Here is a 57,671-nt window from a genome sequence, read left to right on the forward strand (position 1 = left end):
TATCAGGCCATGCGCGCCATCACCTTCAACGGCGCCTACCAGTACGGCGAGGAGGCCGACAAGGGCACTCTGGAGGCGGGCAAGCTGGCCGACCTCGTGGTGCTCGACCGCAACCCGCTCGCCGTGGACCCGCGCGAGATCCGCGACATCAAGGTGCTCGCCACCATCAAGGAGGGCGAGACCCTCTACGAACGCGACGGCCAGTAGGCCCGCACGCTTCCGCCCGCCGGCCGGGTACGACTGGAGGGGAGGCCTTCGCGGCCTCCCCTTTTTTGATGCGCCGAACGCAGTGCGGGAACGGGCAGCGAACCGACCGAGCAATCGCGACGAATGCGCGGCGGTTCGACCGGGCGGATGCCGGAAATGCGAAGCGGTGCGGCCGCAGGGGCAGCGGGAAGGGGCGCAGGCACGGTCGCTCGGCCACCGAGCATGCGCGACGGCTCTCCTATTCGGGGAAACCGACGAAGAAGCCGTCGTCGCTCACAAGATCGGAGGTATCGGCATAGTCCTCCACGAGGCGCTTGAACCGCTGCGTGAGGGGCATGAGGTCGCCCCGATCGGCCTCGGCCACGACGAGCACCGCCGCCATGGTGCAGCCGACAGCCTCGTTGCGCGCCTCCTCTTCCAACTGGTAGATGCGAATGGCCGTGGAGGCGACGCCCGGGCCGCACCAGGCGAACACGAGGGTGCGATCCCGCACGAGGGAGAGCGTCCAGAAAAGCCACGAGAAGCGATCGAAGTCCATGGCGATGAGCCCATCGTCCGAAAGCGCGCGGTACAGGCCGCGAAGGAGGCTGTCGGGCGCGGACTGGCAGCGCAGGACCTGGCGCTCCCACGGAGCGCGCACCTCCCGGCCCCGGTGCCACAGGGGCACCGAGGCGATGATGTGATCGATGTCGCTGCGGCTCACGGCCGGCGAGATGGTCACGCTGGGGAAGTCCACATCCAAAGGCTCGAAGGCCACGAGGAAGTCGAAGCGGTCGTGCAGGCGGCAGGCGGGCGCCGCGGTTGCGGCGAGCACCTCGTTTTCCGTCAGCACATCTGTCACCGACAGGCGCGAGGAGAGCTTCTCTATGCGGTGCGCGCCCCACAGGGCCAGATCGATGCCGCAGTTCACCACCAGCCCCACCCGATAGCAGCGCATGGCCCCGGTGGCCTCCAGGTAATCCAACAGCACGAGAACGAGCCGGGCGTAATCGGGGCTGAACAGGGCCGCCTCCACGAGCGAGGGCACCTCGCACAGCACCGAGGACAAAAGCAGCGCGCCATCCATGGCCTCGTACTTCACGGCGCTCTCGTTGGGGTTCGGGGCCAGAAGCTCGCAGGAGCGCCGGGCCAGGCCGCTCTCCAGCAGAATGGCCAGGGGCTTGCCCATGTCCTCGGGCAAGGGCGCGCCAAAGGCCCCCTCCAGCGCAGCCGCGATGTCATCCACGATGGCCCGGGCCCGCTCGCTCGGCTCGTAGGCCTCCATGGCCGCCAGGCTCCACTGCCAGGTGCAGCAGTTCGCCATGTCGCGCAGAAGCCCCATCTCCGCCTCGCTCACGGCGATGGAGAAGTGGCGCTCCAGGCGGCGGCGCAGGTAGGCGAAGAACTGGGTCGGTTCCCCGTCGTCGCGCCAATGGCGCAAGCCGCAGCCGAGCTTGATGCGCGTGACCATGATGCAGAGGTAGACGCTGAACTGCCACTGGGCGTTGCTGGAGAACTCGAAGCCCAGATCGCGCTCCATCTCGTCGATGCAGCGCTCGAGGAACTGCCGGTCGTAGGGGTCCATGGCGCCGAGCAGCGAGGGAATGATGCGGCGGCGCACGGCCTGGGCCGGGAAGGAGAACAGCATGGACATGACGAAGCCGCGGATGGTCCACTCCGGTCCCTCCACGGCGACGGTCCGCCCCGCCGACAGCCTCAGACCGCTCACGGTAAGCACCCCTTCCCACCAGTGCAGGTCGGCCTGGATCTGCTGCTTGTTGCGGAACAGGCGCCGGGCGAGGCTGTCGGCGCTATGGGGGCCGGGACAGCAGGTAAGGGCGATCATCTCCTGGCACAGGCGCTCGTAACGCGGGTGCATCTCGGCCTCGCTCTCGCCGAGGAGACGCACCAGCCGGTTCTCCTCGCCGACCGCGAGCGCGAGGCGCAACCCGGCGCCCCGCTGACGGCCGACCCGCGTGGCGAAGCCCTCGTGCTCGAGAAACGCGTTGAGCGCCTTCACATCGCTGCGCACCGTGCGGTCCGAGCAGCCGAGCTCGCGGCCGAAGTCGGCGGACGTCTTGTAGTCGCCGGCATCGAGCAGCGCCCGCAAAAGCGCTCCCTGCCTGCTGTTCATGGCCCCTCCTCTGCCCTATCGGTACCTGAGCGAATCGCTCACAGAACCAGTGTAGCCCCGCCGGCGGCGCCGAGGGCGACGATACCGTGGCAAGATGGCAACAGTTGGAAGAGATTCCCCGGGACACGGCCGCCCGCACCGTCCCTTGGAGGAAAATCTCTGAGTGAAACGGGCAAGATATTGGGTTTCGCAACTCGCGAGTCCGCAACCGGTTGAGAGGTTCACTATGGCGACTATGGCTCTCGCCGCTGATCGCAGCGACCAGCGGCCCGCAACGATCCCGCAGGCAAGCTACGGGCCCTTGGCCGTGTTGGCCCTGGCCCAGATCGGCACCTCCAGCGACAGCGCGGCCATGAACCTGGCCACGGCGAGCCTCGTGGGGTCGCTCGGGGCCACCCTCGACGACATCCAGGTGGCCACGGCCCTGTTCTCGCTCATTGCCGGCGCCTTCATGATCGCCGGCGGCCTCATCGGCGTCACCATCGGGCTGCGCCGGGGGCTGGCCGCAGGGCTTTCCATGGCGCTCGTCGGCGAGCTCATCGCCACGCTGTCTCCCAACATCGCCGTGTTCACCTGGGGCGGCCGCGTCGTCATGGCGCTCGGCGCATGCCTGGTGACCCCGGCTGTGCTGGGCCTGGTGGCCGCGCTGTACCAGGGACGCCAACGGGCCATCGCCTTCGGCACCATCGCCGGAGCGGCGGCGCTTTCCACCCTGTCGCCTTTGGCCTTGGGCGCGGTCATGGACCAAGCCGGCTTCCGCCTCACCTTCGCCATCATGGCCGCCTACTTCGCCATCGTGCTGTGCTGCACGCGTCTCGTGCCGGCCACCCCGCCGGCCGGCAGGCACGCCCGCTTCGACGTGGCCGGTACTGCCGTGGCCGCGCTCGGCCTGGGGCTCGCGCTGCTCGGCGTGTCGCACCTGTCGGACTGGGGCATCCTCGCCCCGCAGAAAATGTGCCCCTTCACCGTGTTCGGCATGGCCCCCACCCTGCCGGCCATCGTAGCGGGGCTTCTGCTGCTCGGTCTGCTCGTGCCCACCGAGCGCCGGGCCGAGCGCCGGGGCAACCCGCTCATTCCCACGGTCTTCGTCACCTCGAAGGGGGTGCGCGCCGGCCTGGCCGCGGTGTTCGTGCCGTTCTTCTACATGGGCGCCGTGGGCATCTTGGCCACGCCCTACCTGCAGCTCGTCACCGGATTCACGGCCCTGCAGACGGGTCTCCTGTCGCTGCTCTCGGGCATTCCGATGTTCCTTCTGGCCACCTTCCTGCCCAAGCTGGCACCGCACCTCTCCTCGCGGCTCATCATCCGCGCCGGGTTCGTCGCCCTCGCCTGCGCCTGCGGCCTCATGGCCCTCGGCGTGCAGCAGCACGGGGTGACGCTACCGCTGTTCTTGGGCATGGCGCTCGGCGGCTTCGGCGTAGGCGCCGTGAACTCCCAGGCCAACAACGCCGTGGCCTGTTCGGTGAGCCGCAAGGAGGCCGAGCAGTCCGGCGGCATCCAGGGGGCGGCCCGCTCCATCGGCCTGGCCCTCGGCACCGCGCTCGCGGGCACGTGCCTTCTGCTCACCATGGCCGGCGGCTTCACCGCCCTCGCCGTCGAGGGCGGCGTGCAGCACGACCTCATGGCCGCAGCCACCGACCGGGCCTCCACCCTCATGGCCGACGATGCCTTCGACGAGCTCACCGCCCAGTGGGGCGCGAGCGAGGACCAGGCCGCCAAGCTCGTGGAGGCGAAGTCGGCCGCGCAATCCAATGCCATGCGCCTTACCTTCGGCGCCCTCGGCTGCGTGGTGCTCCTCAGTTTGCTGACCACGCGCAACCTCGTGGAGACCGCCGTTCCCAAGAGCCCCGGAAAGACCCTGGTAGCCGAGCGGGCCGAGAGCACTACCCGCTCCTAGCCCCGCAGAAGAGAAGGAGCCGCACGCTCTGCCAAAGCCGTGAGCGCCGCGACACGCGCCCCCATGCCTCGGCACGCAAAAAGGGAACCCGCCGAGGCGGGCTCCCTTGGGCTTGGGCTATATGTCGTCGGCGGGGCTAGGCCAGCTCGTCGGCGGAGTAGGCGTCCCGGCCGAGGCGCACTTCCTTGCCCTCCTTGATGAGCTGGCGGTACTCGGCGGTCGCCGTGAACACCACGTCGGAAGAGGAGTTCAGACCGGTCTCGCAGGAATCCTGGATGACGCCGATGATGAAGCCGATGCCCACCACCTGCATGGCGATGTCGTTGGTGATGCCGAACAGGGCGCAACACATGGGGATGAGCAGCAGCGAGCCGCCGGCCACACCGGAGGCGCCGCAGGCGGACACGGCGGCCAGCACGCAGAGGATGAGCGCAGTCACCGGATCGACGGCCAGGTTGATGGTCTGGCAGGCGGCCATGGTCATCACCGTGATGGTGACGGCGGCGCCGGCCATGTTGATGGTGGCCCCCAACGGGATGGACACCGAGTAGTTGTCCTTGTTCAGGCCGAGCTTGCGGCACAGCTCCATGTTCACGGGGATGTTCGCCGCCGAGCTGCGGGTGAAAAACGCGGTGAGGCCCGAGTCCTTCAGGCAGCGCAGCACGAGCGGATAAGGGTTCTTGCGGGTGCACACCCACACGATGAGCGGATTGGTGACAAGCGCGATGACGAGCATGCAGGCCACAAGCACCAGGATGAGGTGGCCGTACTCGAAGAAGATATCGGTGCCGGAGGTGCTGACCGAGGCGTACACGAGGCCGAGGATGCCGAAGGGGGCCAGGTTGATGACCCAGCGCACGGCCTTGGACACGGCGTCGGAGATGGCGGTAAACACTTCCTTGGTGCGCTCGCCGGCAGCGCGCAGGGCGATGCCGAGAACCACGGCCCAGGCGAGGATGCCCACGTAGTTGGCGTTCATGAGCGCGTCGACCGGATTCGCCACGATGTTCATGAGCAGAGTGGTGAGCACTTCCCCGATGCCCTCGGGAGCGGCCTGCTCCACCATGGAAGAGGTGTCCAGGGTGAGGGCGGAGGGGAACAGCTCGCTGCCGATAAGGGCCACGATGGCGGCCACGAGCGTGCTTATCACGTAGAGAACGACGACGGTCTTCATGGTGCCGGCGCCCTCGGCGTTGCACAGGGCGCTGATGACCAGGAAGAACACGAGGACGGGTGCCACAGCTTTCAGAGCGCCCACGAACAGCGAGCCCAAAAGCGTGATGACGTCGGTCCAGGGCTGCACGTTAGGGACGAGCAGCGCCAGAACAATGCCGATAACGAGACCAACGAGAATGCGCTTGATGAGGCTGATCTCGTTGTATTTCCTGAATACTGCGGGGACTGCCAAGGTGATTCTCCTTTTTCTTTGCACGCGCCGTGCCCGACGCGTCCCGGCGGCCGGCTCGAAGGCCGGAGGGAAAGCATGGTGCGGGCGAAAGGACTTGAACCTTCACGGGGATTGCCCACCAGAACCTAAATCTGGCGCGTCTGCCAATTCCGCCACGCCCGCATTGCCGAATTCGCGGCGATGAGCTTCGTCGCGTCGCTCTATAATAGCAAAAGACCCGCCCTGACAAGGGGTCAACGGCCAATTACCGTATTTGGGATGCGCCTCTTCGGGGACGGGAATCCGCGCGGATCGCACGGAGCGGAGCAGCAGGGGAAAAGAAAGAACCCTCCGAGAGGAGGGTTCCGAACGTTCATGGCTCCCCGGGTAGGATTCGAACCTACAACCCTTCGGTTAACAGCCGAATGCTCTGCCGTTGAGCTACCGAGGAATGTCGGCGGGGCTTCTCGCCCTCAGCGCAAGATAGAATTATACCGAAGCGCCCCGGGTTTGCAAGAACTTTTTTGGTCGATGACGAAAATAGTTCTCACCAGCCGCCGGACGGCTCCGAGCGCCGGCCGGCTGTGCCCCGTGTCGGTCGGATGCAGCTTCAGGCATCGGCCCCCGCCTCCGCCGAGACAGCCCGCCGCACCAGGTAGCAATGGTGAATGCGCGGGTTGCGCTCGAAATCGTGCGGAATGGTGCTCGCCGTGATGTCCTCGATTTCCACGCCAGCGCGCACCAGCGCCTCGGTGTCGGGCTTGAAGGCGCGCAGGTTGCACGAGAACACTGCCAGGCCGTCTTTCGCCAGCAGCCGCGAGACGCCGATGAGCAGCTCGGCGTGATCGCGCTGCACATCCCACGTGCGCCGGCCCATGGCCTTGGAGTTCGAGAACGTGGGAGGATCAACGAAGATGAGATCCCACTGGCGCCGCTCGCGCCGGGCCTCCTGGATCCAGCGCACCGCATCGGCCCGCACGAGCTCGTGGCGCGGCCGACGGTTCGCGCCGCCCCTCCGGCCCGCCGCGCCGCGGCCATCCCGCTCCGCGGCAAGGACGGCGGGGAAACCGTTGGCCTCCATGTTGCGGGCCGCCCAGTCGAGATAGGTTTGGGAGAGATCCACCGTAGTCGTGGACGATGCGCCGCCGGCCGCCGCATGCAGGGTGGCAACCCCCGTGTAGGCGAACAGGTTCAAGAAGCGCTTGCCCGCGGCCATCTTCCCCACCATCTCGCGGGTCGTGCGATGGTCGAGGAAGATGCCGGTATCCAGGTAGCCGCCCAAGTCGATCTCGCAGATGAGGCCGTCCTCGCTCGTGTGGGTCACGTAACTGCGGCCGCCGGCATCGCGGTACTGGCCGCCCCCGCGCGCCCGCACGCGGGCTTTGGAGAACACGTGGTCGGGCCGGATGCCGAGCACGGCGGGCACCACGGCGAGCACGTCCTCGAAGCGGGCGCGGGCCAGAGCCTCGTCTACCGACTTGGGCGCGGCGTACTCGGCCACATGGGCGTAGAGGATGCCCTCGGACTCGGCCGCGCCCTCGTACAGATCGATGGCGCAGGCGTACTCGGGCAGATCGCCGTCGTAGAGGCGGTAGCAGGCCACGCCCTCCCGGGCGGCCCACTTGCGTCGCTCCCGGGCCACCTTGCGCAGACGAGCGGCGAACTGGGCGACCCCGGCGTCGTTCACCTCCACGGAAAGCTCGGTGCCGCCGGCGGGGTTGGGCACGAGTATAACGGCCGGCTCTCGCGGCGGCACGGCGAAGATCTCGACGACGGCCTCGGTGCGACCGACCCCAAGGGCAAACCGCTTTTCCGGCGCCGCCCCGAATCGGGACGCGAACGCACCGGAGCCCGCGAAGCCGAAGCGCGATCCGGCCGGCGCCCGCCGCGCTGCGGCAACGCAGGCGGCCTGCTCGGCCACGGCGCGAGCATCGTCGTCCCGGGAGGGCGGGGCGGCGTTCGCGACAACGAGGGCCGCGCCCTCCCCGGCAGCCCGAGCCACAACGGCGCCCAGGCGCCGCTCCACCGCGGCGGCATCCCCAGAGGCCGCCTCCACGCTGGCCACGGCCCGAAGCCCGGCGGCCCGCAGGTGCTGGCGGGCGCGCGCGATGGCCGGCGACGACTCCGAGAGCCCCACGACGGCCACGCTTTCCTGGTCGGGCGCATCCGAGGCCGCATACGCGGCCCGCTCGGCGCCGAGCACGCGCTCAAGGCCCGCCTCCAACCGGTTATCGGCCTCGGCGAGCATGTCGTCCCAGGCCTCGGCATCGGTGCGGGCCCAGCCGGAGAAGCCCCAACGATCGCGCACGAGACCCGGCGCCTGATCCACGAGCATGGCCGCCGCCTCGCACACGAGGATGCCGTCGTCGGCCGCCGGATCGAGCAGCCCCCAGCCCTTCTCGAGCAGCGCGGCTGCGTCGAGCGCCGCGAGCAGCGCGGCGGCCTGGGCCACGGCCACGGGAGCCTCGGCCCCATCGCTCGCATCCAGATAGCTGCGCCGCGAGAGCGAGCGGCCCGACAGATCCAGCGACACCGTCGCCCGGGCCCCTTTCAGGCGCACCTCGATGAGCGCGTCGGGACGGCCCGCGTCCACATCGGGACGGCTCCCCCGCGCCTCCACCAGCCGGTCGCACAGAGCGTCTTTCACCTTCAAGGCCGTGAACTGCGTGTTGCGCAGCTCGTCATTGGTGCCGTGGGCCCGTACGGCGATGCTCGCCCCGACCGCGATCTCATCCTCCCAGGCAAGGTCTCGCACTCCGCTGTACAGGGCCTCGCCATCGCGGGCGTCCACGCGGCCCACGACGACGTTGACGCGCCCCGCCAACCGCGACCACAGGCACACGCGCAGGCCCACAGCCGGCTTTCCGTAGAAAGCCGCTCCACCGGCCAGGGGCCGAACCTTGCGCACGCCAAGGCCTCGCAGCTCGTCGGCAAGAAGCCCCTCCACCCCCGGAGGGCACGTTGCGAAGAACTCGCAGTCCTCGAACCTCGTATCGCGACTCTCGCCCATGGTTTCAACCGCCTTACTCTCAAATTCGATGTCGATTTCGGCTGAAACGCAGCCTAGAAACGAAAGTGCCCGCAACCGAGAGGCTGCGGGCACCCGGATACGCTAGTCCTCCAGGTAGTCCTTCAGCTTGCTGGACCGGGAGGGATGCCTCAGCTTCGCCAGGGTCTTGCTCTCGATCTGGCGGATGCGCTCGCGGGTGACGCCGAACTCGCGGCCCACCTCCTCCAGGGTGCGCGGGTGGCCGTCCTCCAGGCCGAAGCGCAGGCTGATGACCTTGCGCTCGCGCTCGGCCAGGCCCTCAAGCACCTTGGCCAGCTGCTCCTGCAACATGGAGAAGCTGGCGGCATCGGGGGGCACCACGGCGGCGTCGTCCTCGATGAAGTCGCCGAGCTGGGAGTCCTCCTCCTCGCCGATGGGGGTCTCCAGGCTCACCGGCTCCTGGGAGATCTTCTGGATCTCGCGCACGCGCTCGGCGGTGAGCCCCATCTCCTCGCCGATCTCCTCGGGGGTTGGCTCGCGGCCGAGCTCCTGCAATAGCTGGCGCTGGATGCGCACGAGCTTGTTGATGGTCTCCACCATGTGCACGGGAATGCGGATGGTGCGGGCCTGGTCGGCGATGGCGCGGGTGATGGCCTGGCGGATCCACCAGGTGGCGTAGGTGGAGAACTTGAAGCCCTTGGTGTAGTCGAACTTCTCCACGGCGCGGATGAGGCCCAGGTTGCCCTCCTGGATGAGGTCCAAAAACAGCATGCCGCGGCCCACGTAGCGCTTGGCGATGGACACCACGAGGCGCAGGTTGGCCTCGATGAGCTGCTGCTTGGCGTCCAGGCCCACCTGCTCGATGCGCGAGAGGCGGCGCTTCTCGCGGCGCTCCAGCTCGATACCGTCGGCCTCGGCCTTCTCCAGCTCCTCGGTGGCGGCCACGCCAGCCTCGATCTTCATGGCGAGATCGATCTCCTCGGCGGCGGTGAGCAGCGGCACCTTGCCGATTTCCTTCAGGTACATGCGCACCGGATCGCCCGTGAGCATGGTCACGCCGGCATCGGGATTGCGCTTGGCGCGCACGCGGGCACGGGCGCGGGTGCGGGGCGTCACCTTGGGCAGAGCCGCCGCCTCCACCGTGGCCTTCAGCTCGTCCTCGGGAATGCCGTCCAGCAGATCTTCCTCGGAATCGATGCCGGCCTCGATCTTGTCCTCGGTCAGGTTGTCCGCCGAGGAATCGCCCGCCGCGCTCGCCGGCGGCTCGGCGTTGTCCATGTCGTCGTCATCGATCTCGTCGATCTCCTCGACGTCTTCGGCCACGATGACCTCTTCGATGTCTTTCTCAGGATTCTTGGCAGCATCAGCCACGGAAAAGTCCTTTCTCTGGTGCCTGCGCCCGATTTTGGGCATGAAAATGCAATTCTGGCGCAGAGATACAGCAGAGAAGAATACTACAACCGCCAGCCGCCTTCAAGGGAAAAGCTCCCACAAGTTGCAATATTACAGCGGAGGGCATTTTCCACGGAATCGCCACGCATCATCGAAGATCGGCCAGCTTGTAGCCTACGCGCCAGACCGTTACCAAGTAGCGGGGCTTGGAGGGGTCGTCCTCGATCTTCTCCCGTATTTTGCGCACCATGACGGTGATGGAGTTCGGATCGGCCGCCTCCTTGCTCCCCCAGAGCGCCTCCAGGATCTGGTCGCGCGTGAAGACAGAGCCCGCATCGGAGGCGAGCACCTCCAAAAGCTCGATCTCGCGGGACGACAGCGCCACCGGCTCGCCGCCGAGTCGCACGTCGTACTTGCCGAAGTGGATCTCCAAATCGCCCGTGCGGAACAGCTCGGCGCGATGGTCCGGCATCGCGCCCTCCCGCTCGCGCTGGCGGCGGCGCAGATGGGCGTTCAGGCGCAGCAGCAGCTCCTCGGGCTGGAAGGGCTTCACCAGGTAGTCGTCGGCCCCGGCCTTGAAGCCGATGGACTTATCGACGATGTCGCCTTTGGCCGTGAGGAACATGACGGGCACCTTGCGGCCTTCCGCACGGATGATCTCGCAGATCTCGAAGCCGTTGATGTCGGGCAGCATGACGTCCAGAATGAGGAAGTCGGGACGCTCGGCGCGCAGCATCTCAAGCCCCTCGGCGCCGCTTCCGGCGTAGCAGAAGTCGTAGCCGCCGCGGCGGGCGATCTGATCGATGAGCACCTGCATCGACGCATCGTCGTCGATGAGCATCACCTTAGTCATGGACATCCTCCTCTTCCAAGGGCAGCACGACGGAAAACCGCGAGCCGCGACCCGGCTCGCTTTCCACCGACACCGCGCCTCCCATCATCGCCACCAGGTCTTTCACCAGGGAAAGCCCCAAGCCGCTGCCGCCGTAGCGGCGCACCGTCGACATGTTCTCCTGACGGAAGCGCTCGAAGATGAGCTCTTGGGCCTCGGCGGGAATGCCGATGCCCGTGTCAGCCACCTCGAGCACCACCGCGCGGCCCCCGCCCGACGCAGCGGTTCGCCCCTCGCCGGATGCTACCGCACGACCCTTGCCGGGTGCGGCGGCCATCCCGGCCGGACAGGCCGCCTCGGCGCGCACGCGCACTGTAACCGTGCCGCCGGGCCCGGTGAACTTCACGGCGTTGCTCGTCAGGTTCGCGAGCACGCGGCGCAGCTTCTCCCAATCGCCCATGATAAGCGGCACATCCGGATCGACGCGCGTGGAGAAGGCAACGTCCTTCTTGCGCGCCACCGGCTCCATGGCCGATTCCACCATACCCACCAAATCGCTCAGATCGACCAGTTCCACATTCAGCGTCTCCGAGCCGGCCTGAATGCGCGCGCATTCCAGCACGTTGTCCACCATCTCCAGGAGAATGGCCCCGTTCTTGTCAATCTCCTCCAGCTGACGGGCGGCCTCGACATTGTCCGGATCGATGGAGGCGGCCAAAAGGTCGGCGAAAGCGAGGATGGACGTGAGCGGCGTGCGCAGCTCGTGGCTGACGATGGCGAGGAAGTCGGACTTGTATTGGTTGTCGCGGGCGAGCCGCTCGTTGATCTCCTCCATGCGCCGCCGCTGGCGCTCCAGCTCGGCATTGGCGCGGGAGAGCTGGTCGGTCCGCTCGGCCACCTGGGATTCCAGGCTGCCGTAGAGCTCTTCCAGGCGCCGGGCCATGGAATGGTACTGCTCGATGAGCCCGTCCACCTCCCGCGAGGAGTACAGCACCCCCCGGTCGGCGCGGGCAAGCGCGCCCTCGCCGGGAAGGCCGGAGAGGGTCGGCGGGCAACCCGCAGCCGCCGCGGCGCCCGCATCGCCCCCGGCCACGCGCGAGAACGAGGAGCGCAGGGCGGTCAGCGGCTCGGTGATGAGCCGGCTGATGACGATGTAGATGATGAGCGCCATGGACGCCACCACGGCCAGGAAGAACAGCATGTTCGCCACCACCGCGTCGCGCATGTTGGACAGCGCCGTATCGGCGGGCACCACCACCGACACGGCCCCGGCCACATCCCCCGCCTTCCAGCCTTCCTTGGGATACCCCGTGGCGTCGATCTCGCCGGCCGGCTCGCCGTGGCACTCGATGCAGTCCTCGGAAACGTCCATGGCGCGCACGTAGCGAAAGACCTGCTGGTCCTCCTCGGTCTCGAAGCCCCAGGCTTCGTCGGGGCCGCCCTCGGCCAGAAAGCCCTCGATAGCGGCCGCCTCGTAGGCGTCGGGCGTGTTGTAGATATTGCGGGGGTTCAGGTTGGTGAAGCGGATGGAGTAGTCGGACTTCTCCGAGAACAGGGCCGCCACGGACTTGCCGGCGATGGCGCAGTGCAGCCCCTTGTAGTCGTAGTCGCCGGCGGCAGTGTAGTTGATGACGCTCTGGTTAAGCGAGATGAAGTCCCATACCGCATCCATCTCGGTGACGAGCACGCGCGACTTCTCGAGAAGGTCGGTCTCGGCCCGGCGAGCCTGGTCGTCGTAGGTGAACACGAGGAACACCGCCGAGATGACCACGAGCACAGCGGTCAGAAGGCCGATGAGCTTCGTCCTCAATCCGATGGCGCTCTGTTCTCCCCCGCGACGCATCACGCTGTCCGAGCCTTCTGCGGCCCTGCTCCCCTCTCCGTTCTCGCAGTTCCCCACCGCTGCCTCCCATGCAGGTACGGCTGGTAGGATGTTATACCCTACCAGCCGCAATAATACCAGTCTTTACGACGACGGGTCGCGCCCTTAGGCCTCGTGGCCCACTTCCTGCGGGTTGCGCAGCGTGCCGCCCTTGTCCGCGTCGCGATGCAGCGCGAACACCACGGCCGGGCCGGTCTCATCGGTCAGCTCGCCAATGGCCGCCGCCCCCTCCGGGTGCGCCTCGCGCAAGCTGGCGATGGGGCCGAATTCCAGGGCGCGCACCGGGCAGGCCTTGGCGCAGGTGGGATCCGGGGTGCCCTCGGGGTTCTCGTCGGAGCAGAGCACGCACTTGTGGGAAAGCCCGTCGTCCAGCTGCACGGGGTGCCCGTAGGGGCAGCTCTTCTCGCAGGTCATGCAGCCGATGCACTTCTCCTTATCGTTGTTCACGATGCCCGTTTCCGGATCCTTCTGCATGGCGCCGGTGGGGCAGTTGGCCACGCAGGCCGGGCTCTCGCAGTGGCCGCAGGTCATGGAGGCGTAGTAGGTGAAGGCCGTGGCGGTAAACGCGCCGGCCTCGTCGGCGGTCCACTCGCCGCCGCCGAACTCGTACACCTTGCGGAACTTGGCCGGCACTTCCAAATCGTTGCGATCGAAGCACGAGGTCATGCAGGCCTTGCAGCCGGTGCAGATGTCGGTGTTGACGAAAAATCCGTACTGTTCCATGGTAATCTCCCCCTTCTTAGGCCTTCTCGATCTTGCACAGGTTGGAATGCACGCCGTTGCCCTTGGAGATGGGCGTGGGGCGCGAGGACGTGAGCACCGAGATGCAGCCGCCCCGGTCGAGCACGCCGCGGTCGCCGATGGTGGCCCCGTCGCGGGTCTCCGGGTCGTACCAGGCGCCCTGGGGCACGCTGACCACGCCGGGCATGATGCGGTTGGTGACCTTTGCAGTCATCTGGGAGCGGCCGCGCTCCGTGGACACGATGACGGTATCGTCCTGGGCGATGCCGAGGGTCGCCGCGTCGCCGTCGTTGATCCAGCACTGCTGGGGCGCCACCGAGCTCATCCAGGGCACATTGCCGTAGGAGGAGTGGGTGCGCGTCTTGGTGTGGTGGCCGATGAGCTGGAAGGGGTACTCCTGCCGCAGCGGGTCGCCGAAGCCCTCGAAGTGGTCATACCAGATGGGCAGGGCCGTGATCTGGTCGCGGCCGTCGTCGGGGATGACGCCGCCGCCGGTGAGGTCCCACTGCTTCGACAGGTTGTAGGCCTGCTTGGAGAACACCTCGTACTTGCCGGAGGGGGTGGCCAGCGCCTCGGGCAGGGGTGCCACGGCCGGCTCGTGGTCGTCGGTCTGCTTGAACAGGCCGCCGGCGCGGAACTCCTCGAAGGTGGCGGGCAGGTCGTCGCCGGCCTCCTTGCCCTGCTCGTAGCACCACTCGATCCAGTCGAGCTGGCTCTTGCCCTCGGTGAACTCGTCCTTGAGCCCCAGCTTGTCGGCGATGAGCGTGCAGATCTCGTAGACGGGCTTGGCCTCGAACAGCGGCTCGATGGCCTTGCTCTCGCAGCAGATGAAGCCGGTCCAGGCGGTACCGCCGGTGGTGAGGTCGTCCTCCTCGAAGGGGGTGGTGCCGGGCAGGATGATGTCGGAGGCCATGGCCGTCGGCGTCATCCAGGGATCCACGGTCACGATCATGCGCACGCCGGAGTCCTTCTCGTCGGGCAGGTTGTAGATGCGCAGGGAGTCGTTGATGTCGGCGTGCTGGCCCATCATGACGTTGGAGCCGTAGTTCCAGATGAACTTGATGGGGGCCTTCAGGGCGATGGTGCCGGGCTCCTCGGCATAGGAGGTCGCACCGGTCTCGTCGATATGGCGGATGCCCCAGGTGGCGTCGTTCATGACCGTGTAGTCCTCGATGGCCTGGTACCAATCGAAGAAGGACACGCACACATCCACGGTGTTCTTCTCGGGGAAGCACGGGATGGCCGTCGGAGTGGCGTAGGGCACGCCGCCCACACCCTCGCGGGCGCCGGTGCCGCCGCCGGAGATGCCCACGTTGCCGGTGATGGCGGCGATCATGGCGATGGCGCGGGAGCTGTTGCCGCCGTTGGAGTGGCGCTGCGGGCCCCAGCCCTGGATGGTGGCCGTGGGGCCGTCCGCGTACAGGTCGGCCAGCTCGCGGATGACGGCAGCCGGAATGCCGGTGATGGCGGCGGCCCACTCGGGGGTCTTCTCGCCGGTGCCCTTGTAGGCGCCGGTGCCGGCCAGGTAGGCCTCGTAGGACATGTCGCCCTTCACCTTCAGCTTGCCCGACGCATCCAGGCCCATGAACGCGGTGCTCGTGGGCTCGGCGGCCGACACGTCCTCGGCGAAGCTGTCGGAGAAGAAGCCGACGAACTTGCTGCGGAGGAAATCCTCGTCCAGCTTGCCCTCGGCAAAGAGGTACTGGATCATGCCGGCGACGAGGGCCGCATCGGTGCCGGGACGGATGGGGATCCAACGGTTCGCCACACCCACGGCGGTGTCGGACAGGTGCGGGTCCACCACCACGATGGTGGCCTCGGGGTTGTCCTGGCGCACCCGGGTGAGCAGGTACTGCATGGCCGAGCCGGACATGCGCGTGTTGGCCGGGTTGTTGCCGAACAGCACGATGTTCTTGGAGTTCACCAGGTCGGTCACCTCGTTGTTGGACCAGGCGTCGCCGTTGAACAGCGGCATCTCCCAGGTGATCTGGCCGGTGGAGTAGTCGGCGTACTGGCGCAGGTAGCCGCCCCACAGGTTCATGAGACGGGCGAACATGGTGGAGTCGGGATGCCACGACTTCGACACGGTGCCGCCGAGCACGCCGGTGCCGTACTGGATGTAGAAGGCGTCGTTGCCGTACTCCTCCTTGATCTCCTTCATGGTGGTGGCGATAAGCTCGATGGCCTCGTCCCAGGAGATCTCCTCGTACTTGCCCTCGCCGCGCTTGGTGCCCTCCACGCGCTTAAGCGGCTTCTGGATGCGGTCGGGGCTGTAGATGCGCTGGCGGTTGGTGCGGCCACGCACGCAGGAGCGCATCTGGTAGATCTTGCCGGGGCCGAACTCGTCGTCGCCGTCGGCATCGATGTCGATGCGCACGACCTGGCCGTCCTTCACGTAGGTCTTCAGCGGGCAGCGGCTGCCGCAGTTCACATGGCACGCCGACCAGGTGACCGTATCGTAGTCGAGCGGCTCGCCACCCGTGACGGGCAGGCTCTCCTCCTCGGGCGCGTCGGTCTGCGCGGTCGGAGCGCACCCGGTCAGCGCCACGCCGACTCCAGTAACGCCCGCCAGGCCGAGAAACGAACGGCGGCTGAGGGCCCCGAACGTCTGCGCAGTCTTCTCCATAGACTCCCCTTTCCTCGTCGTCTCGAGGATCCCGGGCAGGATCCTCCCTCGTTGGGGCAGTCTACGCGCATCGTCGTGGAACCTCCATGGGTATTTGGTTCATTTTTCCTTGGGAAATTCTTATCGAAATATTGCGCCCCAGGTGAGAGGGTTGCCTTTCCGTCGGCAGACGGCAGCGCGAGAGACGGCCGTGCGAGGGCACGAGGCGGGCGAAAGCGGCGCCCCAGCTATTACCCTTACGCCCCCCTCCCGTATTGCGCCCGCTGACGCCCCTCTCCCCGCAATGCGCCCGGCACATGCGAGCGCAGGCGCAAATCCATTCGCTGACCCGCAAGGTCATGGCCTTGGCGGCCCGTTGCTGCTATGATGGCAGTGGAGCCGCCCGCGCTGCCGTCGCGGCGGCCCCGAGAGAGAACGGCAGAACGATCACAAGGAGGAAACCATGCAGACCCCCCCCCCAGAGACGTAGGGAGCGCAGCGCTCGCTAAGCTTCCCCGGACCCTCGCGAGCATCGGACTCGCGGCCCTTCTGAGCATCGCGCTCGTACCCGCAGCCGCCCTCGCGGGCGCCCAGCAAGCCTGGGCCGAAGAGACGGATGCGTCCAATGCGACCACGAACTCCGTCAGTACGCTCAATGGCACCCTCGGTGCGCTCGGCACTGCTCTTTCTTCCGAAAATGTTGCCGACGCTCCCGCTCAAGCGTCAGGCGAAAATGCGTTTCGCAAAAACGCCTCCGCCCTCGAGACGATTACGCCCGACACATTTGCCGCAGAGCAGCTGAAGAGCAAGGCAACAGCTCGCAGCAGTTTTCCCACCATCCAACTTGTGGACGGAAGAAGCATTACGTATAACATTGATCGCATTTACGATCAGATGATCAACTTCAACTTCTCCCTCTCCGATACCTCTTTCGTCGAGTTCAATCTCAACTCGTTCGACAAAGGCAGCATGTATTATAGAGTCGGAGCCTTCGCCCTCTACGATAGCAATGAGAACCTCCTTGATGGGATCTATGTCGATCATAACGACACCCTGACGGCGGGGTGGATTCTACCTGCCGGTTCGTATAACCTCAAATATATAAGCGGTGATGCTGGCTATAAGCAAACCGTTACCGTGGGCTACAACATCGTCGAGTCGGGCACGTCGCAGTACCAGATGATACCCTCTGATTCCCGCACCTTCGCAAAAGCAGGCAGCATCGCTATCGGGGGTAAAACAGTGCTCGGCGTCCTTTTCTCGGGCGTAACCCTCGCTAATGGAGACTACGTTGACGGCCATTACTACAAAATCAATGTGGCGAAAAAATCTTCGCTGGATATTGTTCTCGCTGGCTACGGAACCACTCTTCTGGGCATACACGACTCCAACCAAAACCTCTTGCACGTCATCCAAACTAACGGAACTTCGACAGACCCAGACTCGGCATCCCTGAGAACCAAAGTCCTTCAGCCTGGTACCTACTATATTGGAGTACTCTGCAATGATTCATGGGCGTTCTCCAAGCCCTACCAGTTCAGCGTGAAGTACACGCCCCAGTCTATCGCCGGTGCATCGGTGTCCGTAAAGAGCAAGACGTACAACGGCAAGACCCAGAAGGCTTCCTCGGTCACGGTGAAGATGGGCGGCCAGACCCTGAAGGCGGGCCGAGACTACACGGTGTCCTGCAAGGCGGGTAGGAACGTCGGATCCTACAAGGTGACCGTCAAGGGCAAGGGCTCCTACACGGGCACGAAGACGGCCACGTTCAAGGTCAACCCCAAGGGCGCGAGCGTGAAGAAGCTGAAGAAGGCCAAGCGGGGCTTCACCGTCGCCTGGAAGAAGCCGAGCAAGGCGGCCCTCAAGCAGACCACCGGCTACCAGGTGCGCTGGTCGCCCAAGAAGTCCATGAAGGGCGCGAAGGCCAAGACCGTGAAGGCGACCTCCTCCGCCGGCAAGAAGTGCACGCTCAAGGTATCGAAGCTGAAAGCCGGCAAGAAGTACTACGTCCAGGTGCGCACCTACAAGAAGGCGGGCGGCAAGACCTACCACTCTTCCTGGTCGAAGGCCAAAGCAGTGAAGACCAAGAAGTAGACTAGTAAGACCCGCGTCCGCCCTTCGGCCGATCGTCAAAAGGAGAGACGATGAGTACCGACCTAAATAGAGCATGCCGCTGCGCCTTGTCTCTTCTTTTGTGCAGCGCATTGCTTCCGACACTTCCAACAAATACTCACACCGCTTGGGCCGACGATCCGACCCCCCAAGCAACTATGGACTACGAGAGTGAACCCAATGATGACATGAAGTACGCCGACGTGCTTCGGCCAGGCATACCCTTTACGGGAAAGATGTACGACAGGAGTACCGAGATGATTCATCTCGATATAGATATGCTGACTTTTTCCTTAGCGAAAGAATCAGAGGTTCGCATCTCCCTCACGACCCCTTCCCGTGTCTCGTATCAAATTTACGACGAAGAGGGGGAGCCCTACCGCACGCCCAGCGGAAATACGATCAGCGGGCAGACGGAGCTCGGAAAGCAAACTACCACTCAGATTGATTGCGGCAGTCTTCCTGCTGGAAAATACTATATGAGTGTCCAATCAACCGAGACAAGCATGTGGAACAAGAGCTATGAAGTCCTGCTTCAGCACGATGGCGAGGAAGAAACGCCCACCCTGCCGCCAACGGATCCTCCCCTTGCGCCCGAAGATGAGGTCATTTCGATTACCAACGGAGAAACCGTTGGACCTTACACCTTCGCAGCGGGGCAGACGAGGGAATTCAAGTTCACTACATCTGAACCCTCTCGCATGGCTTTCGCCTTCTCTCAGCTCCCTTCCGTCAGCTCAGGCGAGACACTTCACATGGCACTCAAGTCACCTGAAGGAAAAACTATCCAGGAATGGGACTTGGATAGAATAAGAACCACTGGTATTTGCGGCGACTTCCTCATCGGAAAGGGAACGCATACACTCGTCGTTACCGCATTGTGTAAGGTAAGCACTATGCAGCTGAAGCTCACCTTCGATCCGATAGGTTCGTTCGACTACGAGACCGAGCCAAACGACAGCTTTGACACGGCTGACACTCTATACCCAGATAAAACCTTCGCAGGCGTTGCCTATGACCCAACACTCGAGGTATTCCTCCCGAACGACCTAGAGACGCCCGTAATGGCCGAAGCTTACGATTATCTGTCGCTCTCTTTGAGCTCTCGTTCTTCCGTATCCCTCGAACTCGCCACCCAGGGCGTCACAGAATACAAGCTGTACGATTCGAACCAGCATCTCCTTGGCGAGGGGAAAACAGGGTCCGGCAACAGAAAGACCACCGTTAGCTGCGGCGCCCTCAATAAGGGCAAATACTTCCTTTTCATTCGCTGCGCCGATGTAAATACCTGGGGCAAAGAATACTTCGTAACGCTCAGAACCACCCACGGCACGGATTTTGAGAATGCGCTCGACGCCGCTCTTGGAAAGAAGAACGGTGCCTCCTGGTCCTCCGATCAGAAGAACGTCTACTCATCTGTCAATCTGCCCAGCGCGGGATGTTTGAAGATCGAGATGTCTAAGCCGGAATCGAGCTACCCGGTTATGGAGGTATACGACACATCGCGCAATTTAGTGTGGAGTTACAACGCTCGAGATGAAGCGGATAGCAGCAAGTCAACCTATTCCGCATCAGTCGGTTTGAAAAAGGGTACCTATTACGTCTGTCTTCGCGCGGGCACCACGTATATATCGAAGACACTGCCCTTCACGTTCACTCTTACACACAAAGCTTCGACTAATTACGAAATCGAACCCAACGGAAATGCTCAGCAGGCCACACCGCTCAAACTCGGCGTAGCTTGTTCCGCCGATATTGGGAACGCCAAGAGCGCATCGGATAAGGATTTCTTCAAGTTCACAGGAACAGCGGGCAAAAGGTACGACATTATCCTCGCCCCGCGAGAAGGCTTGTGGGACGTATCGGATCTGTACCACGTGGATGTCTACGATGCTGCAGGCAATTTCAAGGATTGCTCATCATACGATTCGCTTCCCAACGGAACCAAGCGGGCCGTCTTCCAACCTACGGCAAATGGAACCTACTACATCAAAGTAGGCAGCTTTTCATCCGAACAGGTCCATTACTCGATCACCGTGAACGCCTTCCAGAAGAAAACGCCAACGCTGAAGGTGAAATCTTCTTCAATACGACGCAATTATTGGAAGACCGGGCGATTCTCCAATCAGGTTACCTATAACGGCGACGGCGACCTGACCTATCGCAGCTCAAATGACAAGGTTGTATCGGTGTACCACGATGGAACAATGCTCACCTGGGGTTTCGGCACTGCAACCATCACAGTCACCGCCCCTGAGACGGAAAATTACAAGGGAGCAACCACATCATTTAAGGTGCATGTCGTAAAGCCGTCATCGGGCTTTAAGTACGCGAGGAAATCAATCAAGGTGCCGTGGAGCGGCTCCTTCTCCAACAAGTACAAGAATCTATCCGGCGGCAAGCTCACGCACAAATCATCCAACAAGAAAGTTGCCACCATTAACTCAAAGGGCCTTGTCACCTTTAAGGGTATCGGGGCAACAACCATCACAACAACGCAAGCTGCCACGAGCTATTATGCGAAGTCGAACGCTAGCTACACATTGAAGATCGTCCCCGATACTCCCAAAATTAAGACGATCAAGGCCGGAAAAGGTTCGCTGAAGGTCCGTTGGCGCAAACTGAGCGCAAAGCAATCCTCTGGCTACGAAGTGCGCTGCGCTACGACGAAATCCATGAAGAAGGCCGTGAAGAAAACCGTTAAGGGCGCAAAGAAATCCTCTCTTAAGGTATCGAAGCTTAAGAAGGGCAAGAAGTATTACGTCCAGGTTCGTGCCTACAAGAAGGTGGGCGGCAAGATGTACTACTCCAGCTGGTCGAAAGCCAAGACGGTGAAGACCAAGAAGTAAGCCTCGCGCACACCGGGCACGCAGACATCTCTGCACAAGGGCGGAGGAGCCGCATGTCTCCTCCGCCCTTTCGTTTCCGCGACGCCTCCACGCGGCACCGGCAGTCTTCCAAGTAAGCCCTTCCGCTGAGACCCGAACCTTCGAATCAATCGCCTTTGGCGCAAGACTGGCGCCCTTGTGGCGGGCGCCTTTGCCGAAAGACCCGGCGCCCGGCAATGTCCGCCTACCCCGGATAACCCTCCAGGACGGCGAAGGTGGTGGCGGCGACGTGGAGCAGATCGCCGGGACGCAGCTCGCAGGGCGCATCGCCAGGCCCCACCGCCGCGCTCTCGCCGGTCAGGGCGCTTGTCAGGGCCGTGCCGTTGCGCGAGCCGAGATCTTCCACGCGCCATGCGCCCGCCTCGTCGCGCCAGATGCGCGCATGGCGGCCGGACACGTCGGCGCTTACATCGCTCACATCGCCGGCGCCGGCCACCAGCGAGCCGATGAGGGCCCCATCGCCCTCCGGCGCCACCCAGTGGGCATTGCCGACGACGCGACCCTCCTCCATGCGCAGAAGGCCGAGCCACGGCGCCTCGGAAGCCGCCGGCACGACATCGCTCGTCGATACTGCGCCGCCCACAGACACTGGCGGCGGCGTTGCCAGACCGCCTCCGTGCACGGCCCGGGAGAAGGCACGCACCTCCTCCACCGCCCGAGCGGTATCGGCCGTGCAGGCGGCGCTCGCCAACAGCACCATGGCCTCCTCCGCTCGCTCATCGGCAGTCAACGATCGCTCGGCGCCTATCCGGTCCATGACGGCGCGCAAGGGCTGCACCGGCTGGGCGCAGGCCGCAAGGGGCCCCTCGAGCGCCCGCAGCCCCTCATCGCGCACGAACGAGACGATCTCCTCCCCGGAAACCGGGCCCTTCCGCTGGGACTTCATACGCGCGATGAGCCTGAGGGCGCTAACCGAGAAGTCGGCGAAGATGCCCTCCTGCAACGTATCGGGCCGCGCGTGCACCACGAAGCGCGATACCCAGGTACGGTCGCTCACCCGGCTGGCGGGGCTGCGGCCGTCGGCAAGGGGCCGTCCCGACAAAACGATGGACGCGAGCTCCTTGTGGCTGATGCCGCAGCGACGCTTCATCAGCTCGAACAGAGCCGCGGCGGGTGTGGATGCGTGGGACATGGGACTACTCCTCCCCGATCTCGTAGAAAACTTCCAGCGCTCCCGCAGCGCCGGGGAGAGCCGTCGACGACGCGTCGGGCGCATCGGCAGACGTCCGTTGCGTCGCCATCCGCTTCGGTGCGGACGGGTCGGCACCCCACGGCAAAACCGGGCGCCGAGACGATGCGGCGGCCCGGCCTCCTGCGGAAGCGGCCGATGACGGCGCGAGCGCGCGATCGGCCGCAAACCCGCACGTCACCGCCGTTGTCACCATGAACAGCGCCGCGTACAGCGCTGGAAGGACGCCGGGCGCAGGCCAGCTGACCGCCGAGAGCAGAGCGGCTGACATCGCGGCCCCGACAAGCGTCCCGACCGTACCGCGGACAGCCCCCGCCGTCGAGACCAGATCGCGTTCGCGCAGGCCGAGGCCGAGCAGCGCCGGAAGCGCCAAGAGCAGTGCGCCCAGCCAGCCGGGAAACGTACCCTGCCACGAGAGACCGTCCAGCGCTATGGAAACCTCCATGCCGTGGACGAGAAGCGCTGCCGTTCCGAGAGCTGCCGCGCCCGCAGCGGCGCACGCGGCCCGCAGCACACCGCGGGCAACCCGGCGGCGCCTCTCAGCCGCCCGGGCCGCCCGGGCCGCGTCACCGCCGAGCGCGCAGTCCGCAAGCGGCTCGCCCCGCAGGGCGCGCCCGACGTTTTCGGCATAGTTCTCGCAAAAGGCCGCCAAACCATCGCGCATGGCCGAGGCGGTAGGACGCTGGCGCTGATCGACGGCGAGGCAGGCTTCCACCAGAGGCGCCACGGTATCGTCCACCTGGCACAGGGCCAGGCGCACGCGCGCGGGGGAAACCGCGCCCTCCGCTTCGGCAGCGGCCCGGCCCACGGCCACGGCTACCTCGGGCTCGCGCGCGAGCACGGCGGCGATATCGGGCGCATTCCCATGCACGCCGACGAGAGGGGCCGGCGCGTACTCCGTCTTCAGGCGGTAGGCCGAGAACGTGCCCCGCTCGCTGCGGGCGAGAAAGCTCAGGTCGTAAGGCGGGTGGCCCTCGAAAAGCGCATGCACCACGCTGGCCGCGGCGTACACGTCCACCGCCGGCGAGTGCCGCTGGTCGGCCAAAGCGGCCACGTCCTCGGTGAGCATCTCGGGTGCCGCGAAGTCGGGGGCGGCCCCGCGGGCCCAGCCGATTTGCGCGGTTACCGCGCCGTCTTCCTATCCCAGGGCAGCAGCCGAGCCGAAGTCGATGAGCCGCAACTCGAAAGAACCTTCCTCCACCTGGTCGGCGAGGGAGAGGCGGGAGGTGTCCACCATAACGTTGCACAGCGACACATCGCGATGGGCGAGCCCGTCGGCGAGGTACTCCAACGACGCCAGGGCGTCGAACAGATCGCGACCGATACGCGCCGCCGTGAGCGGCGAGAGGCGCCCCTCCGCGTCAATCGCCAGGATGCGAGCGGCTTCCTCCAGGGTAATTCCCTCAACCCATTCCATGACCAGCGCCGGTTGCCCGTCGATGAGCCCGCGGCCGTACAGGCGCGGAAAGGCCTTCAGTCCCGCAAGGCGCCGATGCGCCTCGTACTCAGCATCGAACGCCGCCCGCGCAACACGGCGCCCATCGGCGGCCGGCGCGTCGGCACCCGCCTGCGCCTGCGATGACCCATCGGCACGCAGGCGCTTCACGGCGAACTGCTCGCCGCTCGCGTTCGTCGCGCGCACTACCCCCCCCCGCACCGCCGCGGCGCGCGGAGGCCTCGTCTGCGAACAGGGTGGTGAAGCGGCGGCAATAGGCCGCCCGGTCGGCCTCGGCGAGAGGGCAAGCGGCCTCGGCGAGAGGGCAAGCGGCCTCGAAGCCCTCGACGCGGACAAGCCGCATGCCGGCCTGCGGAATGCGGGTCGCCGTATCCCGCCCGCACGGCGCAGCATGGCGAACGGCAGGTGCGCCGGCGACCGCCTCCCCGCCACCCGTCACGGCCGGGCCCCCTTGCGCTCGCTCTCGTAATCTTCCAAATACTGGGGACGCCCCGTCTTCTTGTTCACCGCGATGCGGGTGCCCCAGTAGTCCACATGCTCGGAGGGCACGTCGAAATAGCAGTTTCCCGACCAGGCGTGGCTGAGCTCGTACAGGTAGCTTTCCAAGTCGCCGTAGCAATGCTGGAGAGCCGTGTAGTTTTCGATGTAGCGGGAGGTCGCCCAAATGCCGCCGTACTCCTGGCTCATGCCGCAGGCGATGCGAACGGTCTCGCTCACATGAGCACCCGACACCTGGCATTCCCGCAGCAGCGCATCGACCGCGCGAGCGGCGGCCTGACGCGGCTCCTTCGGATCGGTCATGCACAGCCTCTCGTAATCGTCGGCGCAGGCGTACACCCGCTTCGCGTAGTTGTCCAAAATGTCGTACTCGCTGCGCAGCGCATCGCGAATGCGAAGCTCCATATCGGCGGGAACGGGCCCTCCCTCGGAGGGGGGCAGCGCGGTCTCGGAACCCGTGTTGCCCGGCTCGTTGCCCGATGAGCTGCCAGAGTTCGACCCCGACGAGTCTGTGCTGGAATCGCCTGCGCCGTTCGGGTTGCTCGGGGTGCCCGCATTGGAACTCGACCCAGAGCCTGAGCTGCCGCCCTCCCCCGCACCCGGCTCCCCGCCTCCAGGCGTGCCGGCGCTGCCTTTCGACCCAGAAGCACCCGAAGCATCCGATTTGGTCGATGCCGACTTCTTCGAAGAAGCACCGGAGGCGCTGTCAGACGTACGGGAGGAAGAGGGGCTCGGGACCCCGTCGCCGATGGCAAAGGGAGACCGCTGCGAACCCGCACCGCCCGCTGCCTCGTCGGATGAGGCGGCGGCGACCCTAAGGTCCATCAGGCTCGCAACCGCGTTTGGATTTGCAGTAAAAGCCCCATCGTCGCCGACTTCCCCCGCTATGGCACGCTCGCTGCCCGTCGCCGCAAGCGGCGCTTCAGGGCCATAGGCAACTGCACTGCGCCCGAACAGCTCACGCACAAGGGGACTTTCCGCCGCCAAACCAGGTATGGCGGCCACATAGGTCGCCGTGCCGACGAGCATGAGCACGAAGGCGAAGGACAGCAACGCGGTCAGTGTCGGAGACATACGCGCTCGAAGAAAAGCACGGCCGACAACGGGCCACCGACGAACCGACGCCCCTTTCGCCATTGCTTTCCCTCCTTTGTGCACGCTCTTCAAAACCCAATGCTGACCAGTAACGATGAGAGCAAATTATAACAAAGCCGCCCATCATTTGTTGCGCAACAAAACGGCCCGCCCGAGCAGGCGAGATCACCTGCATCGAACAGCCGTCTTTCGATTGCGAGCATGACTTCCGATGGGTTATCCTTGACGCAAGCAAGTGGAGCTCTTTAGAGCCGGGCCCGCTGCAGAGGCTGCTCCAGTTCGTCGACACGGGGACGGTGCCCCGCAACGACATATTCCTATCTCTCATCTCAAAGGAGATGGACGCGGCCAACGCAGATGCAGCCTGGAAGGAGGAAATGATGCCGTTTCTGACTCTTGAGGAAGATGCCAAGATCCAAGCACGCATCAGCTACGAGGACGGCAGGGCGGAAGGCAGGGCCGAAGGCCAGCAGCGGATGGGCGCCCTCATACAGCGGCTTCTTGCCGACGGGCGCACAGAGGACCTTGAAGCCGCCGCATCCGATCCGGCCCTCTGCAGTCGTCTTTGCAAAGAGTACGGCTTGTAGGGACTCCAGCCATCAACCCGAACCCGGCGTGCCCGCCGTGCCTGTCTACAGGAGGTCCATGGGGTCCACGTCGACGGCAGCGTTAACGTGCGGGTGAGTTTGGCGGGTGCGGAACAGGTGCGCGAGCGGCGCGGAGATGTCGGCGCCGAGGGGGGCCTTCACCACCACGTGGTAGCGGTAGGTGTTGCGCAGCTTCGACAAGGTGCAGGGCACCGCCGGCAGCACCGTCCAGCGAGGATCGCCCACCGTATCGCGGATGAGATCGGCCAGCTGGGCCCGCAGAAGCTCGGCCTCGGTGGCCACCTCGTGCTCGTCGGCACCCCACACGAGAATGTTGGCCATAGCCACGTAGGGCGGATACGCGAGAAGCTTGCGCTTGGGCAGCTCGGCACGCAAAAACATCCCGCGGTCGTAGCGGGCCGCCGCCTGAATGGCCACAGAATCGGCCTCGTAGGTCTGCACCATGACGCGGCCCGGCAGCTCGGCGCGGCCGGCGCGGCCGGCCACCTGCTCGATGAGCTGGAAGGTACGTTCGCTGGCCCGGTAGTCGGGCAGATGCAGCTGGGTGTCGGCGTTAATGACGCCCACGAGGGTCACGTCGTCGAAATCGAGGCCTTTGGCGATCATCTGAGTGCCGAGCAACACCGCCGCCTGGGCCGCGCCGAAGCGCTCGAGCAGCTCCTGGTGCGCGCCTTTGGCCGTGGTGGTGTCGGCGTCCATGCGGATGACGGGCACCTCGGGCCCCACCCCCGGCATGCCGTCCAAGAGCGCGCGCAGATCCGATTCCACCCGCTGCGTGCCAGCACCGAACTTCTTTAGATAGGGGCTGCCGCATTCGGGGCACACGGGCGGAGCCGCCACCGTATAGCCGCAATGATGGCACACGAGCTTGCAGCCCTCCTCGTGATAGGTGAGGCTCGTCGCGCAATGCGGGCACTCGGGCACGAAACCGCAGTCGCGGCAGAGGAGAAACTTCGCGAACCCGCGCTGGTTCAGCAAGAGCACGGCCTTGTGGCCGGCGGAGAGCTCGGCGGCAAGCGCCCGGGTGAGCCGCCCCGAGAACATGGAGCGTGCGCCCGAGGCGAACTCGGCGGCCATGTCCACCACCTCCACCGGCGGCAGAGGGCGCCCGTTGGCCCGCTCGGGCAAGGCGACGCTCGTCCAAGCGGGGTCTTTCGCCACCGCGTAGAGCGCCTCGATAGAGGGCGTGGCGCTGCCGAGCACTACCGCGCCGCCCGAGCGCGCCATCATCCACCGGGCTACGTCGCGCGCCTGGTAGCGCGGAGCGGAGTCCTGCTTGTAGGAACCTTCGTGCTCCTCGTCGACGACGATGAGTCCCACGTTCGCGAGCGGCGTGAACAGGGCGCTGCGGGCCCCCACCACCACGCGCGCCGCGCCGCTTTTGATGAAGTCCCACTGGTCGAACCGCTCGCCATCGCTCATGCGCGAGTGCATGACGGCCACCGCGTCGCCGAAGCGGCTGCGGAAGCGCCCCACGGTCTGGGGCGTGAGCGAGATCTCGGGCACGAGCACGATGGCACAGCGCCCCTCGGCAAGCACGGCCTCGATGGCCCGCAGGTACACCTCGGTCTTGCCCGAGCCCGTCACGCCGTCTACAAGCACCACGCGCCCGCACGCCGCCGCCCGCGCCTCCTCGATGGCCGCGAGCGCCGCGACCTGCCCCTCGGTGAGCTGCGGGCGCACGGCAGCACGGGAAAGGGCGGCGACAGAGGGCGTGGACACGGAGGCATCGTCGGCACCGGAAGCTTCGCCGGAAAACGCCGCTCCCCCGATCTCCACACCCCGCATACGACGACGGCGCTCCACAACCACGGCGCCCCTCTCCCCCAGCGTCTTCAAGGTGGAAGATACCGAGCCGAACTCGCGAGCGAGCTCTGCCACGCGTACGTCCCCCGCGCCCACCGCGGCAAGCACCTGCTGCTGCTTGACCGCGTTCTTGCGCGGCGCGAATTCGCCGAAGGACGGCCCCCGAGTAACCCACCTATCATCCACCTCGCCGATCTTCGGCTCCTCCAGCCGCCAGCGTCCGTCGCGGCCGCGCACCACCCGCGGCACCGCGCCCGGCGGTGTGAACAGACGCACGCAACTGGACAGGGGCGCCACGTAGCGCTCGGCGATATACCGGGCGCAGGCAGCACCCTCCTCGTCGAAGAACGGACCGGCGAGCACCGCCTCCACCTGGCGTAACTCGGACACGGCCAAAGGAGTGCCCCACAGATCCGTCCCCTCTCCCGGTGCGGCGGAGGCCTCTTCCAGGCCCGCCACATAGCCCACGGCCTTGCGGCCGCCGAGCGTCACGAGCACGGCGCACCCCACCGATACCGCCATATCGTCGGGCACGGCATAGGAGTAAGGCGCATCGAGCGCCTGGGTGGGAATATCGACTATGACGGAGGCAACGAACATGCCCGCCAGTATACCGCAACGAAAAGCACTGCGAGCAGCGGAAGGCATGGCGCAAGCAGCACAGGGAGCGAGAAGGGCGCGGGGCAGCTCGGGATGTAGACCCGCACGCCGCGGGATGTGACGCGGGCAACTCGGGATGTGGGCCCGCGCCGTGGGACGTGACGCGGGGCAGCTCGGGACGTGGACCCGCGCCGTGGGACGTGGGTCAGGGCGTCGGCGAGGAGCAGACGGCGCGGCTCTGGATGTGAGCCTGCATACCGCAGGGCGTGACGCAGGCGATTTGGTTCGCCGCGTTTCCAGCGAGTCGAAACCTGTCGAAAAAGCGGCGATTTGCATAGATTTTGCAGCTAGGGGGTGCGGACGTTTTTCCGTACCGCCTAGGCGGCGTACCCAAGCGAGGCGCGGTACTCGTCGGGGCTCAGCCACCCCAGCGAGCGCTTGATGCGCCCCGAGCAATAGTAGCGCAGGTAGGCGTCCAGACGCCCGGAGAACTCCGCCAGGGAGACGCCCTCCCAGTCCCTGTAGTGGAAGAACTCGTTCTTGAGCCGGCCGAAGAACCCCTCGCACGCCGCGTTGTCCGGGCTGCACCCCTTGGCCGACATGGAGCGGACCAGGCCGGCCCCCTCGCACAGGGCGATCCAGCCGGGCCAGCGGTAGTGGCCGCCGCGGTCGCTGTGCACCACGGTGCGCGCCCCCGGGCGCCTGCCGGCGAGCGCGTCCTCGAGCGACCCGTTGGCCAGGTCGGCCGTGGGCGACGCCCCTATCCTCCAGCCGGCGGGGCGCCCGTCGAAGCAGTCCACCACGGCGCTCAGGTAGGCCTTGCCGGCCGGGATGCGGAACTCGGTTATGTCGGTGACCCACAGCTCGTCCGGGGCGGCCGCCGAGAAGTCCCTGGCGACCAGGTTGGGCGGGGCGGCGGACACCTCGCCCTCGTAGGAGCTCCACCCCCTGCGCCGGCGCCTGTTGTAGGCCGCGGACAGGCCCTCCTCCCGCATCAGCCGGCGCACCACCTTCTCCGACACGCGCACGTCCTCGCGGCGCAGGCGGGCCCATATGGTGCGGTAGCCCCACGCGCGGGAGCCCTCGTCGAACAGCTCGCGCACGCGCGCCCGCAGCCCGGCGTACTTGTCGGGCCGCCCCAGGCGCGCCCGGTGGTACTCATAGGAGCTCCTCGAGATCCTCAAGAAAGCGGTGATCTCTCGGAGGGGCAGGCCTGTCGCCGCGCGCAATCTCTCGCCCAGCTCGCACTTTCTCCTGTTCGATATCGAACCCGGGTGCGAGCCTGCCCCTTTTAGGTCGTCCAACACCGCCCTGAGCAGCATGTTCTCGTTCATGGCGGCCTCGTAGGCCGCCCTCTCCGCCTCGTCCAACGGGTCCTCCTCCGCATCGGGAGGGGCCATCCTAGCAGCTCCCCGTGGAGGTCTTGCGGCGGAGCCGGACGCCCGCCATCGCGCGTGGGGCAGCAGGCCCCGCCCCCAGCGCTGGACCGCGCCCCTGGACGCGCCGCAGAGCTCGGCGGCCTCCACCTGGGTCATCCCCTCCTCCAGCGCGAGCAGCGCCAGCTCGATCGTGTCCCTGTCGTACATGCGGACCCCTTCCCGGACCGACGCCGGTCCAAGTTTTTGTCCGCACCTCCCTAAGACTGCTGAAAAGTCATCGATATGCATAGATAGACCCCTCCAAACCTATGCATATCGGCGCTTTTCGCGCAGCCTCTCCCGAGCCTGTGCATATCGGCGCTTTTCGCGCAGCCTCTCCCGAGCCTGTGCATATCGGCGCTTTTCGCGCAGCTTTCCCGAACCCGTGCAAATCGGCGCTTTTCGCACAGCTTTCCCGAGCCTGTGCAGATCGGCGTTTTCGCAGCGCCTTCCTACACCGCGAGGTCGGCGTAGACGAAGGGCACCAGGTGGTCCAGATCGTCGGGGGCCATGCGCACCTGACAGCCCACCTTGCCGCCAGAGAAGTAGATCGTATCGAAGAGCTGGGCCGTCTCATCAATGAAGGTGGGAAAGCGCTTCTTCATGCCGATGGGCGAGCAGCCGCCGTGCACGTAGCCCGTGAGCGGCAGCAGGTCACGGGATCTCACCATGGCCACGGCCTTCTCGCCGGCCGCCGCGGCGGCCTTCTTCAGATCAAGCTCGCAGGCCACGGGCACGAGGAACACGTAGTGCGCCCCGGACTTGCCCTCGGTGACGAGGGTCTTGAACACCGCATCCACCTCCTCGCCTTGGGCGCGGGCGATCTCCACCCCGGTCATTGAGGGGTCGGCCTCGAAGAACAGCGCCTCGTGGGCCAGGCCGGCCGCATCCAGCTCGCGCAGGGCGTTGGTTTTATGGTCTTTGGCGGAACGGGCCACGATCCTCTACCGCTTCCCCTTCTTGCCCTTGCCCTTGCGCGCGGCAGCCTCAGCGGCATCTCGCAACTCGCGGGCCTGCACCTGGGCGCGCCAGGCGGCCACGCACCCCCCGATGAAGCACACCGCGCCCAGGCCGACGGAAGTGGCGAGCCACACCCCGCCCATGCCCATCCAGAAGTCGAGCGGATACATGGAGATGAGCAGCGAGTCGTAGCTGAACGTCCAGGTACCGTCGACGAAGAACAGCGAGTGAAAGGCGGCGAACAGGCCGTTGAAGTCCACCATGCCCCAGACGCCGAGCACCGCGAGCAGCGCGAGCAGCAGGGCCGGGCCCATGCGCAGCATGAAAGCCAGAGCCGCCCACTGCCGGCGCACGCCCAAGAGCACGCCCACAACGAGCGCGGCCACCCCAATCATGCCGAGCCAGGAGCTCACACCCGTTATGAGGCGGTTGCAGTCCTCCAAGTGGCTCACGGCCGCTCCGTCCAACGCGTAGCGGTCGGACACCTTCGCGAGGGCGTCCATCGCGTCGAGCGAGGTGCCCGGCGCATCGAGCGCACGGCGGGCCGCATCGGTCCACTCGCCCGCTTTAGGCGCGCCCTCGGCACTCGCCGCTCGAGCCGCGTCCACCACAGCAGCCGCCACATCCTCCGCCGCCGCCTCGGCATCGCGATGGGGATCCACCGTGAAGGCCCGGGTGACGCCGGCGAGTTCCACAAGCTGGTCGTGGGTGTAGGGCGACGTCTCGCCCGTGCTCACAGTCCCGGCGAGAGAGGTGGTGACGCCGGGCAGGCAGCAGACGGCAAAACCGCACACGAGCAGCGTGACGGCCAGCACGGTAGCGCCGATGCCGGCGAGAATGCTGTTGGACCCCATCTACAGCTCCAGCCCGTCGGGCACGTCGCAGTCGACCCACAGGGAGGCCGCCGTCATGCCGTCGTTGGTCTTGCTGATGGTGGGGTGCGGCCCCAGGCGGCTGAACACACCCTGAAAATGCCCGTTGTACAGGTACAGGCCGTTCATGTTGTTGTAGGGCACCGGCTCGCTTTCCACCGCGCCGTCGGGCGTATCGTCGATGCCGGCGTCGGGCGGCAGCGTGTCTGTCTTGAAGGGGCGGATGTAGCGCTGCACGATGAAAGGGTAGCCCGCGCGCCCGTTGGCGAACTCGTCGATGACCCGCTCCCACTCCTGCTGGCTCACCTCGCAGCCGGCGTACACGTTGTCGGCGCCGTAATGGTCGGTGGGCTTCACGATCCACTCGTCCTTGTTGGCGCGGATCTGGTCGAGGTTCACCACCGACTCGTCCAGAAACGCCGTCATGGGCACCGTGGCCTCCACAAACGCGATCTCCTCCTCGGTGAGGAAGGCCTGGGTCTCGGGGGCGAACAGCACCTCGAACAGCTGCTTGTCGTGGACGATGTGCCCCGAGAACGCCCCGATGAGCGCCACCTTCTGGGCGCGCACCGCATCGATGAGGGCCTGGGAATCGTCCCAGAACTCCAGCACGTCGTTGGTGACCGAGCGGCGCCAGATAGCATGCACGGGCAGCCCGTCGGGAGTCGTGAGCACCTCGCCGTCGAAGGCCAAATCGCGCACATCGGCCACCACGCATTCCACGCCGGCCGCGCGGAACTTCTCGGCGAAGATGTGGAACTCGTCCACCACGCCGTTCTCCAGGTAGTCGCAGATGGCGATGCGCGGATGTTCCACCTTGAAGCGGTAGGTGTCGTAGATATCTAAGAAGGTGCGCACCCAGGGCTCGAACAAATCGCAGCCGGCCACGGCGTGGTTCTCGGCGAACACCCGGAAGGCCTCGGTGCCGGTGATGGAGTTCGTGATCTCGCGGTTCTCGTTCATGCCCGCGCTGCCGTCGCCGTTGAACTCGCAGAAGTGGATGCGGTAGTCCTCCTCGTTCAGGAACGTGTCCACCCGGGCGAAGGGCAGCACCGCGTCGTAGTCGCGCGGCAGCAAGATAAGCTCCACGAGCCGCTCATCGAAGTCGAAGAGCTTGCGGTACTCCTCGTCGGCCCGGTAGCGCTCGATGACCTTGCAGAGGATGCGGTGGCACATCTCGGCCGTGTCGCGCATGACCTCGTAGCTTTTCCGGTTGAACAGGCGCGGCACGAAGGAGGAGGCCACCACCTTGTGGTGCACGATGGCCGTGGAGGCCTGCATGTAGTCGTAGGCGGCGCGACGATCCTCCACCGCCCCGTCCAGCTCGTCGACGATCTGGAAGTACTCGCGCGTATAGTCGGCATTAGTGGGCATGAAGGCTCCGTCCCTCGACGTTTGCATATCCGCATAAGTGTAGCACGTCCGCGACGCGGTGCGCCTTCCGTATGGTTTCTGTATCCTTCCCCGTCGGTGTTCTTGCACCGCGCCGCCATCCCCGATAGTATGGGCAATCGCGCGCCTCAGCCCACACGGTCCGCGTGCACCATATTATCCAGAGTCGGGGTAGAGAGTTGGCTCGTCGATCCCGACACCAACCTGACGCGCCTCGCCGCTTTACCGGCGGCCGCCAAGGTGGTCCGGCCAACAGCGATAAGAAAGGAATCTCATGACCGAGAACCATTCGAGCTATCTGTTCACGTCCGAGTCCGTCACCGAGGGGCACCCGGACAAAATCTGCGACCAGATCTCCGATGCCATCTTGGACGCTATCCTGGCCAAGGAGATCGCACTTTCAGAGGAAGGTTACATCGCCCCCGACGGGGCGCCGGCCGACCCCACGAAGTTCCGCTGCGCCTGCGAGACGCTGGTGACCACGGGCACCGTGTTCGTCACCGGCGAGATCCGCACCCAGGCCTACGTGGACGTGCAGTCCATTGTGCGCGACGTGGTGTGCGGCATCGGCTACGACCGCGCCAAATACGGCTTCGACGGCAACACCTGCGCCGTGATGAGCTCCATCCACGAGCAGTCTGCCGACATCGCCCAGGGCGTGGACGAGTCCTTCGAGGCCCAGCACGACGCCGCCGCGGCCGCCGACCCCTACGAGACCATCGGCGCGGGCGACCAGGGCATGATGTTCGGCTACGCCTGCAACGAGACGAGCACGCTCATGCCCATGCCGATCTATCTGGCCCACCGACTCTCCGAGCGCCTGACCGAGGTGCGCAAGAACGGCACGCTGGAGTTTCTGCGCCCCGACGGCAAGACCCAGGTGTCGGTGCGCTACGTGGACGGCGCGCCCACAGCCGTGGAGAAGGTGGTCGTGTCCACCCAGCACGCCGAGGACATCGAGCAAGATGCTCTGCGCGAGGCCATCATCGAGACGGTCATCCGCCCGGTATTCGAGGCCGAGGGCGTAGCCCTTTCCGACGACTGCGAGATCTACGTGAACCCCACCGGCCGCTTCGTCATCGGCGGCCCCATGGGGGACGCGGGCCTCACGGGCCGCAAGATCATCGTGGACACCTACGGCGGCATGGGCCGTCACGGCGGCGGGGCCTTCTCGGGCAAGGACTGCACCAAGGTGGACCGCTCGGCGGCCTACGCGGCACGCTGGGTGGCGAAGAACGTAGTGGCCGCCGGGCTCGCCGACCGCTGCGAGGTGCAGATCGCCTACGCTATCGGCGTGGCCCAGCCCGTGAGCGTCATGGTGGACACCTTCGGCACCGAGCACGTGCCCACCTCCGCCATCGAGGCCGCCGTGGCCGAGGTGTTCGACCTGCGCCCCGGCGCCATCATCGACGCGCTCGATCTGCGCCGGCCCATCTACCAGAAGACGGCCGCCTACGGCCACTTCGGCCGCGAGCTCCCCGAGTTCACCTGGGAGGCCACCGACCGCGCCAACGCCCTGCGGAAGGCCTGCGGGCTGGAGTAGGGGGCGCTACTTTTCTTCGCGGTAGACCGTGGTGGTCACCCGCGCGATACGCCGGCCCGTGTCGTCGGTCACGTCGGTGGTGTAGAAGCCGAGGTGACGGCCGGACTTGTCCACGTTGCAGGTGGCGATGAGCTTGGTGCCCCGCGAGGCGCTCATATAGTCGATGGCGCTCGACACCGACACGCTGGGGGCCACGCCGATGTTGCTGGCCAGGGCCAGAGCAAAGTCGGCCAAGGTGAAGATGGCCCCGCCCATGACGTTGCCCAGCGCGTTGCGGTGGTGGTCCTGGATGTCCAGCTCTGCCACCCCATGGCCCACCGACCCTTCCACGATACGGCAGCCCACGTGCTCGGCGAAACGGTCGTGGCCGAAGAAGTCGTTCAGCTCGTCTAAGGTGGGGTAATCGGACAGCTGCGCCATGGGAATCCTCCGCCCTTCCTAGCCCTGGGCCACGGGCGTGGCCGTCGTGGCGAACAGCTCCAAATACTGGCCGTCGGTCACGGTGACCACCTGCTTGCCGCCGGGAATCACATAGACCGAGTTCACGATGGAGTCCTCGTCGAAGTCGAGATCCTTCATGACGAAGGCGCCGCACTCGTTGGTGGTCACCGCCGCCGAGGGCTCGTAAGTGGTGATGGTGTAGCTGCCGGCGGGAATATCGATGCCCACGCGGTAGCAGCCGTCGTTGTAAGGCGCCGTCGGACCGAAGGACTCGGACGGAGCCGGGTACATGGTCTCATCACCGGCGGGCTTGAACACCACCAGGTCGCCCTCGTCGAGCTGGGCGAAGTAGTTGCCGAAGTACACAACCGAGTCGTCGGCCTTGTAGCGGCCGGTCGCACCGTCAACGGCTTCGAAGACGTAGAAGTTGCTCTCAGCGTTCTCGGAACCCTGCATGAAGTAGAGCCCCGCCGGAATCTGACCCGACGGACCCACCTCGTAGACGCCCGCCTTGCACACCGAGCCGGCACCCGGCGCCTCGGTAGGTACGCCATCGGGGAAAGCCGCCTTGGCGATCTCGTCGGCAGTGTAGGTGCCGGCGGTCGACTCACTGTTGGGGGCAGAGGGCATCTGCGGAACCGACGAGGAATCGCCCTGGCCCTGGCCGTCCTGTCCGTAGCCATAGCCGTGGCCGTACCCGTAGCCGTAGTCGTCCGAGGTGCCGTAGGGCATGGAACGAACCGAATCGTCATCGATATGCGCGGCGTACATGATGCCCGCGCAGCTCGCGCAGCCGCCCAAGCCGATGACGAGGCCCACGGCCAGGCCGAGCAAGAACCACGGCCAGCGGCGCTTCTGCCCCGAGGGGGCGGCTGCCGGCTCGTAGCCGTACACCGGGGCCGTCGCCGGCGGTGCGGGGGGCACGGGCGGCTGCTGAGCGGCCCCATAGCCGTTATAGGCCTGCTCGTAAGCGGAGTAGGCCGCCGGAGCCGGCTGGACCGGCTGCTGGGGCGCCGGCTCGTACACCGCGTAGGGTTGCGTCGCCGATGCCGCGGGCGACGGCTCGGGCGCACCGGCCGGCACCCCCTGGGGCTCGGCCGACGCCCCTGGCGCCGTCGCGGCCGCGAAGGGATTCACCGCGCCCGCCGATACCGCCGGGACGGCGGGAGCCGCAGGTTGCGGCTCGGACGGCGCGCCGGGGGTTCCCGGCTTCACCTGCTCGTTGTTCTCGTTCATGGAAACCTGCCTTTCGGTGATTTCGGATCGTTCTTCTGAAACAGAACGGGACCGCGCTCGGCGGCCCCGCTGGGTTACCTAGGAAACGGCGTCGGCAGCCGCGGCGCCGTCGGAGACGCCGTCGCCCTCGCCGAACACCTTCGCCACCACGCCGTCGATGCGGGCCACGACATCGGCCGGATCCATCAGCATCATGGCCTCGAACAGCGGCGGCGAAACCATGTTGCCGGCAACGGCCACGCGCAGCGGCTGGAACAGAAGCTTCGGCTTCAGCCCCGCCTCTTCGCCCGCGGCCCGGCACAGCTCCTGGAGCGCCTCGGCATCCCAGGGGTTATCGTCGTTGGAGAGCACGGCGCGGCAAATGGCCAGCGCCTCGTCGGCCCGCGCGCCTTCCTTCAGAAGAACCTTCTGCACGCTCTTCTCGTCGAGCACCACCGAGTCGCCCCAGAACAGGAAGGCCAGCTTGGCGGGAATCTCGTCCATGCGGGCGAGGCGCTCGGCCACGAGCGGGTACATGGCCTGGTAGAACTCCGCATCGTCGTCCACGTCGGCCAGACATGCCTGCCAGGCGTCGGCGTCCACGCCCTCGCCGGGCACGCGCGTCACAGCTGCGGCGGCCTGCTGCTCCTCCTTGGTGGGCGTGGGCACCACGGCGATGCCGTCGGCCACATTGCTGCCGTCGATGTTGGTCTGGGCAAGCCACGGCTTCGCGGCGGCCACCCAGGCCTCGGCGCCCATGTCGCGGATGTAGACGCCGTCCATCCAGTCGAGCTTCTTCTCGTCGAAGATGGAGTGCTTCTTCGTGATGCGATCGAGCGAGAAGTGCCGACACAGCTCCGCCGGCGGGATGATGGTGGTCTCGCCGTCGAGCGACCAGCCGAGCAGCGCCAGGAAGTTCACGAGCGCTTCAGGCAAATAGCCCCGGTCGCGGTACTCCTCCACGTTGGTGGCGCCATGGCGCTTGGAGAGCTTCTTGCCGTCGGCGCCCAAGATCATGGACAGGTGCGCGAACAGCGGCACCTCGGCGCCGAGCGCCTCGTAGATGAGCACCTGGCGCGGCGTGTTGGACAGGTGGTCGTCGCCGCGGATGACGTGGGTGATGCCCATGTTCACGTCGTCGCAGACCACGGCGAAGTTATAGGTGAAGGTGCCGTCGGTGCGGCGCAAAATCATGTCGTCCATCACGTCGATGGGGAAGCTCATGTGGCCGTACACTGCGTCCTCGAACTCTACCGGTCCGTGGCCCTCGGGCACCGCGAGGCGCCATACATGAGGCTCGCCGGCGGCAATGCGCGCCTCGGCTTCCTCGCGCGGGATGCTCCGGCAGGTGCGGTCGTAGCCCGCGTAGCCGCCCTGGGTCTGCTCGGCCTCGGCCCTCTTGGCGTCCAGCGTCTCCTTCGAGCAGAAGCACGGGTAGGCCGCCCCCGCCTCGATGAGCTTGGCAAGGGCCGCCTCGTAGGTATCGGTGCGCTGGGTCTGGAAGTAGGGGCCGCACGGGCCGCCCACCTCGGGGCCCTCGTCCCAGTTCAGCCCCATCCAGCGCAGCGCGCGCAGGATGATCTGGGTGTTCTCCTCGGTGGAGCGCTCCGGGTCGGTGTCCTCGATGCGCAGGACGAAAGTGCCGCCGGTAGCGCGGGCAAAGGCCCAGTTGTAGATGGCGGTGCGGGCGCCGCCGATGTGCAGCATGCCGGTGGGAGACGGCGCGAAGCGAACGCGCACGGGCTTGTTCTCAGTGGTCATGAAGTTCCTCGATGCGTAGAAAATAAGGGGCCGGTAATCCGCCGCCCAGTATAGCACGGCCCCTATCGCCCCTGCGCACCCCCAAAAACCCTTCACCCAGACCGCAGAAGGAATTTCTCATTCTTTCGTACTTTAGCGCGATATTAGGAATAAGATATTGTACAATGATACAAGGTGCCCCGTCACCCCGGGCAGCTCGAGAAAGGAGTTGCCTATGGACGCTCAAACAGTGACCGCCTTGTGCGACCTCATGCTTGTAGTGATCGGAATCATCGGGCTAGTCCTGATGAGGAAGGAGTGACGGACAGTGTTGGCAAAGAAGAAGCCGGGCCTCCGAACCAAGGTAAACCCGGCTTAATCTAATAACCGACGCTGCCCGGCCTAGCGGGGCACCGATCGTTTTGCATTATAGCACACTGCACCCCGCTGGGGAACATGCTTTCTTGGAAGAAACCTACTTCGTAACGCGCACCGTCTTCGAGCCCTTGCTCTTAAAGAGCTTCTGGTAGGCGCGCACCTTGCTCTTGGGGACCTTCACGACGAGCTTCTTCGCGGTGCCCTTGAGCGCGTTCTTGCCGACCGACTTCAGCTTCGTCGTCTTCAGCGAGGCGGACTTGAGCTTCTTGCAGCCGGCGAAGGCGCTCTTGCCGACGGTCTTCAGCTTCGCGGACTTCACGGTCACCTTCGTAAGCTTGGCGCAGTTTTGGAAGGCCGACGCGCCGATGGAGGCCACCTTCGCGCCGAGGGTCACCGACTTGAGGGACTTGCAGCCGTAGAAGGCCTTGGAGCCGATCGACTTCACGGCGGCGCCGAAGGTGACCTTGGAGAGCTTCGTGCAGCCCTTGAACGCGCCCGCCGGAATAGCGGTCACGTTCGCCCCGATCTTCACCGACTTCAGCTTCTTGTTGCCCGCGAAGGCCTTGGGCGAGATGGAGGTCACCTTGTAGGTGCGGCCGGACACCCTGACCGCGGCGGGCACGGTGGCGGAGGCGGCCGCCTTGGAGGCCGGGCCCGCGTAGGCCACGGCCGCCGTGCCCGCGACGGTGTAGGAGGCCCCGCCGACCGTCACCGTCTGGCCCTTGGCGGGCGCCAGCGCGCTGCCCGCCGCCGTGCGCGTGGTCCTGGCGCCGCACTTCGTGCACGTGGCGGTCTCGGTGCCGTTCACGCCCACCTTGGCGTCGCCGTTGGGGCGATAGGCCCCGAAGGCGTGGCCCGTGGCGGCAACGGCGCGCGTTTCCGTGTGCGAGCAGCCCGCGTGGGCGCAGCGGCGCACCTCGGCCCCGGGCACCGTGCACGTGGCCACCCGCGCGGTCTTCCAAGCGCCCACGGCGTGTCCCGTAGCCCGAACGGCGCGCGTCTCGCGATGCGATCCGTCCCGCGAGCAGGTGCGCTCCTCGACGCCTGACACGGTGCAGGTGGGCGCCGTCGCGATCCTCCACGCGCCCCAGTTGTGGCCGAGGGCGGTTCCGGGCGCGACTTCGTTGTCCACCACCGCCCCGCACACCGAGCATACGCCGCTCACCGTGCCGTCCTCGGTGCAAGTGGCGCCTTCGACCTTCCCAGACTGCACCTTATGGCCGAGCGCCGCAACGAGACGAGTCATGTCATAAGAGCAGCCGCTGCGCATACAACGCTGCTGCTCTTTACCAGCTATAGTGCACGTAGCGGGTTCCACCACTTTCCACTCGCCCATGTCGTGTCCAAGAGCATTTATTTTCTGCGCCTCGGAATGAGTGCAACCTACATTGACGCAAATCCTCTTCTCCTCGCCCTCGGCTTCACAAGTAGCATTTTTGCTGACCGTCCACTCTCCAAAATCATGTCCTGTGGCCGTACCCGACTCCTCTACATAATTGATCTCTTCGTAAGGGCAGTATTTGCAAACCCGAACCTCATCATGACCGCCATTTGCTTCGCAGCTGGGATTCTTCTCGTTCTGAATGGTCTTCTCGCCCAGCACATGCCCCATCTTGCTGCAGTCGTGCACATACTTCTCCGAACTCAACTCCGGACCATTGGGAAATTCGTAGCCTTCGTAAAGGGCGTTGGTCTCGGGATGCGATTGTCCGTAGGTCATTGAGCCCACTACCGTATCGGCGCCGACCAGTAGGTACTTGGTGTTTTCAACCCCAGAAACCTTACCGCCTTTGCCGCCACGCGGGTCATTCCAAGTGACATCGACCCCATACCAACCACCTCCAAGGTTGACGGAATTCCACATATGGGCGCCCGATCCTGTCGACGTAACCGCCATTCCATCAGCAAGCACGCATGGGATATTCTATCTGTCACATAGAACCTTAAACGCTCGCGCATACGCCTCGCAAACTGGACCTTTTACCCCCTCACGCCCCTCCAAAGCGCTCATGCACGTCCATGCATCAAGATATGAGGGCCTAAGCTCGGTCAGACTTTCCGAAGTGTTGTATTCATTATTTTTAGTGAGCCATTCGTTGAAATAGCGGATTCTTTCTTCGGGATCCTGCCCGGAAGGTGCTGCTGCGAGAATGCTTTCAGCCCAGGCATCGCGGTCGGCAATGCCCTTCTTGATCGCCCTTTCGTCAGGATAGAGCGCCGAACGAGCGGGCCCACCAACAACAATACCGGACACAAGTTGATTGCCCTGAGTGTAAGTAACTGGACTAACTACCGTCCCCAGCCAGAACACCTCAGCATGATCACGATTAAAGGCCGTGCAAATGATGAGTGTGTAGTCGCTCATGATCTGTTTAAGTTTTGAGTACTCTTCCTCTGTTTCGTAATTTCCCGCAAAGAAAAGGATAGTCGGATATAGCACGCCATCTTCATCTTTACCCACATGGAAATTATGAGCATCAAGAACCTCACCATTTACGTACTTGTCTTCAATGAGGTAGTCCTCGAAGCCGTCGTTATCACTAGCCTCTTCGAGTTTTTCGTAAGACGTTCGCACTGCATCCTCAAGTACAACGCGATCTATCCACTTCTCATGAGATCCCTCTTTTAACGGCACCTTAAATTCTTCGCTCGAGAGCAGATCAATGCCCTCATTCTCCACGGTCGTCGCAAGATCAATCGGCTCCCCAATCGTTATCTCGGCGTTGTCGAGATTAATACAACCAGATACGGCTTCAATACCTGGGGGGATCTCCCTTTCCTCTCCACCATTCGCTAGGGCGACCGAGGGCACGAGGGATGCGGCGAGGGTGAACGCGCAGAGGGCGCTTACGGCTCGACGAAATGGCTGCTTCATGATTCCTTCTTTCTTCCTTACGCTACCTTAGGCGCTTTTCCCGGTCGTCTTCACGGCTTTTGCTTTGGACCATTTGGAGTAGTAGGTCTCGCCGTCTTGCTTCTTGTAGGTGCGCACCTGCACGTAGTAGCGGGTGCCGGGCCGAAGCTTCGACAGCTTCAGGGTCGTCGCCTTCGCGCCCTTGGCCTTTCGGGTCGTAACGTTTTCCTTGAAGGACTTGTCGGTGCTCAGGCGCACCTGATAGCCGCCGACGCCCCTCGTCGCCTTCCACGTCACCTTCACGGTGCGCTTGCCGGCCTTCAACGTCTTCACTGCCGGACGGGAAAGCTTCGGGGGCGCCTTCTTGATGGTGACCGTCTTCTTGCCGATGAGCTGGTCGTTTCCGATGCCGATGTTCACCGCGTAGAAGTACAGGGTGCGCTTGCCCGAGAGGTTGGTCTCAATGGTGGTCGAAAAGCGGTGCTTGCCGGTCACGCCGAGCGTCTCGTTCAGCTCGGCGTCCTTCACGTTCGCTCTGATGACGTGCTCCTCGCCGCCAGCCGACGGGGCGCCGATGTACACCTTCACCTTGACGGACTTCTTGGGCGAGCTGTCGTCGAGCGCCCAACCCGACACCGTCACCTCGCCCATGCCGGCCTCCACCTGCTGCACCTCGCCACGCGGATGCTTGCCTTTGTCGGCCTTCACCTTCACGCCCTCGTGGTAGCCCCAGCCGTAGTAGCTGAGATTGCCCACCGCCGCGATGTCGGCCACCTTGTCGCGGCGGATGCGGCCGCCCATGGAATGCACCATATAGCCATCGCCCACGTACACGCCCACATGCCCGGCCGGACGCCGGCAGCTGGGGCAGCGCGTGCCCGAGCCGGTGAAGAACACGTCGGCTCCGATGGGAATGTTGGCCATCGACTTCGAGTCGCGGTTGAGCGCACCGTAGCGCCGAGCGCAGCACACGCTGTAATACTCGGTCTTCAGCTTGCTCGCCCAGCAGGTGGCCACGAACATCAGGCAGTAGTGGTTGTACTTGCGGCCAAGCGCGCGATTGCCCACCTTGCCGTTGAAGTGCTTCTGAACTTGGGAAACGGTGATGGTCGCCGACTTCTTCGCCGCATGGGCCTCCCCCGGCGCCACGGCGACCCCAGTACATGCCAGCACCACCGCCAACAGCATCGAGAGCATGCACCGACCCAAACGCCGCCCCGCAGCGCCTTTTGAAACATATGTGATCATGGTTCTTTCCCGGGTTACTTAATGCGCATCCAGTGGGAGTTGGTCTTGCCCTTCTTGTAAAGGGAAGATTTGCCGAAGGGGTAGCCCTTCTTGCCGAGCTTTTTGTCGGCCTTGGTCTCCTTTATCTGGTTGAGGCCGCCCACGCCGACACAGAGATCCTTGTAATCCTCGGGATAGGTGACCGTCACTTTGACCTTTGCGGTGCGGGGCACCCTGAACCAGCAGCCGTGGGAATCGGTCACCGTCTTGTAGTTCGACCATTTCCACTCCCCCAGCTTCATGGTCACATCCTCGCAGTCAAGACCGGTCTTGTAATCGAGCGTCGCGACGTACATGCCGCTGCCGAAGTTTCCATTGGCCTTGTTCACCAGCTTATGCACCTCGCTTTTCGTGGGAGTCCACGTGCGTTTGCACACCACGGTGAACGTGAGCTTCTTGTAGCCCGCCTTCTTCGCTTTGGAAATCTTCATGTTCTTGATGGTCATCGTGGCGGGCTTCTTGCCGATCCCCGCCCACGGCTCGGTGATCTTCACGGTCTTGTTCTTCTTCAAGTCCCACTTCAGCTTGAGGGTCTTCATATAGGGCTTCTTGGTAGCCGCATGGGCCTCGTCGGCCATCGCCGGCGAAACAGTGAGGCCCAGCGCCAGCACCGCCGCCATCGATGCGCATACCATCTTCTTCAACGTCTTTTTCATAGCATCCATCCTTCTCTCGTCGTTCTCGTGTGCTTGTATTGCTATTTCCTCGTCTTCACCGTTTTGGTTTTGGACCAATTCAGCTCGTTCTCGCCATAAAACATATCGATCACATCGCCCGAGGGTATTTTTTCCTTGACCCATTTCACCGGAGCAACCTTCACATAGCACTTCTTGCCAGGGCGAAGATTTTTTACCGTACAACTTGTCTTGTTGGATCCCTTTGTGCTTGCAACATAACGCCAGTATTTCTCCCCCGCGTATTTCATCCAGACGACATACCCGTTCGCCTGCTTGGCCTTTTTCCAAGACACCTTGAACCCCTTTTTCAAAGGCTTGACCTTTGTGATAGAAGTTGCCTTGGGGAGCACACCGAACTTGACGGTCGTCTTGCCCTTGTATTTCCCTTTGCCGATAATCGTGATCTTTCCAGCGCCGGTTTTTACGTTGTTCGAGTACTTGACCGCGTAGTCACGCCCGAGCCTCAGGGTCTTCTTCCCCATCTTCACCTTCGGCTTCGGCTTCACTGCCTTGCCGGTATACGTCTTTCCCGGGACGGTAATGGCCGCTTCCGAAACATATTTGCTGCCGAGATAGGTGACGATATCCACCTTTTTCATCGGACGAGTGGTGCCAGACACCTTCTTTTTCGTCTTCGCGTCAACCCACCCGTTAAAGACAAGACGCTTGTTGTTCTTTATCTCGGGACAGGAAAACCAATATGACTTTGAAAGCGGCTCGCCCTTGTCGACGACAGTGTCCGCCGAGCTGATATGGCCGTCGGGATACACCACGGTAAACGTAGCCCTTACGGCCAAATGAGGCCGAAGATACAGAGCGCAGAGCTTCGTATCCCCATACACCGGTTCCTCAAAGTCGAAAAGATCCTGATAGGCTGATGATCCAACTTCGTAAATATCGTCGAGAGAAGAACTTTCAACCCATCCTACGAACGTTGCGGGTATCGGATTGCCGTCAAAGGTCTTCGTCAGCGCAGATGGCTGGGGAATCGAACCTTCCAACAACTCACCCCGCTTGACCTTCTTGACAACCCCGGTCTTGCCGAATGTCACCGAACAGACCGTTGCACCATCTTCCAAGGTCTCCTCGGCGTGGGCCGGCGCTTTCGCCGCCAGCACGCATGCGAATGCGAGGGCGCAGACCGTAACGATTGCCAGTGCCGTGCGCGCCGCGCGGGGGCGCAGCGTCTTCGTGGATGCGTGTTCCATGCTCATCCCGTCCTTCTCTTTTGACGGCGCACCGTCATTTCCCCTGACGGCGGCCGCCTCTCTCTTGGCGTTATGCCGAGGGTATCAAATGAACGCCCCCCCCCCGCAAGCCCTAAAGGCGGGAATTATTGCCAGCGGAGTCAACTTTCGTTTCCAACCGTTTGCGAACGGGCGGCAAACGCTTCGTGACAGTTTGGCTCTGGCATTCAATCGGATCTGCAGCATGCCGCCCGCCCAAGCGCGCGCCTCCTACACTGGGCCTGTGAACCGATTCGCCGTTTGAGGAGCTGCCATGTCGTCTACCGCGCCCGTTCACGCGCTCACTGCCAAGTACTTCCCCCGCGCCATCGTGTCGCTGCGCTGGGCCGCCATCGCCTTCGCGCTGCTGGGGGCCATCTTCCTCGCGCCCGCCGCCTGGGGCGCGAGCGGCCCGATGTTCCAAGGAGGCACGGGCACCGCGTCCGATCCCTACCTCGTGGCCGATGCGAACCAGCTGTGCCGCTTCCGCGACGCGGTGAACGACGGCAACGACTTTGCCGGCAAGACGGTGAAGCTGGCCGAGGACATCGATTTGGCCCATGTGGAATGGACGCCCATCGGCGCAGGCACGCGCAAGGGCAGCGGCGCCGCATCGGGCAGCACGCCCTTTGCGGGCACCTTCGACGGCGCGGGCCATAAGGTAAGCGGACTTTCCATCACCACCAGTCCCGATGCCGACTTTGTCGTAGGCCTGTTCGGCATCGTGAAGGGCGGCACGGTGCGCGACGTCGTTCTGGACGGCGTGGCCATCGACGTGCCGGGCAGCGAGCTTGCCGGGGGCGCCGTGGGACTGCTCATCGACGACGGCACCGTAAGCGGCGTGAGCGTGTCCGGCTCGGTGAGCGCGCACGCGGGCGTGGGCGGCGTGGTCGGCCGCATGACGCTTTCGGGAACCATTTCGGACTGCGCCAACAGCGCCGCCGTGACCGCCATGACCGGCGTGGGCAACGTGGGCGGCATCGTGGGCGCCGCCTACTACACCACCGACACCGGCGAGATGGTCATCGAGGGCTGCACCAACACCGGAACCGTGAAGGGCACCCAGGCCGCAGGCGGCATCGCAGGGCTGTGCTCGGCATTCGTATCGGAGTGCGGCAACAACGGCGCCGTGGAGGCCGAGCACTACTCGGTCGGCGGCGTCGTAGGCGAGCAGAAGAACTACGGGGGCATTCACCACTGCACCAACAGCGCATCGGTGACCTGCGAAGATGCAGGTGGCTACGGCTGCGGCGGCATTGCGGGCTGGGTGCGCTACGACGGCGCGGCGCCGGCCTACCCCGCCTCGAGCGCCGTGCCCGTCACCGACAACGAGAACAGCGGCGAGATTCACGGCGGCAACGATGCCGGCGGCATCGTGGGCTGCTTCTACAACGCGGGCACGGTGACCGGCAACACGAACACGGCCCCGGCGCTCACGTCCTCGCGGTTCGCCGGCGGCATTGTGGGCAACCTGCAGAACGCCCCGCTCGACTCCCTCCCCTCCTCGGTGACCGAGGGCATCGCGGTGGAGAACAACGTGTCTGCGACCCCCATCGAGAAAATCAGCGCGCCGCTGCGCGACCCCTTCGCCTACGACAACACTCCCGCCGACTTCACCGTGCGCGACAACAGCGCGGAATGGGTCGCCTCGACGAACTCGCTGCGCTATGCAGTGCTCCAGCGGGCCGTCGACAACGCCCCCGACGACGGCACCGTAACGCTTACGGCCGACGCGGCAGACGCCGACAGCCTGTCGCTCGCTGACGGGCGCACGGTGACGCTGGATCTGAACGGCCACAACCTGGCCTTCGCCAAGGCGCCGGGCGTGGCGGTGAACTGGGGAACCTTCGTGGTAACGGGCACCGGCCAGGTAAGCGCCCCCGCGACGGTGGCGCCCGCCGGCACCGCGCCCGCACTCTTCGAGGTGGCCGGCAGCAGCGAGAAGCCGGCTGCGGTGAAGCTGAAGGGCGGTTCATACAATGTGGACGTGGAGCCCTATGTCGCCTCCAAGTACGCCGAGCTCGTGCGCGATCAGAAGGACAGCGCCGGCAAGTTCTCCGTGCTGCCCGCCAAAGAGGCCCGCGCCGATGCCCGGGCGAAGGTGGACGCCGACGGCGAGACCGTCTACTACGAGAGCGCCAAGGCCGCCCGAACGGCCGCCGCGGCCGAGCCGGGCGCGAAGGTGACGGTGCTCGACGACGAGTCCGACAAGCCCTCCGCACCCGACAGCCCGGATGACGGGAGCGACGCGGACTCAGACGGCGACCACGGCGGCAATACGGGAACGGCGACCACGCCCGGAAGCGCCGACGGCACCGCCCCAGCAACCACGCCGGCCGCCCACGAGGGCGACAACACGCCGGGCTTCCTCGACCTGCACGGCGACGGCGCCGCCACCGACACGGGAAGTGCTACCGGTACCACGTCCGGTGCGACGACCGCGGCCACGACCGCGCCCCGCAAGACGACGATCAAGCCGGCCGGAACCGTTCCCCAGACCGGCGACCCGCTCTGGGAGGCGCTACTTTCGATCGGCCTTCTCGCCATCGTCTCCGGAGCCGCCGTGGCCCTCGCCCGCACCCGCTCCAAGCGCACGAAATAGGCTGCGGTTCCGGGACGGCTCTCGGGCGGCAAACAGACGGCATCGGGACGGTCCTCAGACGGTACCCGAGCGACTCTCGGACGGTCGTTTTCGGGTCGCTTTCGATACCATTCGACGGTTGTGCGGCATTAGAATCGGCAGAGCGCACGAACGGGCGACGAAATCGCGTTGCCCCGTATATCGTTATCTACAACAACAATTTTATTGCATCAATCATTACAAGTAGATACAATAATTAACGCTAGGGGGAAGCGCCATGCCGATGACGACCAGGGAGGCGATAAGGCTTATCAAGCAGAGGGGCGGCCGCTTCGTAAGGCATGGAACGCGACACGACATCTACGCCAACGCCGCCGGTGAAGAGTTTCCCCTTCCGCGCCATGCGGGCGACCTTTCTCCTGGGGTAGAGCGCGCCGTGAAGGAGAAGCTCGGATTACGTTAGCCTTTTCGGGAAAGGAATGATCCCATGAAGTACCTTTACGAGGCCATCTTGACGCCCTGGAGCGGCGGCTGGGAGGCCGAGTTTCCCGATCTGGGAATCCATACGCAAGGGGAAAGCCTGCGCGATGCGGTCTTCATGGCCCAGGACCTGCTCGCACTTTGGATATCGCAGGCCCTGAGAGAGGGGCGAGAGCTGCCCGAGCCGTGCATGGAGCATCGCGCGCCCGACGGCGGCCGCGTTGTCGCCGTGGTCGTCGACTGCGACGCCTCTCTGCCCGACGTGCCGACCATGACCGTTCAGGAGGCGGCCGACGTGCTCGATGTCAGCACCGCGCGCATTCACGCCCTGATCCGAAGCGGCGTCATTGGGGCGAGGAAGATCGGCAGCGCGCGCTTGGTCTCCGCAGCCGATGTCATGGCCTATTTCAACAGTCCCCGTACGGCGGGGCGCCCGAAGAAAGCCGCTACCGCTTAGCGCGAACGCGCCGATGTAGCAGGTCCGCAGCCCGAACGCCCAAGACGGATCGGATGGGCACGCGCATATCCACGGGAAGGGGTCGGTCGACGGACATGGCCGAGAAGGCGGCCGCTGGTCGTTACCGCTTTTCGCGGGAGCCGGACAGGGAGACGAGCGCGATCATGGCAGCCATAAGCACAAGGCCGCCCCAGTCGGCGGCCGAGAACGGCGTGCCGAGCCATACGGCGGCGATGACCATGGCGCCCACCGGCTCGGCCACGCCGAGAAGGCTGCCCTTTACCGAGCCCACGAGCGACACGCCGTAGAGGAACAGCCCGAAGGCGGCGAAGGTGCCGAGCATGCCCACGCCGCCGATGAGGGCGAGCCAGCCCACCGCGTCGAGCGCGGGCACGAGGGGCGCCGCGCCCGACGCCGAAAAGGACGATGCGGCGGCAGCCTGGGCAGCGGCAGCGGGGCTCGCGTCGATCGGCGCGGCGGCGCCCGCAGCGGGAACGGCGGCGGCCGCGGCAGCAGCAAGCCACACGATGGCAGCCGCCACGCCGCTTACCAGCATGCCGACGCCGATAATGGTCACCCGGTCCCATCGGCCGTACAGGCGCTGCGGCGCCATGATGTAGAGCGTCTCGGACAGGGCGTTGGCAATGCCCCAGGCAAGACCGGCCGCCGGCAGCACGATGACGCCCCAGTCGCCCTGGGTGGCGATGAGCGCCGCTGCGGCCAGGGCGGCAACGAGCCCCGCGAAGTCGGCGGGACGGGGCAGCCGGTGCGCCCGCAGGCATGTGAAGAGCATGACGAACACCGTGCAGGTGGCCTGAAGCACCGTGGCGGTACCGGCGTTGGTCATCTCGATGGAGATGGCGTAGGTGATCTGCGACAGGTACAGCCCCACGCCGAACAGCACAAGGGTGCGCCGGGCCGCGCGGCTGCCCAGAAGCGAGAGCAGGGCCTCGCGGCGCGTGGCGAGCACGAGGGCGAGGAAGAGCACCGCCGCCGTAGCCGCTCGCGTAAACGAGATAAACGCCGAGCTTACGGCATAGCCCTCAACAAGGAACTGGATGCACGCGCCCGAAAAGCCCCACAGCGTGGCCCCGGCCAGGGCGCAGGCCGCCCCGAGCCAGAAGCGGCCGTGCGCCGAGGGAGCCGAATCCGAGGATCGCCAGCCCATCGCGCCTACTCTCCCTGCCGCTTCGCGGCGCGGGCGGCGCGCTTGGCGGCGAGGCGCTCGCGGGCCGTCTCGCCCTTGGCGAGGTTGTTGGCGCGCCGCTCGCTGCGGGCCGTGGGGCGCGCGGGCCGTGCGTCGGCGGCCGGCGCCGGGGCGGCAGCGCGCCCAGAGGCCGCAGCAGCAGGACGTCCGGAGCAGCCACGGGCGCCGGCCGCGGAAGAGCGCCCGGTATCCCGGGCGGCACCTGCCGGGGCCGCGTCATCCGCACCCGCTGCCGCAGCTGCGCCGTCCTCGCCGCCGGCCTCCGCGGCTTTCCCGCCAACTTCCTCCTCGTCCTCGCCCGCCAACGCGGCCAAGAACCCCGCGATGGCCGGCAGGAGGTTCTCGCGCTCCTCGTCGGAGAAGTAGCGCAGGGGCAGCGCCAGCTTGCGCTTGTCGGGGTTGTAGCGGCCGCCCGCCCGGCGCAGCGCCTTCATCGCATCGGCGGGAACCTCCACCGGCTCCACCACCAAACGCCCCCCTACCACCGAGATCAGCTTGATGCCGTGCTCGTTGGCGAACGCCTTCAAGTGCGAGCGCGCGAACAGGTTCTGGGCCGCCTCGGGCATCTCGGGGGCCTTCTCGAGCATCTCCTCGCGCAGCGCCGCCACCGCTTCCACCGTGGCCGCCGCGGCCAGCTTGCGGTACCACAGCACGCGCGCATCGGCGTCGGGGATGTACTCCTCGGGCAAGTAGGCGTGGCCCGGGATGTTCACCGTGATGTCCGACAGCGCCGGGGGCAACTCACCCGTGGCCTCGCCGCGCTCCCGCGTGTCGTTCACAGCCTGAGAGAGCATCTGGGCGAACAGGTCGAAGCCCACTGCCGACATGTTGCCCGACTGCTCGGCCCCCAGCATGGAGCCCGCCCCGCGGATCTCCAGGTCGCGCATAGCGATGCGCATGCCGCTGCCCAGATCCTGGTGCTCATTGATGGCTGTGAGACGCGCGGCGGCCTCCTCGGTCAGGGGCACGTTCTCGGGGAACATGAAGTAGGCGAAGGCCTGCACCGACGAGCGGCCCACGCGGCCCTTCAGCTGGTACATCTGGGCGAGGCCGAGGCGCTGGGCGTCCTCGATGATGAGCGTGTTGGTGTGCGGGTTGTCGATGCCGCTCTCGATGATGGTGGTGGCCACGAGCACGTCCAGCTCGCCGGCGGCGAACTCCTCCATCACGCGCTCCAGCTCTTCCTTGGTCATCTGCCCGTGGGCCACGCCCACCCGCGCCTCGCCGGCCGCGGCGTGCACGCGATCCACCGCCTCGTCGATGGAGCGCACCCGGTTGCTCACGTAGTACACCTGACCGCCCCGGGCCAGCTCGTAGCGGATGGCCGCGCTCACCACGTCGGGGTCCCACTCCCCCACGTGCACCTCCACCGGACGCCGCTCGTCGGGCGGCGTGAGGATAAGCGACATGTCGCGCACGCCCGACAGCGACATCTGCATGGTGCGCGGAATGGGCGTGGCCGACAGCGTGAGCACGTCGATGGACTCGCGCAAGTTCTTCAGCTGCTCTTTGTGCTGCACACCGAAGCGCTGCTCCTCGTCGATGATCACCAGGCCCAGGTCGTGCGGATTCACATCGCGCGAGAGCAGCCGGTGAGTGCCCACGAGCACCTGCACCTCGCCCGACGCGAAGCCCTCGAGCGCCCGGGTTTGCTGTTCGTTCGTACGGAAGCGCGAGAGCACCTCCACGGTGACGCCGAAGGGAGTAAAGCGGTCCTTGAAGGAGGTGTAGTGCTGCTGGGCCAGAATGGTGGTGGGGCACAGCACCATCACCTGCTTGCCGTCCTGGGTAGCTTTGAAGGCGGCGCGCAGGGCCACCTCGGTCTTGCCGAAGCCCACGTCCCCGCAGATGAGCCGGTCCATGGGCCGGGCCGATTCCATATCGGCCTTCACGTCGGCGATGGCCGCCAGCTGGTCGCGCGTCTCCTGGTAGGGGAAGGCCTCCTCCATCTCGCGCTGCCAGGGGGTGTCGGGGCTGAAGCGGAAGCCCTGGGTGGCGGCGCGGCGGGCGTACACGTCCACGAGGTCGAAGGCAAGCTTCTTGGTGGCCTTGCGAGCCTTCGCAAGCGCCCGTGACCAGTCGCTCGTGTTCAGGCGCGTGAGCCGCGGGCTCGCCCCCTCGGGCCCCACGTAGCGCGTGACGCGGTCGAGCTGCTCTGTGGGCACGAACAGCTTGTCGCCCTCGGCGTATTCCAGCTGCAGGTAGTCGCGCTCGGTGCCGTCCACCTCGCGGCGCACCAGATCGCGGAAGAAGGCGATGCCGTGGGCGGCGTGCACCACGTAGTCGCCCGGCTTGAAGGGGAAGGTGACCTCCGTGACATCCACCGACACCCGCGCCGCGCGACTGGCGGCCCGCGAGCCCTGGGTATCGGCCGCGCTCACGAGGGCGAGGTGCGCCTTGGGAATGATCATGCCGAGAGGAATGTCCACGTCCACGATGTTCACCACGCCCCGGCGCAGGCGGCGCTTGGCCTGGGCGGGGGTGTCGGTGTCGGCGGAATCCGCACTTTGGAGCTCGTCGAGCGGCGGTCGGGCGGAACATCCCGTGCTCGGGCAGTCCTCGCTTTCGGAAAAAGAGGGGTGAGGATTGTACCCCTCTTTTTCCGAGTCTGCGGAATCTGCGCGCGGGACGCCCCGCCCGACCGCCGCCGCACTATTACCATCGTCGAGGTTCTCCGGCTTCAAAATCTGGATGGGAATGCCGTGGTCTACGAAGGCGTGGCGCATCGTCTCCCGCGCGCGGTAGTTCGGCGCGGAGAACACCACGGTGTATCGATCCTCGGTGAGCCCCTTCAGCTTCCCGAAGATCTTGTCGGGCACGCCGGCCACGTCCACACGCTTCACCGGCAGCTCGTCGTCAAGTTCGCCGCCCACGCGCATGATGGACACATAGGTGGCACGCACGGCCCCGCCGAAGTCCATGGCCGCCGGGCTCGCGTACAGGCCCGAAAGCGCGATGTTCGTGCCCCGGGCGCGCTCGGCCAGGTCGTCGGCGCCGTGGGCCGCATCGTCGAAGAGCGAGCGCGGCTCGATGAGCGAGCAGAGCGTGCCCGCGCCCGCATAGGCCCCGAGCGTCACCGGGTTCTTGTACAGGTAGGGCAGAACCACGTCGGCGCCCTCGAACACGAGGCCGCCCTCCATCTTCTCGAGCACCTCGCGCAGAGCCGGGTTCGTGAGCGCCGGCTTCTCCAGGGCGCGCCGGGCGTCGGCCAAAGCGCGCGCAGACGTGGGAAACTCCGAGACCGGGTAGATCTCCACGCTCGGCAGCGAGGAGATGGTCTGGCCCGTCGCCGGCACGATGCGGCGGATTTCCTCCAGCTCGTCGCCGAAGAAGTCGAGGCGCACCGGGAAATCCAGGTTGCCGGGGAACACGTCCAGCGTGCCGCCGCGGTGGGCGAAGGTGCCCGGCCCGTCCAGCTCGCCGGTATCGGCGTAGCCGGCCGCCGCGAGGGCGCGTGGCAGATCGTCCAGCTCCTCCACGCCGGGAATGCCCATGGCTGAAAGCTCGGTACCGGCGGCAAGGGCCACCGGGCGCGCTGCCATGGCGGAGGGCGGCGCCATGAGGCGCAGAAGGGCCCGCGCGCTCGCCACCACCACGACCGGCCGCGCCGACTGCAGCGCCCAGGCCGCCTCCATCCGCCGCGCAATCACGCGAGCGTCGGGCTTCTTGGGCGCGAAGGGCACATCAGCCCGCTCGGGGAAGCGCAGCACGCGCTCCTCTCCCACATAGGAGGCCACCTGGCGGGCGAAGGTGACCGCCGCGTCCTCGCCGGCCACCACCACGAGGGTTGCCTGGGGCCCGTGGGCGAAGCGGGCTGCCACGAGGAAGGGTCGGGCCGAGGCGGCCACGCCCAAGGTGGCGTCGGTGCCGGCGTCGAGCTTTCCCCAGAACGCGTCCAGGCAACCGGATTTCTCCAAGGTGAAGGCGAGCGAGTCGATGAGCACAGCGGCCTCTTTTCTGCAACAGCAAACGACGAAAGCCGCCCGAGCAGGCGGCGGGCACCGCGAAAAGGCACCGTGCCCAGTGTAGCGCACCGCCGCGCCCGCGCCGCCGCCCCGACCCCCAACGGTAGCAAAGAGGTAAACCGCCCGCGCAATCCTTGAGGAATCCCCGAAAGCAACCTTGCGCTGTGCGACAATAGCAGAAACGAAAGCCGGCCGGCGCACGGGCGAGGACGCCCCGCAGCGGCCACCGATGCAAGGAGCGACCATGGCACGGGAATCTCTGGCGAGCAAGAAGGAGCGGGCAGCGGCCATCGAGGAGCGCATGTTCGCCCACTACGGGCCGGGCAAGGCGTCGCTGGACTACACCACCCCCTTCGAGCTGACGGTGGCCGTGGTGCTGTCGGCCCAGTGCACCGACGCGGCCGTGAACAAGACCACCCCGGCGCTCTTCGCCGCCTTCCCCACCCCGGCCGCCCTGGCCGCCGCCTCCCCCGACGAGGTGGCCTCCATCATCCGCTCGCTCGGGTTCTTCCGCAGCAAGGCGAAGAACCTCGTGGCCCTGGCGCAGATGGTGGTGGCCGATTTCGGCGGCGAGATTCCCGCCGACGTGGACGCGCTGCAGAAGCTGCCGGGCGTGGGCCGCAAGACGGCGAACTGCGTGATGTGCGAGGCGTTCAAGGACCCCCAGGGCATCGCCGTAGACACCCACGTGTACCGCATCGCCCACCGCCTGAAGCTGGCCGGGCCCTCGGCCGACACGCCGCAGAAGGTAGAGGATATTCTGCTGAAAGTATACCCGCGCCCCCAGTGGCTGTTCATCAACCACCAATGGGTGCACTTCGGCCGCGAGTTCTGCCGCGCCCGCAACCCCCGCTGCGCCGACTGCATCGTGGGCGATCTGTGCCCCACCCGGGGGCTTTGGGGCTAATTTTCCGAAAACCTTATGAACGGCGTCACCTTTTCGGGCTTCCGCGCATCTAAAGGGCAACTGTCCGCCATCCCGCAGAGAGGCCGATGATGACCGAACCTGTGCCCCGCGCCCGTCTGCGGCGCCTGATCCGCCGCGCCCGCGTCGGCGATACCGAAGCCTTCGAGGAGCTGGTGCGGCCCCTCGCCGATTCCCTGTACCGCATGGCCGCCAGCTGCCTGAGAGGGCGCGAGTCCGACATAGCCGATGCTCTGCAGGCCACTGTGCTTGCCGGCTGGGAGCATCTCGGCGAACTGGAGCGGCCGGCGTACTTCAAAACCTGGCTCTTGCGCATCTGCATCAACGAATGCCGGCGCATAACCCGCTCCACCCGGGCAAGCGAGCCCTTGGAGGCGGTCCCGGAGGCGCTTCTGGCCGATCCGTCCGAACACGAGATGCCCGCCGGCGGCGAAAACGAGGAGTTTCTCGCCCTCGTGCATGCCGCCGGCGATGCCAATGCCCCCGCCGTGGCCCTGTTCTATGGCGAGGGCTGCACCGTGCGGGAGATCGCCGGAATGCTCGGCATCAGCGAGGAGGCCGTGCGCCAACGCCTCTCCCGCGGCCGCAAGCGCATCGCCGCATCGCTGGCGCAGGGGGAAGCCGAGGAGGCCGCCCCGCGCCCGCAGCCCGCGAAAGACGCTCCACAGCCCCCGACGGCCTCCGGTGCTGGGCCCCGCGCACCGAACGCGGGCGCAACCGCCCTTCCGCATCGACGCCCGACCGCCTGAGCCAAGGAGGCTTCCATGAACGATACCGCCCTCGACCATCGTCTTGCCGCAATCACCGGCGGCGCTCGCGCGACCGCCCGAGCCAACGACGCCCTGGAAGAGGCCTTCTGCGCCCTTCCCCGCACTAAGCCCGCCCCGCGCTCCCGTCGCCGAGAGGAAAGCGCCGACACCTGTCCCCGCCGCCGGTGGCCGCAGATGGCCGCAGCCGCGACCCTGGCCAGCTTGCTGGTGGGCGGAAGCGCCTACGCCGCCGACAAGCTGGGGATCATCGACCTGCATTGGAGCGGCAACCACCAGCTGATGGTCGGCATCGGCAACGACGAGGATGCGGACAACCCCGCCCCGACGGCTACCGTTGACGGCTACCGCCTCTCCCTCGCCTACGAGCCGGCAGGCCTCACCGACGAGCGCGCGCTCTTTCCCGACAGCATCGACACCCCCGGCCGCAGTCGGACATTCTACTCCGACGACTTCCTTGAAAGTCTCTCGGTAACCGTGCTCTACCGCGACACCGATGAGGCTTTCCCGCTCTCATCGGTCGTGGAAAGCGAGGAGGTATCCGTCAACGGGCGGGAGGGCCTGCTCGTTACCACGCAAGACACCGCAGAGCGCCGCGGCCTTACCCTGATTCTCCCCTTCGAAACCGAAAACCGCATCGTCGTCATCGTGACGGACGCGACCCTGCGCTCCGAGGCGCTGAAGGTGGCCGAGGGAATTTCTCTCGTAGCCGACGAGCCCGTCGAGCGCGCCTATCTCTGGCTCTGGAGCGATTATCTCGATCAAAGCGTTTCCGACGATGAGAGCGACCCCGACGAGGGCATGCACGCCACCTTCGAGGAGATGGGCAACCTGCACGGAATCGGCGACACGTTCCCGCTCTCCAGCGAGGAGTCGGGACTTGCGGAGGACGCCGACAGGGCGGCTTCGGGCGCGCTGACGGCCACCGTCACCGATGTGGCCGTATCCGACAGCCTCTCCGATCTTGCGCGCCCCGAGGCCATCCCCGTTGAGTGGCTTTCCCTGGCGAGGGAGGACGGCAGCCTTGGGCCCGACCTCGTCACATACGGGGCATGGGGCGACGGCGTGAACAGCGTGGACGCCGTGATCGAGCGGCGAGCCTGCCCCATCGCGCTGGTGCAGGCCACCGTCGAGTACGCCAACGCATCCGACGAGCCGCTTGAGGACTTCCTCGTAAACGCATGGCTCTTGAGCGCGCGGGAAAGCTTCGACGGCTGGTCCGTCGTGCGTCGCGAGCGAGCCGTTCCCGGGGCCGACTTTGCCGAGAGCACGGCTATTATCTCCATGGAACGCACCGCCTACCTGGACGTGGAAGATGGGGCCGTTGCCGCCGACAGCGAAGGGGGCAACACCATCGCCCGCCTCGATCCCGGCGAGAAGCTCACGGTGCGCTTCGCGTGGCTCGTGCCCCGAGATGAGCTGGGGCAGCTCCTGCTCGATGTGAACGGCGACGGCGCGCTCTTCAACAAGACCGACCTCGCCTCCGGCTACGTGGATATTCGCCAGCCATCGTCCGCCGCATAGGAGGCGAGGCGAAGCGGGGCGCTTCTACCGGAAGGCTCGTGCCGGGCACGGGCCTTCCGCCACGGAACAGGTGAGAGGCGCGCTAGCCCTTGCGCGTAAGCGGGAAGCCGCGGCGGTCAAGCTCGGCGGCGACGGTTTCCACGAGCAGGGGCAGGGCCGCCTCGCAGGCCGGGGTGAGGCCCACGTAGAACTCCGAGGGCGACGGGTTTTCCACCTGCATGCCCAAGCAGTAGCCCTCGGCCGCGTATCCCATGAGTGACGCCGCATCGAAGAGGTCCACGAGCTTCAGATCGTGCAGCGACGCCTCGGGCCCGGCGTGGCGCGCCATGGCGTCGGGCTCGAAACGGTAGACAGTGCCGGGCGCATCCCCCGTGCCGTCCACGGCGTCCACTGTGAGGATGACGTCGCACGCCTCCACGTAGCCGAGCATGTCGAGCGCCATGCAGCCCACGTCCAGCAGCTGCACGTTGGCGGGAATCTCGAAGGTGTCGAGCATGAGGTCAAAGGCCGCCGGCGCCACGCCGTCGTCCATCATGAGCCGGTTGCCCACGAAGAACACCGCCGCCCGACGCGAGGGGTCGGCGGCAGGCGCCTCGGCCGCGGGAGCGGTCCCAGCCTCGCAAGCCGTCTCGGGCGCGGGAGCGATCCCGGCCGCGCATGACGCCTCGGCAGCGGCGGCAGGCGCCTCGGGCGCTACCGCCCGGCGCTCGGCGCTCACTGGGCGCTCCCGGGCAGGTTCGCGGCGGCCTCCATGGCCGGGCGCATATCCAGGTTGTACCAGGTGGCGAACGCCACCACGGCCACAGCCGCCACCGCGCCGGCCACTGCCCACGCCCGCTGGCGGCGCAGATAGGTCGCGCGATCCACCCCCATGGCCTCGGCCCGATGCGCTGCGAAGGGCTGGGCCACGATGGCGAACACCACCGTCGCCGCCACGAGCCCCACGAGCATGACCGTCGCCAAAACCACGTTCATGACCGTCGGCTGCACCGAGGCCGCCCAGATGGCGTTGTCCACGAACAGCCACGCCACGAAGAACAGAAACGCCGGCCACATCCCGTGGGCCGGCCCCCACACGGGCGCCAACAGAAGCGCCCCCATGTTCACCCGGGGCAACCCCCGCAGAAACTTCTCTTCCTCGGCAATCTGCTCGTCGGTCAATCCGGCCACGGCACGCTCCTTATCATCCAACCAATTTGGATGATTCTACCTGTTCCACGTACCAGTTCATGAACTTGGCCAGCGGTTTGCGCAAAACAAGGCCCAAAAGGGCGGCGGGAATGAGGAACAGCGCCAAATCCCCCATCTGCACCCAGAAGTCGTTGCCCCAACCGCCCATCATGGCGGCGCGCATGGCGTTCACCACGTGGGTGGCCGGCAGCCACGGGCTCAGCTGCTGGATGAACTCGGGCAGAAGCTGCAGGGGGAACGAGCCGCCGCAGCCGGTCACCTGCACGATGAGCAG

43 protein-coding genes and 2 tRNA genes (1 of these 45 running past the window's edge) are annotated in these 57,671 nt (G+C 65.8%); 12 read left to right on the forward strand and 33 right to left on the reverse strand.

The features are described 5' to 3' along the window. On the forward strand, nt 1-207 hold a 207-nt coding region (locus C811_RS07575), incomplete at its 5' end, for an amidohydrolase family protein (protein WP_016308951.1). Nucleotides 208-445: 238 nt separating this feature from the next. On the opposite strand, the gene C811_RS07580 is transcribed toward C811_RS07575, so the two are convergent. Beyond that, entirely contained in the window at nt 446-2,320 is a 1,875-nt protein-coding gene (locus C811_RS07580; protein WP_016308952.1) for a BglG family transcription antiterminator, read from the reverse strand. 226 nt (nt 2,321-2,546) lie between these two features. Here C811_RS07580 and C811_RS07585 point away from each other — a divergent pair, with 226 nt between their 5' ends. Beyond that, on the forward strand, nt 2,547-4,217 hold the full coding sequence (locus C811_RS07585) for an MFS transporter (protein WP_016308953.1): 1,671 nt from the start codon (nt 2,547-2,549) through the stop codon (nt 4,215-4,217). Nucleotides 4,218-4,353: 136 nt separating this feature from the next. On the opposite strand, the gene sstT is transcribed toward C811_RS07585, so the two are convergent. The 10 genes from sstT to C811_RS16850 form a co-directional block, all read right to left on the reverse strand. Further along, entirely contained in the window at nt 4,354-5,625 is a 1,272-nt protein-coding gene (sstT, locus tag C811_RS07590; RefSeq protein WP_016308954.1) for a serine/threonine transporter SstT, read from the reverse strand. Nucleotides 5,626-5,701: 76 nt separating this feature from the next. Beyond that, nucleotides 5,702-5,787 (reverse strand) — tRNA-Leu (locus C811_RS07595). Between the two features lie 193 nt (nt 5,788-5,980). After that, nucleotides 5,981-6,055: transfer RNA gene (locus C811_RS07600), tRNA-Asn, on the reverse strand. Between the two features lie 159 nt (nt 6,056-6,214). Then, a complete protein-coding gene (rlmKL, locus tag C811_RS07605) occupies nt 6,215-8,614 on the reverse strand; it encodes a bifunctional 23S rRNA (guanine(2069)-N(7))-methyltransferase RlmK/23S rRNA (guanine(2445)-N(2))-methyltransferase RlmL (protein WP_016308955.1) in 2,400 nt (799 codons plus the stop codon). Between the two features lie 102 nt (nt 8,615-8,716). Then, nucleotides 8,717-9,871: an RNA polymerase sigma factor RpoD gene (rpoD, locus tag C811_RS07610; RefSeq protein WP_237564028.1), complete on the reverse strand. Its 1,155-nt coding sequence runs from the start codon at nt 9,869-9,871 to the stop codon at nt 8,717-8,719. A gap of 262 nt (nt 9,872-10,133) precedes the next feature. After that, nucleotides 10,134-10,838 carry a response regulator transcription factor gene (locus C811_RS07615; protein WP_016308957.1) on the reverse strand — a complete coding sequence of 235 codons (705 nt, stop codon included), beginning with the start codon at nt 10,836-10,838 and terminating at the stop codon, nt 10,134-10,136. Beyond that, nucleotides 10,831-12,717, reverse strand: coding sequence for an ATP-binding protein (locus tag C811_RS07620; RefSeq protein WP_016308958.1), 1,887 nt, complete (start codon nt 12,715-12,717; stop codon nt 10,831-10,833). The genes C811_RS07615 and C811_RS07620 overlap by 8 nt, the downstream gene beginning before the upstream one ends. An 87-nt stretch (nt 12,718-12,804) precedes the next feature. Then, nucleotides 12,805-13,422 (reverse strand): 4Fe-4S dicluster domain-containing protein, encoded by a 618-nt coding sequence (locus C811_RS07625; RefSeq protein ID WP_016308959.1) that lies wholly within the window; start codon nt 13,420-13,422, stop codon nt 12,805-12,807. A gap of 16 nt (nt 13,423-13,438) precedes the next feature. Next, nucleotides 13,439-16,066, reverse strand: a complete 2,628-nt coding sequence (locus C811_RS07630; protein WP_016308960.1) for a DMSO/selenate family reductase complex A subunit — start codon at nt 16,064-16,066, stop codon at nt 13,439-13,441. A 702-nt stretch (nt 16,067-16,768) separates the two neighbouring features. Continuing rightward, complete coding sequence (locus C811_RS16850) at nt 16,769-17,089, reverse strand: hypothetical protein (protein ID WP_198010021.1); 321 nt, start codon at nt 17,087-17,089, stop codon at nt 16,769-16,771. Nucleotides 17,090-17,182: 93 nt separating this feature from the next. Here C811_RS16850 and C811_RS16855 point away from each other — a divergent pair, with 93 nt between their 5' ends. Continuing rightward, complete coding sequence (locus tag C811_RS16855) at nt 17,183-18,139, forward strand: fibronectin type III domain-containing protein (protein WP_198010022.1); 957 nt, start codon at nt 17,183-17,185, stop codon at nt 18,137-18,139. A 50-nt stretch (nt 18,140-18,189) separates the two neighbouring features. Further along, entirely contained in the window at nt 18,190-21,006 is a 2,817-nt protein-coding gene (locus tag C811_RS07635) for a PPC domain-containing protein (RefSeq protein ID WP_016308962.1), read from the forward strand. 223 nt (nt 21,007-21,229) lie between these two features. Here C811_RS07635 and C811_RS07640 read toward each other — a convergent pair whose 3' ends face one another. From C811_RS07640 to C811_RS16500, 4 genes are all read right to left on the reverse strand, one after another. Continuing rightward, on the reverse strand, nt 21,230-22,177 hold the full coding sequence (locus C811_RS07640) for an FHA domain-containing protein (protein ID WP_016308963.1): 948 nt from the start codon (nt 22,175-22,177) through the stop codon (nt 21,230-21,232). Between the two features lie 4 nt (nt 22,178-22,181). Beyond that, entirely contained in the window at nt 22,182-23,303 is a 1,122-nt protein-coding gene (locus tag C811_RS07645) for a hypothetical protein (RefSeq protein WP_016308964.1), read from the reverse strand. Between the two features lie 69 nt (nt 23,304-23,372). Next, complete coding sequence (locus C811_RS07650) at nt 23,373-23,876, reverse strand: protein kinase family protein (protein ID WP_016308965.1); 504 nt, start codon at nt 23,874-23,876, stop codon at nt 23,373-23,375. 249 nt (nt 23,877-24,125) lie between these two features. Next, entirely contained in the window at nt 24,126-25,262 is a 1,137-nt protein-coding gene (locus tag C811_RS16500) for a hypothetical protein (protein WP_156997061.1), read from the reverse strand. 359 nt (nt 25,263-25,621) lie between these two features. Here C811_RS16500 and C811_RS07655 point away from each other — a divergent pair, with 359 nt between their 5' ends. Beyond that, entirely contained in the window at nt 25,622-25,870 is a 249-nt protein-coding gene (locus tag C811_RS07655; RefSeq protein WP_022926442.1) for a hypothetical protein, read from the forward strand. A gap of 45 nt (nt 25,871-25,915) precedes the next feature. Here C811_RS07655 and priA read toward each other — a convergent pair whose 3' ends face one another. The 5 genes from priA to C811_RS07680 form a co-directional block, all read right to left on the reverse strand. Further along, the gene (priA, locus tag C811_RS07660) at nt 25,916-28,297 is read right to left on the reverse strand and encodes a replication restart helicase PriA (protein ID WP_016308968.1); all 2,382 of its coding nucleotides are present in this window, start codon (nt 28,295-28,297) and stop codon (nt 25,916-25,918) included. Nucleotides 28,298-28,674: 377 nt separating this feature from the next. Next, nucleotides 28,675-29,883: an IS3 family transposase gene (locus C811_RS07665; RefSeq protein ID WP_016309636.1), complete on the reverse strand. Its 1,209-nt coding sequence runs from the start codon at nt 29,881-29,883 to the stop codon at nt 28,675-28,677. Nucleotides 29,884-30,167: 284 nt separating this feature from the next. Then, complete coding sequence (gene ybaK, locus C811_RS07670) at nt 30,168-30,653, reverse strand: Cys-tRNA(Pro) deacylase (protein ID WP_016308970.1); 486 nt, start codon at nt 30,651-30,653, stop codon at nt 30,168-30,170. 6 nt (nt 30,654-30,659) lie between these two features. Next, nucleotides 30,660-31,529, reverse strand: coding sequence for a lipoprotein intramolecular transacylase Lit (locus tag C811_RS07675; RefSeq protein WP_016308971.1), 870 nt, complete (start codon nt 31,527-31,529; stop codon nt 30,660-30,662). Beyond that, nucleotides 31,530-32,921, reverse strand: a complete 1,392-nt coding sequence (locus tag C811_RS07680; RefSeq protein WP_016308972.1) for a circularly permuted type 2 ATP-grasp protein — start codon at nt 32,919-32,921, stop codon at nt 31,530-31,532. Nucleotides 32,922-33,213: 292 nt separating this feature from the next. Between C811_RS07680 and metK the strand changes: the two genes are divergently transcribed. Beyond that, the gene (gene metK, locus C811_RS07685) at nt 33,214-34,482 is read left to right on the forward strand and encodes a methionine adenosyltransferase (protein WP_016308973.1); all 1,269 of its coding nucleotides are present in this window, start codon (nt 33,214-33,216) and stop codon (nt 34,480-34,482) included. A gap of 6 nt (nt 34,483-34,488) precedes the next feature. On the opposite strand, the gene C811_RS07690 is transcribed toward metK, so the two are convergent. From C811_RS07690 to C811_RS07720, 8 genes are all read right to left on the reverse strand, one after another. Continuing rightward, nucleotides 34,489-34,902 (reverse strand): PaaI family thioesterase, encoded by a 414-nt coding sequence (locus C811_RS07690; RefSeq protein WP_016308974.1) that lies wholly within the window; start codon nt 34,900-34,902, stop codon nt 34,489-34,491. 18 nt (nt 34,903-34,920) lie between these two features. Next, nucleotides 34,921-36,159: a hypothetical protein gene (locus C811_RS07695; RefSeq protein ID WP_016308975.1), complete on the reverse strand. Its 1,239-nt coding sequence runs from the start codon at nt 36,157-36,159 to the stop codon at nt 34,921-34,923. Between the two features lie 78 nt (nt 36,160-36,237). Continuing rightward, the gene (gene gltX / locus C811_RS15735; RefSeq protein ID WP_016308976.1) at nt 36,238-37,899 is read right to left on the reverse strand and encodes a glutamate--tRNA ligase; all 1,662 of its coding nucleotides are present in this window, start codon (nt 37,897-37,899) and stop codon (nt 36,238-36,240) included. 454 nt (nt 37,900-38,353) lie between these two features. Continuing rightward, on the reverse strand, nt 38,354-39,502 hold the full coding sequence (locus C811_RS16860; RefSeq protein WP_198010023.1) for a leucine-rich repeat domain-containing protein: 1,149 nt from the start codon (nt 39,500-39,502) through the stop codon (nt 38,354-38,356). 678 nt (nt 39,503-40,180) lie between these two features. Then, the gene (locus C811_RS07705; RefSeq protein ID WP_016308978.1) at nt 40,181-41,131 is read right to left on the reverse strand and encodes a transglutaminase domain-containing protein; all 951 of its coding nucleotides are present in this window, start codon (nt 41,129-41,131) and stop codon (nt 40,181-40,183) included. A gap of 27 nt (nt 41,132-41,158) precedes the next feature. Continuing rightward, on the reverse strand, nt 41,159-42,307 hold the full coding sequence (locus tag C811_RS07710; RefSeq protein ID WP_022926444.1) for a fibronectin type III domain-containing protein: 1,149 nt from the start codon (nt 42,305-42,307) through the stop codon (nt 41,159-41,161). A 65-nt stretch (nt 42,308-42,372) separates the two neighbouring features. Next, nucleotides 42,373-43,053 carry a hypothetical protein gene (locus C811_RS07715; RefSeq protein WP_016308980.1) on the reverse strand — a complete coding sequence of 227 codons (681 nt, stop codon included), beginning with the start codon at nt 43,051-43,053 and terminating at the stop codon, nt 42,373-42,375. A gap of 41 nt (nt 43,054-43,094) precedes the next feature. Further along, nucleotides 43,095-44,282: a fibronectin type III domain-containing protein gene (locus C811_RS07720; RefSeq protein ID WP_016308981.1), complete on the reverse strand. Its 1,188-nt coding sequence runs from the start codon at nt 44,280-44,282 to the stop codon at nt 43,095-43,097. A gap of 292 nt (nt 44,283-44,574) precedes the next feature. Here C811_RS07720 and C811_RS07725 point away from each other — a divergent pair, with 292 nt between their 5' ends. The 3 genes from C811_RS07725 (at nt 44,575) to C811_RS15740 (ending at nt 47,818) form a co-directional block, all read left to right on the forward strand. Continuing rightward, nucleotides 44,575-46,902, forward strand: coding sequence for a hypothetical protein (locus tag C811_RS07725; protein WP_016308982.1), 2,328 nt, complete (start codon nt 44,575-44,577; stop codon nt 46,900-46,902). Nucleotides 46,903-47,158: 256 nt separating this feature from the next. Beyond that, nucleotides 47,159-47,344, forward strand: a complete 186-nt coding sequence (locus tag C811_RS07730; protein WP_016308983.1) for a type II toxin-antitoxin system HicA family toxin — start codon at nt 47,159-47,161, stop codon at nt 47,342-47,344. A 24-nt stretch (nt 47,345-47,368) separates the two neighbouring features. Next, nucleotides 47,369-47,818 (forward strand): type II toxin-antitoxin system HicB family antitoxin, encoded by a 450-nt coding sequence (locus C811_RS15740; RefSeq protein WP_016308984.1) that lies wholly within the window; start codon nt 47,369-47,371, stop codon nt 47,816-47,818. A 121-nt stretch (nt 47,819-47,939) separates the two neighbouring features. Here C811_RS15740 and C811_RS07735 read toward each other — a convergent pair whose 3' ends face one another. Both C811_RS07735 and mfd read right to left on the reverse strand, forming a co-directional pair. Beyond that, a complete protein-coding gene (locus tag C811_RS07735; RefSeq protein WP_016308985.1) occupies nt 47,940-48,986 on the reverse strand; it encodes a DMT family transporter in 1,047 nt (348 codons plus the stop codon). A 5-nt stretch (nt 48,987-48,991) separates the two neighbouring features. After that, nucleotides 48,992-52,969 (reverse strand): transcription-repair coupling factor, encoded by a 3,978-nt coding sequence (gene mfd / locus C811_RS07740; protein WP_016308986.1) that lies wholly within the window; start codon nt 52,967-52,969, stop codon nt 48,992-48,994. A gap of 265 nt (nt 52,970-53,234) precedes the next feature. On the opposite strand from mfd, the gene nth reads away from it, so the two are divergent. The 3 genes from nth to C811_RS07750 all read left to right on the forward strand — a co-directional run bounded on the left by nth (nt 53,235) and on the right by C811_RS07750 (nt 56,206). Then, a complete protein-coding gene (gene nth / locus C811_RS07745; protein ID WP_016308987.1) occupies nt 53,235-53,897 on the forward strand; it encodes an endonuclease III in 663 nt (220 codons plus the stop codon). Nucleotides 53,898-53,983: 86 nt separating this feature from the next. Beyond that, nucleotides 53,984-54,664 (forward strand): RNA polymerase sigma factor, encoded by a 681-nt coding sequence (locus tag C811_RS0103090; RefSeq protein WP_084811451.1) that lies wholly within the window; start codon nt 53,984-53,986, stop codon nt 54,662-54,664. A gap of 15 nt (nt 54,665-54,679) precedes the next feature. Continuing rightward, nucleotides 54,680-56,206 carry a hypothetical protein gene (locus C811_RS07750; RefSeq protein ID WP_016308989.1) on the forward strand — a complete coding sequence of 509 codons (1,527 nt, stop codon included), beginning with the start codon at nt 54,680-54,682 and terminating at the stop codon, nt 56,204-56,206. 82 nt (nt 56,207-56,288) lie between these two features. Here C811_RS07750 and C811_RS0103095 read toward each other — a convergent pair whose 3' ends face one another. The 3 genes in view from C811_RS0103095 to C811_RS07760 are tightly spaced (at most 13 nt apart) and all read right to left on the reverse strand, a layout consistent with a single transcriptional unit that may run on beyond the window. Next, nucleotides 56,289-56,924 carry a hydrogenase maturation protease gene (locus C811_RS0103095; protein WP_016308990.1) on the reverse strand — a complete coding sequence of 212 codons (636 nt, stop codon included), beginning with the start codon at nt 56,922-56,924 and terminating at the stop codon, nt 56,289-56,291. Beyond that, nucleotides 56,921-57,376: a hypothetical protein gene (locus C811_RS07755; RefSeq protein ID WP_016308991.1), complete on the reverse strand. Its 456-nt coding sequence runs from the start codon at nt 57,374-57,376 to the stop codon at nt 56,921-56,923. The genes C811_RS0103095 and C811_RS07755 overlap by 4 nt, the downstream gene beginning before the upstream one ends. Nucleotides 57,377-57,389: 13 nt before the next feature. Next, nucleotides 57,390-57,671, reverse strand: partial view of a YhgE/Pip domain-containing protein gene (locus C811_RS07760; protein ID WP_016308992.1) — the 3' portion only. Its footprint extends 1,911 nt past the window's final position; 282 of the gene's 2,193 nt are visible here — the last part of the coding sequence; the start codon falls outside the window, past its right edge — the gene reads right to left on this strand; its stop codon occupies nt 57,390-57,392.

Origin of the sequence: Adlercreutzia caecimuris B7 (assembly GCF_000403355.2) — a bacterium.
Classification (GTDB): Bacteria; Actinomycetota; Coriobacteriia; order Coriobacteriales; family Eggerthellaceae; genus Adlercreutzia; species Adlercreutzia caecimuris.

Coding starts and splice junctions, on each gene's coding strand:
- C811_RS07580 (WP_016308952.1), bottom strand. CDS start 2,320: ATGAACAGCAGGCAGGGAGCGCTTTTGCGGGCGCTGCTCGATGCCGGC.
- C811_RS07585 (WP_016308953.1), top strand. CDS start 2,547: ATGGCGACTATGGCTCTCGCCGCTGATCGCAGCGACCAGCGGCCCGCA.
- rlmKL (WP_016308955.1), bottom strand. CDS start 8,614: ATGGGCGAGAGTCGCGATACGAGGTTCGAGGACTGCGAGTTCTTCGCA.
- rpoD (WP_237564028.1), bottom strand. CDS start 9,871: ATGGACAACGCCGAGCCGCCGGCGAGCGCGGCGGGCGATTCCTCGGCG.
- C811_RS07615 (WP_016308957.1), bottom strand. CDS start 10,838: ATGACTAAGGTGATGCTCATCGACGACGATGCGTCGATGCAGGTGCTC.
- C811_RS07625 (WP_016308959.1), bottom strand. CDS start 13,422: ATGGAACAGTACGGATTTTTCGTCAACACCGACATCTGCACCGGCTGC.
- C811_RS07630 (WP_016308960.1), bottom strand. CDS start 16,066: ATGGAGAAGACTGCGCAGACGTTCGGGGCCCTCAGCCGCCGTTCGTTT.
- C811_RS16850 (WP_198010021.1), bottom strand. CDS start 17,089: ATGATCGACATAGATCCCATCAAGGAGGTTCTCATTGCTATCGTAGAG.
- C811_RS07635 (WP_016308962.1), top strand. CDS start 18,190: ATGAGTACCGACCTAAATAGAGCATGCCGCTGCGCCTTGTCTCTTCTT.
- C811_RS07640 (WP_016308963.1), bottom strand. CDS start 22,177: ATGTCCCACGCATCCACACCCGCCGCGGCTCTGTTCGAGCTGATGAAG.
- C811_RS07645 (WP_016308964.1), bottom strand. CDS start 23,303: ATGCTCACCGAGGACGTGGCCGCTTTGGCCGACCAGCGGCACTCGCCG.
- C811_RS16500 (WP_156997061.1), bottom strand. CDS start 25,262: ATGTCTCCGACACTGACCGCGTTGCTGTCCTTCGCCTTCGTGCTCATG.
- C811_RS07655 (WP_022926442.1), top strand. CDS start 25,622: ATGGACGCGGCCAACGCAGATGCAGCCTGGAAGGAGGAAATGATGCCG.
- priA (WP_016308968.1), bottom strand. CDS start 28,297: ATGTTCGTTGCCTCCGTCATAGTCGATATTCCCACCCAGGCGCTCGAT.
- C811_RS07665 (WP_016309636.1), bottom strand. CDS start 29,883: ATGTACGACAGGGACACGATCGAGCTGGCGCTGCTCGCGCTGGAGGAG.
- C811_RS07675 (WP_016308971.1), bottom strand. CDS start 31,529: ATGGGGTCCAACAGCATTCTCGCCGGCATCGGCGCTACCGTGCTGGCC.
- C811_RS07680 (WP_016308972.1), bottom strand. CDS start 32,921: ATGCCCACTAATGCCGACTATACGCGCGAGTACTTCCAGATCGTCGAC.
- metK (WP_016308973.1), top strand. CDS start 33,214: ATGACCGAGAACCATTCGAGCTATCTGTTCACGTCCGAGTCCGTCACC.
- C811_RS07690 (WP_016308974.1), bottom strand. CDS start 34,902: ATGGCGCAGCTGTCCGATTACCCCACCTTAGACGAGCTGAACGACTTC.
- C811_RS07695 (WP_016308975.1), bottom strand. CDS start 36,159: ATGAACGAGAACAACGAGCAGGTGAAGCCGGGAACCCCCGGCGCGCCG.
- gltX (WP_016308976.1), bottom strand. CDS start 37,899: ATGACCACTGAGAACAAGCCCGTGCGCGTTCGCTTCGCGCCGTCTCCC.
- C811_RS16860 (WP_198010023.1), bottom strand. CDS start 39,502: ATGACTCGTCTCGTTGCGGCGCTCGGCCATAAGGTGCAGTCTGGGAAG.
- C811_RS07705 (WP_016308978.1), bottom strand. CDS start 41,131: ATGAAGCAGCCATTTCGTCGAGCCGTAAGCGCCCTCTGCGCGTTCACC.
- C811_RS07710 (WP_022926444.1), bottom strand. CDS start 42,307: ATGCTCTCGATGCTGTTGGCGGTGGTGCTGGCATGTACTGGGGTCGCC.
- C811_RS07715 (WP_016308980.1), bottom strand. CDS start 43,053: ATGAAAAAGACGTTGAAGAAGATGGTATGCGCATCGATGGCGGCGGTG.
- C811_RS07720 (WP_016308981.1), bottom strand. CDS start 44,282: ATGGAACACGCATCCACGAAGACGCTGCGCCCCCGCGCGGCGCGCACG.
- C811_RS07725 (WP_016308982.1), top strand. CDS start 44,575: ATGTCGTCTACCGCGCCCGTTCACGCGCTCACTGCCAAGTACTTCCCC.
- C811_RS07730 (WP_016308983.1), top strand. CDS start 47,159: ATGCCGATGACGACCAGGGAGGCGATAAGGCTTATCAAGCAGAGGGGC.
- C811_RS15740 (WP_016308984.1), top strand. CDS start 47,369: ATGAAGTACCTTTACGAGGCCATCTTGACGCCCTGGAGCGGCGGCTGG.
- C811_RS07735 (WP_016308985.1), bottom strand. CDS start 48,986: ATGGGCTGGCGATCCTCGGATTCGGCTCCCTCGGCGCACGGCCGCTTC.
- nth (WP_016308987.1), top strand. CDS start 53,235: ATGGCACGGGAATCTCTGGCGAGCAAGAAGGAGCGGGCAGCGGCCATC.
- C811_RS0103090 (WP_084811451.1), top strand. CDS start 53,984: ATGATGACCGAACCTGTGCCCCGCGCCCGTCTGCGGCGCCTGATCCGC.
- C811_RS07750 (WP_016308989.1), top strand. CDS start 54,680: ATGAACGATACCGCCCTCGACCATCGTCTTGCCGCAATCACCGGCGGC.